Origin of the sequence: Actinoplanes sp. NBRC 103695 (genome assembly GCF_030269485.1) — a bacterium.
Classification (GTDB): domain Bacteria; phylum Actinomycetota; class Actinomycetes; order Mycobacteriales; family Micromonosporaceae; genus Actinoplanes.
On the sequence record NZ_BSTL01000016.1, the window covers coordinates 1 to 56,261 of the forward strand.

55 protein-coding genes and 2 pseudogenes are annotated in these 56,261 nt (G+C 68.4%); 32 read left to right on the forward strand and 25 right to left on the reverse strand.

Annotation, left to right across the window (positions count from 1 at the left end; all coding sequences use genetic code 11):
* Positions 1-343: 343 nt before the first annotated feature.
* Complete coding sequence (locus QSK31_RS27695; RefSeq protein ID WP_285687338.1) at positions 344-1,612, reverse strand: TolB family protein; 1,269 nt, start codon at positions 1,610-1,612, stop codon at positions 344-346.
* Between the two features lie 256 nt (positions 1,613-1,868).
* On the reverse strand, positions 1,869-2,846 hold the full coding sequence (locus QSK31_RS27700; RefSeq protein ID WP_285687339.1) for an NAD-dependent epimerase/dehydratase family protein: 978 nt from the start codon (positions 2,844-2,846) through the stop codon (positions 1,869-1,871).
* A 94-nt stretch (positions 2,847-2,940) separates the two neighbouring features.
* Between QSK31_RS27700 and QSK31_RS27705 the strand changes: the two genes are divergently transcribed.
* Positions 2,941-3,507 (forward strand): TetR/AcrR family transcriptional regulator, encoded by a 567-nt coding sequence (locus QSK31_RS27705; RefSeq protein WP_285687340.1) that lies wholly within the window; start codon positions 2,941-2,943, stop codon positions 3,505-3,507.
* Between the two features lie 112 nt (positions 3,508-3,619).
* On the opposite strand, the gene QSK31_RS27710 is transcribed toward QSK31_RS27705, so the two are convergent.
* Both QSK31_RS27710 and QSK31_RS27715 read right to left on the reverse strand, forming a co-directional pair.
* Positions 3,620-4,036, reverse strand: a complete 417-nt coding sequence (locus QSK31_RS27710) for a DUF1330 domain-containing protein (RefSeq protein ID WP_285687341.1) — start codon at positions 4,034-4,036, stop codon at positions 3,620-3,622.
* 122 nt (positions 4,037-4,158) lie between these two features.
* Entirely contained in the window at positions 4,159-4,674 is a 516-nt protein-coding gene (locus QSK31_RS27715) for a TetR/AcrR family transcriptional regulator (RefSeq protein WP_285687342.1), read from the reverse strand.
* Positions 4,675-4,811: 137 nt separating this feature from the next.
* Between QSK31_RS27715 and QSK31_RS27720 the strand changes: the two genes are divergently transcribed.
* Positions 4,812-7,781 (forward strand): MFS transporter, encoded by a 2,970-nt coding sequence (locus QSK31_RS27720; protein WP_285687343.1) that lies wholly within the window; start codon positions 4,812-4,814, stop codon positions 7,779-7,781.
* 351 nt (positions 7,782-8,132) lie between these two features.
* Here QSK31_RS27720 and QSK31_RS27725 read toward each other — a convergent pair whose 3' ends face one another.
* From QSK31_RS27725 to QSK31_RS27735, 3 genes are all read right to left on the reverse strand, one after another.
* Entirely contained in the window at positions 8,133-9,044 is a 912-nt protein-coding gene (locus QSK31_RS27725) for a DUF7666 domain-containing protein (RefSeq protein ID WP_285687344.1), read from the reverse strand.
* Positions 9,045-9,151: 107 nt separating this feature from the next.
* Positions 9,152-9,715, reverse strand: coding sequence for a TetR/AcrR family transcriptional regulator (locus QSK31_RS27730; protein ID WP_285687345.1), 564 nt, complete (start codon positions 9,713-9,715; stop codon positions 9,152-9,154).
* Between the two features lie 252 nt (positions 9,716-9,967).
* Positions 9,968-10,417 carry a hypothetical protein gene (locus QSK31_RS27735; protein ID WP_285687347.1) on the reverse strand — a complete coding sequence of 150 codons (450 nt, stop codon included), beginning with the start codon at positions 10,415-10,417 and terminating at the stop codon, positions 9,968-9,970.
* Positions 10,418-10,659: 242 nt separating this feature from the next.
* Here QSK31_RS27735 and QSK31_RS27740 point away from each other — a divergent pair, with 242 nt between their 5' ends.
* On the forward strand, positions 10,660-11,412 hold the full coding sequence (locus QSK31_RS27740; protein WP_285687348.1) for a response regulator: 753 nt from the start codon (positions 10,660-10,662) through the stop codon (positions 11,410-11,412).
* 286 nt (positions 11,413-11,698) lie between these two features.
* Here QSK31_RS27740 and QSK31_RS27745 read toward each other — a convergent pair whose 3' ends face one another.
* Positions 11,699-12,187, reverse strand: a complete 489-nt coding sequence (locus tag QSK31_RS27745) for a ricin-type beta-trefoil lectin domain protein (protein WP_285687349.1) — start codon at positions 12,185-12,187, stop codon at positions 11,699-11,701.
* 255 nt (positions 12,188-12,442) lie between these two features.
* The gene (locus QSK31_RS27750) at positions 12,443-12,982 is read right to left on the reverse strand and encodes a GNAT family N-acetyltransferase (RefSeq protein WP_285687350.1); all 540 of its coding nucleotides are present in this window, start codon (positions 12,980-12,982) and stop codon (positions 12,443-12,445) included.
* 71 nt (positions 12,983-13,053) lie between these two features.
* Between QSK31_RS27750 and QSK31_RS27755 the strand changes: the two genes are divergently transcribed.
* Positions 13,054-13,662, forward strand: coding sequence for a TetR/AcrR family transcriptional regulator (locus QSK31_RS27755; protein ID WP_285687351.1), 609 nt, complete (start codon positions 13,054-13,056; stop codon positions 13,660-13,662).
* Positions 13,663-13,747: 85 nt separating this feature from the next.
* On the opposite strand, the pseudogene QSK31_RS27760 reads toward QSK31_RS27755, so the two are convergent.
* Positions 13,748-14,146 (reverse strand): annotated as a pseudogene (locus QSK31_RS27760) (aldehyde dehydrogenase family protein); the annotation flags it as partial.
* A gap of 464 nt (positions 14,147-14,610) precedes the next feature.
* Between QSK31_RS27760 and QSK31_RS27765 the strand changes: the two are divergent.
* Positions 14,611-15,012: a YbaB/EbfC family nucleoid-associated protein gene (locus QSK31_RS27765; protein ID WP_285687352.1), complete on the forward strand. Its 402-nt coding sequence runs from the start codon at positions 14,611-14,613 to the stop codon at positions 15,010-15,012.
* A 1-nt stretch (position 15,013) separates the two neighbouring features.
* Here QSK31_RS27765 and QSK31_RS27770 read toward each other — a convergent pair whose 3' ends face one another.
* Positions 15,014-15,313 carry a hypothetical protein gene (locus QSK31_RS27770; protein WP_285687353.1) on the reverse strand — a complete coding sequence of 100 codons (300 nt, stop codon included), beginning with the start codon at positions 15,311-15,313 and terminating at the stop codon, positions 15,014-15,016.
* A 307-nt stretch (positions 15,314-15,620) separates the two neighbouring features.
* Entirely contained in the window at positions 15,621-16,544 is a 924-nt protein-coding gene (locus QSK31_RS27775; RefSeq protein ID WP_285687354.1) for an alpha/beta hydrolase family protein, read from the reverse strand.
* A gap of 475 nt (positions 16,545-17,019) precedes the next feature.
* On the opposite strand from QSK31_RS27775, the gene QSK31_RS27780 reads away from it, so the two are divergent.
* From QSK31_RS27780 to QSK31_RS27795, 4 genes are all read left to right on the forward strand, one after another.
* Positions 17,020-17,802 carry a CPBP family intramembrane glutamic endopeptidase gene (locus QSK31_RS27780; protein WP_285687355.1) on the forward strand — a complete coding sequence of 261 codons (783 nt, stop codon included), beginning with the start codon at positions 17,020-17,022 and terminating at the stop codon, positions 17,800-17,802.
* 10 nt (positions 17,803-17,812) lie between these two features.
* The gene (locus tag QSK31_RS27785) at positions 17,813-19,006 is read left to right on the forward strand and encodes a sensor histidine kinase (RefSeq protein WP_285687356.1); all 1,194 of its coding nucleotides are present in this window, start codon (positions 17,813-17,815) and stop codon (positions 19,004-19,006) included.
* Positions 19,003-19,686, forward strand: coding sequence for a response regulator (locus QSK31_RS27790; protein WP_285687357.1), 684 nt, complete (start codon positions 19,003-19,005; stop codon positions 19,684-19,686). Before QSK31_RS27785 ends, QSK31_RS27790 begins: the two co-directional genes overlap by 4 nt.
* Before the next feature lie 123 nt (positions 19,687-19,809).
* Entirely contained in the window at positions 19,810-20,736 is a 927-nt protein-coding gene (locus tag QSK31_RS27795; RefSeq protein ID WP_285687358.1) for a CPBP family intramembrane glutamic endopeptidase, read from the forward strand.
* Between the two features lie 110 nt (positions 20,737-20,846).
* Here the strand turns inward: QSK31_RS27795 and QSK31_RS27800 are convergent, their stop codons facing one another.
* Entirely contained in the window at positions 20,847-22,925 is a 2,079-nt protein-coding gene (locus tag QSK31_RS27800; protein ID WP_285687359.1) for a two-component system sensor histidine kinase NtrB, read from the reverse strand.
* 313 nt (positions 22,926-23,238) lie between these two features.
* On the opposite strand from QSK31_RS27800, the gene QSK31_RS27805 reads away from it, so the two are divergent.
* The 5 genes from QSK31_RS27805 to QSK31_RS27825 are packed head-to-tail and all read left to right on the forward strand — an operon-like array spanning position 23,239 to position 28,250.
* A complete protein-coding gene (locus tag QSK31_RS27805) occupies positions 23,239-24,720 on the forward strand; it encodes an MFS transporter (RefSeq protein WP_285687360.1) in 1,482 nt (493 codons plus the stop codon).
* Between the two features lie 12 nt (positions 24,721-24,732).
* Entirely contained in the window at positions 24,733-25,266 is a 534-nt protein-coding gene (locus tag QSK31_RS27810) for a hypothetical protein (protein ID WP_285687361.1), read from the forward strand.
* Complete coding sequence (locus QSK31_RS27815) at positions 25,266-25,838, forward strand: thiamine pyrophosphate-dependent enzyme (protein WP_285687362.1); 573 nt, start codon at positions 25,266-25,268, stop codon at positions 25,836-25,838. Before QSK31_RS27810 ends, QSK31_RS27815 begins: the two co-directional genes overlap by 1 nt.
* The gene (locus tag QSK31_RS27820; RefSeq protein WP_285687363.1) at positions 25,835-27,247 is read left to right on the forward strand and encodes an aldehyde dehydrogenase family protein; all 1,413 of its coding nucleotides are present in this window, start codon (positions 25,835-25,837) and stop codon (positions 27,245-27,247) included. The genes QSK31_RS27815 and QSK31_RS27820 overlap by 4 nt, the downstream gene beginning before the upstream one ends.
* Complete coding sequence (locus tag QSK31_RS27825; RefSeq protein WP_285687364.1) at positions 27,240-28,250, forward strand: hypothetical protein; 1,011 nt, start codon at positions 27,240-27,242, stop codon at positions 28,248-28,250. Before QSK31_RS27820 ends, QSK31_RS27825 begins: the two co-directional genes overlap by 8 nt.
* Here QSK31_RS27825 and QSK31_RS27830 read toward each other — a convergent pair whose 3' ends face one another.
* A complete protein-coding gene (locus QSK31_RS27830) occupies positions 28,251-29,297 on the reverse strand; it encodes an Lrp/AsnC family transcriptional regulator (protein ID WP_285687608.1) in 1,047 nt (348 codons plus the stop codon).
* 101 nt (positions 29,298-29,398) lie between these two features.
* Here QSK31_RS27830 and QSK31_RS27835 point away from each other — a divergent pair, with 101 nt between their 5' ends.
* Positions 29,399-30,352, forward strand: a complete 954-nt coding sequence (locus QSK31_RS27835; protein WP_285687365.1) for a pyridoxal-phosphate dependent enzyme — start codon at positions 29,399-29,401, stop codon at positions 30,350-30,352.
* Positions 30,353-30,429: 77 nt separating this feature from the next.
* On the opposite strand, the gene QSK31_RS27840 is transcribed toward QSK31_RS27835, so the two are convergent.
* On the reverse strand, positions 30,430-31,068 hold the full coding sequence (locus QSK31_RS27840) for a TetR/AcrR family transcriptional regulator (RefSeq protein ID WP_285687366.1): 639 nt from the start codon (positions 31,066-31,068) through the stop codon (positions 30,430-30,432).
* 75 nt (positions 31,069-31,143) lie between these two features.
* Here QSK31_RS27840 and QSK31_RS27845 point away from each other — a divergent pair, with 75 nt between their 5' ends.
* The 9 genes from QSK31_RS27845 to QSK31_RS27885 all read left to right on the forward strand — a co-directional run bounded on the left by QSK31_RS27845 (position 31,144) and on the right by QSK31_RS27885 (position 40,061).
* On the forward strand, positions 31,144-32,088 hold the full coding sequence (locus QSK31_RS27845) for an ABC transporter ATP-binding protein (RefSeq protein ID WP_285687368.1): 945 nt from the start codon (positions 31,144-31,146) through the stop codon (positions 32,086-32,088).
* Positions 32,085-32,843: an ABC transporter permease gene (locus tag QSK31_RS27850; protein WP_285687369.1), complete on the forward strand. Its 759-nt coding sequence runs from the start codon at positions 32,085-32,087 to the stop codon at positions 32,841-32,843. The genes QSK31_RS27845 and QSK31_RS27850 overlap by 4 nt, the downstream gene beginning before the upstream one ends.
* Entirely contained in the window at positions 32,836-34,065 is a 1,230-nt protein-coding gene (locus QSK31_RS27855) for a cytochrome P450 (RefSeq protein WP_502873022.1), read from the forward strand. Before QSK31_RS27850 ends, QSK31_RS27855 begins: the two co-directional genes overlap by 8 nt.
* Positions 34,066-34,105: 40 nt before the next feature.
* Positions 34,106-34,303: a ferredoxin gene (locus QSK31_RS27860; protein WP_285687371.1), complete on the forward strand. Its 198-nt coding sequence runs from the start codon at positions 34,106-34,108 to the stop codon at positions 34,301-34,303.
* A gap of 5 nt (positions 34,304-34,308) precedes the next feature.
* On the forward strand, positions 34,309-35,460 hold the full coding sequence (locus tag QSK31_RS27865) for an NAD(P)/FAD-dependent oxidoreductase (protein WP_285687372.1): 1,152 nt from the start codon (positions 34,309-34,311) through the stop codon (positions 35,458-35,460).
* A 92-nt stretch (positions 35,461-35,552) separates the two neighbouring features.
* Complete coding sequence (locus QSK31_RS27870; RefSeq protein ID WP_285687373.1) at positions 35,553-36,848, forward strand: metal-dependent hydrolase family protein; 1,296 nt, start codon at positions 35,553-35,555, stop codon at positions 36,846-36,848.
* Entirely contained in the window at positions 36,845-38,419 is a 1,575-nt protein-coding gene (locus tag QSK31_RS27875) for an FAD-dependent oxidoreductase (RefSeq protein WP_285687374.1), read from the forward strand. The genes QSK31_RS27870 and QSK31_RS27875 overlap by 4 nt, the downstream gene beginning before the upstream one ends.
* 323 nt (positions 38,420-38,742) lie before the next feature.
* On the forward strand, positions 38,743-39,486 hold the full coding sequence (locus QSK31_RS27880; protein ID WP_285687375.1) for an IMP cyclohydrolase: 744 nt from the start codon (positions 38,743-38,745) through the stop codon (positions 39,484-39,486).
* Positions 39,487-39,686: 200 nt separating this feature from the next.
* Complete coding sequence (locus QSK31_RS27885; protein ID WP_285687376.1) at positions 39,687-40,061, forward strand: hypothetical protein; 375 nt, start codon at positions 39,687-39,689, stop codon at positions 40,059-40,061.
* A 36-nt stretch (positions 40,062-40,097) separates the two neighbouring features.
* On the opposite strand, the gene QSK31_RS48885 is transcribed toward QSK31_RS27885, so the two are convergent.
* Entirely contained in the window at positions 40,098-40,208 is a 111-nt protein-coding gene (locus tag QSK31_RS48885) for a hypothetical protein (protein WP_352244502.1), read from the reverse strand.
* A 19-nt stretch (positions 40,209-40,227) separates the two neighbouring features.
* On the opposite strand from QSK31_RS48885, the gene QSK31_RS27890 reads away from it, so the two are divergent.
* The 4 genes from QSK31_RS27890 (at position 40,228) to QSK31_RS27905 (ending at position 43,244) form a co-directional block, all read left to right on the forward strand.
* Complete coding sequence (locus QSK31_RS27890) at positions 40,228-40,458, forward strand: hypothetical protein (protein WP_352244503.1); 231 nt, start codon at positions 40,228-40,230, stop codon at positions 40,456-40,458.
* 47 nt (positions 40,459-40,505) lie between these two features.
* Positions 40,506-40,775, forward strand: a complete 270-nt coding sequence (locus QSK31_RS27895; RefSeq protein ID WP_285687609.1) for a winged helix-turn-helix transcriptional regulator — start codon at positions 40,506-40,508, stop codon at positions 40,773-40,775.
* Complete coding sequence (locus QSK31_RS27900) at positions 40,769-42,184, forward strand: GGDEF domain-containing protein (protein ID WP_285687378.1); 1,416 nt, start codon at positions 40,769-40,771, stop codon at positions 42,182-42,184. Before QSK31_RS27895 ends, QSK31_RS27900 begins: the two co-directional genes overlap by 7 nt.
* Before the next feature lie 97 nt (positions 42,185-42,281).
* Positions 42,282-43,244, forward strand: coding sequence for a YihY/virulence factor BrkB family protein (locus tag QSK31_RS27905; protein ID WP_285687379.1), 963 nt, complete (start codon positions 42,282-42,284; stop codon positions 43,242-43,244).
* A gap of 46 nt (positions 43,245-43,290) precedes the next feature.
* Here QSK31_RS27905 and QSK31_RS27910 read toward each other — a convergent pair whose 3' ends face one another.
* The gene (locus tag QSK31_RS27910; RefSeq protein ID WP_285687380.1) at positions 43,291-43,887 is read right to left on the reverse strand and encodes a TetR family transcriptional regulator; all 597 of its coding nucleotides are present in this window, start codon (positions 43,885-43,887) and stop codon (positions 43,291-43,293) included.
* 95 nt (positions 43,888-43,982) lie between these two features.
* Between QSK31_RS27910 and QSK31_RS27915 the strand changes: the two genes are divergently transcribed.
* Positions 43,983-44,801 (forward strand): SDR family NAD(P)-dependent oxidoreductase, encoded by an 819-nt coding sequence (locus tag QSK31_RS27915; RefSeq protein ID WP_285687381.1) that lies wholly within the window; start codon positions 43,983-43,985, stop codon positions 44,799-44,801.
* A 22-nt stretch (positions 44,802-44,823) separates the two neighbouring features.
* Here QSK31_RS27915 and QSK31_RS27920 read toward each other — a convergent pair whose 3' ends face one another.
* From QSK31_RS27920 to QSK31_RS27930, 3 genes are read right to left on the reverse strand one after another with little or no spacing between them, the layout of a single operon-like run.
* Positions 44,824-46,287 (reverse strand): sensor histidine kinase, encoded by a 1,464-nt coding sequence (locus QSK31_RS27920; protein ID WP_285687382.1) that lies wholly within the window; start codon positions 46,285-46,287, stop codon positions 44,824-44,826.
* Complete coding sequence (locus QSK31_RS27925; protein WP_285687383.1) at positions 46,280-46,957, reverse strand: response regulator transcription factor; 678 nt, start codon at positions 46,955-46,957, stop codon at positions 46,280-46,282. The genes QSK31_RS27920 and QSK31_RS27925 overlap by 8 nt, the downstream gene beginning before the upstream one ends.
* Before the next feature lie 17 nt (positions 46,958-46,974).
* Positions 46,975-48,270, reverse strand: a complete 1,296-nt coding sequence (locus QSK31_RS27930; RefSeq protein WP_285687385.1) for a DUF2079 domain-containing protein — start codon at positions 48,268-48,270, stop codon at positions 46,975-46,977.
* 196 nt (positions 48,271-48,466) lie between these two features.
* Between QSK31_RS27930 and QSK31_RS27935 the strand changes: the two genes are divergently transcribed.
* On the forward strand, positions 48,467-49,195 hold the full coding sequence (locus QSK31_RS27935; protein WP_285687386.1) for an Imm32 family immunity protein: 729 nt from the start codon (positions 48,467-48,469) through the stop codon (positions 49,193-49,195).
* Between the two features lie 338 nt (positions 49,196-49,533).
* On the opposite strand, the gene QSK31_RS27940 is transcribed toward QSK31_RS27935, so the two are convergent.
* From QSK31_RS27940 to QSK31_RS27950, 3 genes are all read right to left on the reverse strand, one after another.
* Positions 49,534-49,767 carry a hypothetical protein gene (locus QSK31_RS27940; protein WP_285687387.1) on the reverse strand — a complete coding sequence of 78 codons (234 nt, stop codon included), beginning with the start codon at positions 49,765-49,767 and terminating at the stop codon, positions 49,534-49,536.
* A gap of 919 nt (positions 49,768-50,686) precedes the next feature.
* Entirely contained in the window at positions 50,687-50,974 is a 288-nt protein-coding gene (locus QSK31_RS27945) for a hypothetical protein (RefSeq protein WP_285687388.1), read from the reverse strand.
* Positions 50,975-51,615: 641 nt separating this feature from the next.
* The gene (locus QSK31_RS27950; RefSeq protein WP_285687389.1) at positions 51,616-52,074 is read right to left on the reverse strand and encodes a PLL family lectin; all 459 of its coding nucleotides are present in this window, start codon (positions 52,072-52,074) and stop codon (positions 51,616-51,618) included.
* Between the two features lie 298 nt (positions 52,075-52,372).
* Between QSK31_RS27950 and QSK31_RS27955 the strand changes: the two genes are divergently transcribed.
* Both QSK31_RS27955 and QSK31_RS27960 read left to right on the forward strand, forming a co-directional pair.
* Complete coding sequence (locus QSK31_RS27955; protein WP_285687390.1) at positions 52,373-53,392, forward strand: helix-turn-helix domain-containing protein; 1,020 nt, start codon at positions 52,373-52,375, stop codon at positions 53,390-53,392.
* Between the two features lie 320 nt (positions 53,393-53,712).
* Positions 53,713-54,519, forward strand: a complete 807-nt coding sequence (locus QSK31_RS27960; protein ID WP_285687391.1) for a transglutaminase-like domain-containing protein — start codon at positions 53,713-53,715, stop codon at positions 54,517-54,519.
* Between the two features lie 484 nt (positions 54,520-55,003).
* On the opposite strand, the pseudogene QSK31_RS27965 reads toward QSK31_RS27960, so the two are convergent.
* Together QSK31_RS27965 and QSK31_RS27970 are read right to left on the reverse strand one after the other, a co-directional pair.
* Positions 55,004-55,515, reverse strand: a pseudogene (locus QSK31_RS27965) (HAD domain-containing protein).
* Between the two features lie 163 nt (positions 55,516-55,678).
* Positions 55,679-55,996: a hypothetical protein gene (locus QSK31_RS27970; RefSeq protein WP_285687392.1), complete on the reverse strand. Its 318-nt coding sequence runs from the start codon at positions 55,994-55,996 to the stop codon at positions 55,679-55,681.
* Positions 55,997-56,261: the final 265 nt, after the last annotated feature.

Below are 56,261 nucleotides of genomic sequence, written 5' to 3' on the forward strand. Positions count from 1 at the left end.
CACGCTGCGGGTCCATGCTCGGCAGCAACGGCTCAAGCCGTTCCCAGTCCTCATCAGTTAAATCACCAGCCACGACGAGACAACGATCGATCATCGCAACCGGTGATGATCCGTCAGATGCGCTCTAGCTAATTGCGGGGTGAATCACCAGGTGGCCGCCATCGGCGACGGCCAGGCGCTGGATCTGGTTGAAGCCGCTTCTCCGATGGCGAGCCGCGTGACCCGCTGCGGATGATCTGCCGCCGGCGCGTACCCGATCGTCATGCCTGCGGCTCCGACGATTGGCGCACAAAGGCCTCGGCTTCCGGCGAAGCCGGGGCGCTCTCGTCCTACATCGAGTGGGCTAACGGGGCATGCGGCGCAGGAATGCGTCGGTCACGGCGTTGGTGTCGCCGGCTACCAGGTTCGTGGCCGCCGAGGCGAAGGCGACGTATCGGCCGTTCCCGGTGACCACCCCGCTGTAACTGCCGTCGTTGCCCTGCGCGCCGTCGGCCGCCAGGCTGGCCCGGACGGTCGTGCCGGCGCGCAGGTCACGGAGGAACACGTCGGCTACGCCATTGGTGTCGCCCGCCACCAGGTTGGTGGCATCGGAGCTGAAGACGACGTGCCGGCCGTCGGGGCTCATCATCGGGCCGTAACTGCTGCCGCCGGCGGTCTGCCCGCCGTCGCCTGCCAGGCTGGCCCGGACGGTCGTGCCGGCGCGCACGTCACGGAGGAACACGTCGGCTACACCGTTGGTGTCGCCCGGGACCAGCGCCGCCTCAGAGCTGAACGCCACGAACCGGCCGTCGGCGCTCATCGTCGGGGAGACGGTGAGCGCGTTCGCCTGTGCGCCGGTGGTGGACACGTTGACCCGCCGGAGGCTTCCGGTGCGCAGGTCACGGATGAACACGTCGGCTATGCCGTTGGTGTCGCCGGGGACCAGCGCCGCCTCGGACGTGAACGTCACGTATCGGCCGTCGTCGCTGACCGCGGGCGCGTCGGACGGGGCGTCGGCGTTCGCGCCGCTGACCCGGACAGTGGTACCGGCCTGCCGGTCACGCAGGAAGATGTCGGCTATGCCGTTGGTGTCACCCCGCACCACGTCGGTGGCGTCGGAGACGAACGCCACGAACCGGGCGTCGGTGCTGATGACCGGCGTGTAGCTGCGCGCGTCGGCCTGGGCGTCGCCGTTGGTCAGCGTGACCCGGCTGGTTCTGCCCGTACGGCGGTCGTGAACGAAGCCGTCGTAGGCCCCATTGGTGTCGCCGGGCACCAGATTGGTGGCGTCGGAGGTGAAGGAGACGTACCGGCCGTCCGGGCTCATGGACTGGCCGAAGCTGGCGCCGTCGCCCGCGACCGCCGCACTGGACTGGCTGACGCGGCTCGTGATGCCGGTTCGGCGGTCGCGGACCAGCACGTCCCAGGTGTCGTTGGTGTCATCCGGCACCAAATTCGCGGCGCCGGCGGTGAAGGCGACGTACCGGCCGTCCGCGCTCGCCCCGAAAGGCTCGTTGCGATCGTGGGCGGCCTGGCCGCCCTTGCTGTCCACGCTGATTCGGGTGGTGGCCGGTGGTGCGGCAGCGGAGGCGCCGGGTGCGACACCGACGGCAAGACCGCTGAGTACGGCCACGCCGGCAGCGGCGGTGCTGATCGGGCGGTGGAGGTGGGACCGTACGGTCCCGCGACGTGTGGCTGGTGTCTCGAATTGTGTTGTCATACCTGGTTGGTCCCGGGCTGGGACGCGATTGTTCGCCCGTGTCCGGTACCTGATACTCCAGTCGCCTCCGCTGGTCCGCCCGGGTTGAGCCGCGTCCGCCCCAGCGTCCGCCGTACAGGTCCTCAATGATCGTGAATTGCTTCAAGGGTTGCCCACCGGTGCGGGGGATTCAGGAACGGGTCATGCGACGCAGGCCCTCGTCCACGGAGATCGTCGGCTGGTAACCCAGGCTGGTGCGGGCGCGGGTGATGTCGTAGACGCGGTCGCGGCCCATGAAGGTGACGATCCAGTGGGTGATGGGCGGCGGAGTGGTGCTGCGCCGGGCCTTGGCAGCGGACTCCATCAGGGTGGCGACGGGTGAGGCCATCGCCCGGGGAAAACTGCCGGCGCCGCTGACGTCTATCCCGCGGGTGGCGAGCAGCGAGGTGAAGAACTGCCGGGCCGGACGGGGGTCGCCGTCGGTGATGTAGCAGATGAGGCCGTGTTCCCCGCGTGTCATCGCCAGCGTGACAGCGTGGGCGAGGTTGTCGAAGTGGCAGTAGTCGACCAGATGACGGCCTCCGTCGATCCACGAGAACCGGCCGGCCTCGACCGACTCGGCGAATCCGTCCAGGTTGTGGGCGCTGCGGCTGCCCCAGAGGAAGGGGGGCCGGAGGATCACCAGGGTGGTGTCGCCGTGCGGCAGAGCGAGCAGTTCCTGTTCGGTGCGAAGTTTGACCCGGCTGTATGCGATGTTCGGCCGTCCCGGGTCGGAACCCTCGTTGACGCTGTCCGCCCGGTTGCTGCCGGTGGACACGCTCGCCGCGGAGATCAGCGCGAAGCGCTTGACCCGTGCGGCCACCGCGGCCTGGTAAAGCGCGACGGTGGGCCGTAGGTTGCGGTCGACGAACAACTGATCCGGACCCCAGAACTCCATGAACGCCGCGGCGTGCACCACAGCGTCGACCCGCCTGAGGACGTCGAGCCAGGCCGGCGTGGCGGCGATCTCCGCCAGGTCGCCGTGCACCGGCACTGCTCCGGCGGCCTTGACCGTCTGCGCGGCCGCGGTGGACCTGGCGAGTGCGTGCACCGTGTGCCCCTCGGCGATCAGGCGGCCGATGATGGCGCCGCCCGCGGAGCCGGAGCCCCCGGTGAGAAAGACTTCCATGGAACCCCCAGAGTTTCGACGCGCCCGGTTGACGCTGTCACCTGATTGAGGGTGAGGCCTTCAGGTGACATTGTCAACTTTGTAAGATGGTTCAGTGATCACCCGCGTTGAGTCCGCCGCCGCCACCCGCCGTGCCCTCCTCGACGCCGCAGCCGGGCTGCTCGACGAAGGCGGACCGGAAGCGGTGACATTGCGGGAGGTGGGCGCACGGGCGGGCGTCAGTCGTGGCGCGCCCTACCGGCACTTCGCCGACAAGGACGACCTCCTGACCGCGATCGCGGCACGGGCGTGGAACTCACTGGCCGATCAGGCCGTCACGCTGGGCGCGGACCCGGACATGTCCACCAGGGGCAAGGTGCGGGCGATGCTCGCCGGGATGCTCGCCACCGGCAGGGAACGACCACACCTCTACCGGTTGATGCACCGGCCACCGGCCGGACCCGAGGTGCTGCAGGCCGCCGGGCGCAGCCAGGGCCCGTTCATCGCGGCGTTGAGGGACCTGGTCGGTGACGCACAAGCCCACCGTTTCGGAGCGGTGCTGCTCAGCGGCGCACACGGGGCCATCAGCATGGAAGCCAGCGGCCAGCTCACCCGGGACAAGTGGAAGACCGACGCCGACGAGATCCTCGACACCCTCGTCGGACTGCTTCCTGCGGGCTGACGAGCCTCCCGGCGATCAGAGCAGACAGGATCGGGATGCGTGTCGACGTCTTGTCGGGCTTAGCAGGCTTCGCCCCGGCTGGGACGGCGAAGCCTGCTCGCGTTCGCACTTCTCAGCCCAGGGCGGTGGTCGCATAGAGGCGCCAGTCGGCAAGCGCGGCGCGGCGATGGGGCTCAGCGGTTGTCTGGTACCCGGGGTCGTTGACGAGGTGCTGGAACGAGCTGATGCTGGGATAGCGAGCGACACCCACGGCATCCCAGCTGTCATCGACCGGTCCGACGACGCGAGCGATGACGATGCCGGCGAAGACGAGTTCCGAGCCTCCGTAGGGCTGCACGGCAGTGTTGAAGGCCGGCAGGTAGCGGGTGAGGTAGGCGTCCTGGCCGCTGCAGGGCTCCCCGTCGCTGGCGCTGGTGTATTGCGCTTGGGGATGGAATCGCAGCAGGTTGAGCATGAACAGCGGAGTGTCGGCGGGGAAGGCCGCGGCGGCCGCCTCGAGGTCGTCGGGGTTGATTTGAATGCTCGACATGGTGGTTCTCCTGGTGGGCCAAGGGATCGAGGTCGGAGTGACTGCGCGCTCGGCCGCGCCGATCGATGACCGGTTTCGGGCATGTGGCGGCCGGCGGCTTACCGCGGGCGCCCGACATGGGCTCAGCGGACCATGGTCAGCACATCGTGGACCAGGCGTCGTGCGTACTCGTGGTCGACTGGTAATGCGAAGACGACGTGGTAGTACAGCGGCGCGATGACGTGGTCGAGGATCTGCGGGACTGTCGGTGTCGCCTCACCGCGTTCGCGTGCCCGGCGGACCATCTTGGACGCCTGCTCGCGCCGTGTCTCCGTGACCGGGCAGGCCGAAACGATATCGACGCGGGCCGACACCATCGCGCGCAGATAGCGGACCCGCTCGGGACGGGTGATGTCGCGAGCGATGATGTCCGCCCACTGTGCCAGGTCATGCTCGAGTGATCCGGTGTCGGGCAGCGACTCACCGTCTCGCGTCAGGGCGGCGACCGCGACTTCCTCGAGGAGTGCGTTGACGTCGTCCCAGCGCCGGTACAGCGTCGTCGGGTTGACCCCGGCCCGCTCGGCGATGACCGGAAAGCTGATCCTGTCGGCGCCCTCACCTACGAGCTCACCGACTGCCGTGTAAATCGCGGTCAGCACTCGACCACTCCGGCCCCCGGGGCGACTCGCGGCTTCCTGGTCAGGCACGTCACTACCGTACGCAAAGATCTTTGCTTTAACAAGATCCTGCTCTACGGTAGCTAAAGCAAAGTTCATTGCTTTTTGTGGGAGGTCACGTGCTCAATCGTCCAGCCTCGTTTTTCGTTGCCGGGGCCGCCGGTGCCGCGACGCTGACGGCCGCCTCGGCGCCGTCGCCGCTCTATCCGGTCTATCAGCGGCTCTGGGGCTTTTCCGCGTTCACACTGACGGTCATCTTCGCCGTCTACGTCTTCGCATTGCTGGTCGCCTTGCTGACCGTCGGCTCGCTCTCCGACCGGGTAGGACGCCGGCCGGTCGCCTCCGCGGCCCTGGTGCTTCTCGCGCTGGGCATGCTGCTCTTCGCGATCGCCTCAGGTACCGGCGATCTGCTGGCGGCGCGCATCGTGCAGGGTTTCGCGGTCGGTGCTGCCACCGGCACCACGACGGCGATGATCATGGATTCGGCCCCCGATCCGCGATTCGGCTCGATCGTCAGCAGCGCGGTCCCAGCGCTGGGGATCGCGATCGGCGCGGTCCTCGCCGGCGCCCTGGTGCAGTTCGCGCCGTTCCCTCGCCAACTCGTCTTCTGGATCCTCGCCGTCGCCTATCTAGTGCTCGCAGCGCTCGTGTGGCTGATTCCCGAACGCGCTCGCCCCGAGCCGGCATCGCCAGAATCGATCTGGCGGTCGCTGCTGCCCAGCGCCGGACTTCCGCCGGCCACGCGGCCGGCCTTCTTCGCACTGCTTCCCTCGATCGCCGCGACGTGGGCGCTTGCCGGGCTGTATCTGTCACTCGGGTCGTCGGTGCTAGGCGCCGTTCTGGAGGTGCGCAGTCATTTCGTCGTGGGCATCGTGCTCGCCGTGTTCTTCGCCGCGGGCATTTCCGGCACCACTGTCTCGACTGCCCTGCCGCCGCGACGTCAAGAGCGGCTTGGCTACGCAACACTCGCGGTCGGCGTCCTGGCCACCATCGCGGCGACGCTGATCGGTGCGTTGCCCCTTTACGTGGCCGGGTCGGTGGTCGCGGGGTTCGGCTTCGGCGCGGCGTTCCGCTCCGCCGTCAACGCGCTCGGCGAGGCGGCACCCGAGACCCAGCGAGGACAAGTCTTCGCGACCATGTACATCGTCAGCTACCTCGCCTTCAGTGTGCCGGCGCTCGCGGCCGGGCTTGCCGTCGAGCGGTTCGGCCTCAAACCGACAGCCGTCGCGTACGGGGCGTTGGAAGTCGTCCTGGTGCTGATCGCCTTGGTGGCCGGGATCGTCCGGGCGCGCCGGCGGGTGAGCAAGAACGATCTTCATGCCGGCGTGGCGTCGACCTTGGTTTCGCGTACGTTGAGCACGCCTCGTCACACCACGCACTACATCGAGTGCGGGCCGGTCGGCGGACCACTGATGATCTTCCTGCACGGCTGGCCGGAAATCGGTTTGTTCTGGCGCGCTCAGATGGACGCGTTCGCCGCCGACGGTTGGCACTGCGTCGCTCCCGATCTGCGCGGCTACGGCAAATCGTCCGCCCCGGCTGCCCACGACGCCTACACCGTCACCGAACTGGTGACGGACATGGCGGAACTCCACGACCACCTCGGCGGCAAGACCGCCATCTGGGTCGGCCACGACTGGGGCAGCATCGTGGCCAGTGCGTTAGCCGCACATGAACCCGGGCGCTGCCATGCTCTCGTGCTGACCTCCTGGGCATATTTCCCCGACGCGAACAGCCTGGCCACGCTGGTACCGCTGGTCGACCGGACCATCTACCCGGCTGACCAGTACCCCGACGGCCAATGGGACTACTACCGCTACTACACGACGCACTTCGAGACGGCAGTCAACGACCTCAACGCCGACCAGGCGGCAACACTGGCCTCCATCTATCGATCCGGCACGCCCGACGCCGTCGGCAAGGTATCGCCCTCGGCACTGGTTACGCGCCAGGGAGGACGCTTCGGCGCCGCACACCGCGCCCCGCCGACACAACCCGACCCGGCCCTCTGGCCGCCGGCCGACTTCGACGTGCTGGTACAAGCGTTCCAGGCCCACGGCTTCGGTCCACCCTGTGCGTGGTACACCAACGATGACGCCAACATCGCCTATGCCCGCACAGCACCCCATGGCGGCCGCCTGTCACAGCCGGTGCTGTTCCTCAACGGAGAGTGGGACGCGATCTGCACCATCACCGGAAACCGCCAAGGCGACCCGATGCGCGCAGCCTGCGCAGACCTCACAGTCGTCTCGATACCCGCCGGCCATTGGCTACCGCTGGAACGCAAAGCGGAACATATCCAGGCCGTCCGCACCTGGCTCCGGAGCAAAGGCCTTCAACCGGGAACGGGAAAGGCCTCATCCCGTCGAGGTTGCAGATGCGGCCCGAAGCCGCCGACTCAAATGGCCACTGGCCGAGCTGCGCCGCCGCAACCGAGCGCGTCTTCGACGTGTGTGCGGGCAGGTTGCGACGTTCTTCGATCGCGATCATTGCCCCATCGGATCCTCAGCCCCTGCGGCAGTTCGCTCAACGACTGTATAGTGAGATCCATGACCGGGACCTCCCGCGACGTCAAGCGGGCCCGCACCGCACAGTCCATCCTCGAAGCCGCCCGGCAGGAGTTCGCGACGCGCGGCTTCGACGGGGCGACGATCCGGGGCATCGCCGGCGTGGCGGGAGTGGACGCCTCGCTGGTGATGCAACATTTCGGGTCGAAGGGTGCCCTGTTCAACGCGGCTGTTCAGCTGCCCGGCAACAGCGGTGACCTCGCCGCCGAGCACCTTCTGGACGTCCTCACCGTCCGGCTGGGCGAACTGCCCCCGGAGACCACCGCCCTGGTCCGGTCGATGCTCACCGTGCCCGAAGCCGCCGACACGATGCGGGTCTACCTCGACGAACGCGTCGACAACCTCACCAGGTCACTGGACGGCGACGACGCACACCTGCGCGCACTGATCATCGTGAGCGGCATCCTCGGCCTGACGATCACGCAGCACTTCCTGAAGCTGCGCGCCTTCGACGACGTCTCCCACGAAGCTCTGCTCCAGGCCGCGCGAGGCTGGATCGCACACTTGTCGGACGGCTCGTGAGCCGGTCGTATAACTACTCGGCCGAGGAGGAACACCGCCTTCGCTCAATGGCGGTTGAGTGGACTGCCGCAGCGAGCCGGGAGGCCTTGAGGTGGCACTGATCGCGATCGAAGAACACTGGAATCTGCCCGCCTCTTCGGCATCAGGCTCCCAACGAACTTGAAGCATCAGGCTCTTAACGAGACGGAAGACGGCCCACCCTGTGGTTCACCCGACCATGCTCTTTGGAAGTAACGACAAGCCTCGGGCGAAAAGAACGCTCTACCCTCCGAGTGCCTCTCATCTGGAGGACGGGATCCTGGATAAGGGTAGGGGGCACGCCCCAAATGCCGACCTTGCTCGATATCCGGGCTAACGCTTTGCCCGCGAGTTGGCGATCAGCTCGACAAGGTCCGCGTTCTGTGCCAGGTAGTGACTGTCGGCGGACTGCGAGGTAGCGGCTGAGAAGGCTGCGAAGTAGGCGTCGGCAGCAGTATCGGCCGCATAGACGCCCCGTGCCGCGGCCACCGCTGCGGCATGTGCAACGGCACCGGAAGCCGCGGCCCTCCGCGCGGCGGCGGCGGCCTCATCGGCGACATTCGCGGTGGCAAAGCCGGCCGCGACATTGTGCACGCTCGCGTACGCGGCCGTAAGAGTGGCGGCCGCGTCGATGGCATCCGCAGCAACGTGAGCCGCGTGTGCCGCGCCGGCCGCGGCGGCCGTCCACGACGCCGCATCCCCGTTGGCGGCACGAGACGCGGCGATCGCAGCGGCAATGGCGCGCCCGGTGTCGGGGCCGGTAGCCGCGCCGGAGCCGATGACGGCGGCGGCCGCTTCGCGTCCGTCGAGGAGGACGTGTTCGCCGGCAGTGCCGTCAAGAAAATCGTCGGTGGCCTGGATGCACTGCAGGATCCGAGCATCTGTCGGGTGCCGCTTCTCCAGGTAGTCGAAACTACGCCGGGCACAGACCACCGCGAAGCGTCGTAGAACCGCTGACGGAATCTCCTCGACGAGCCGCATCTCGCTCGCCGCGAACTTGTTGCCCTGATGAGAGATCTCGCCTCGGGCTTCCGCGAGAAACCATCGCTGCCCGTACACGTTCCGGACGGAGTCTCGCGGCGTCACCGAAGCGTGTAGTCCGTGGGAACAGCAGACAATGGCCCCGCCCACCTCATTCCACTCTCCGGTACGCCAGGACACATCCGCATGCGCCGAAGTCAAGTCGTCCGTGACGAATCGGTAGCATTCGATGCTCGGCAGAGTGTCGTCTGTCATGGCGTCCATGGTCGATCCTTCGATAAGAGACGAACGTTTCTTATCAGGTTAGGTGCTGAAGATAAGAGACGCCAGTGCCTAATCGGGGGATGTGCGTCACGTCCGTTGCCGGCGGGTCAGGCGTCGCGAAGACGGGCCCGCACGAGCGGCAGGAACACTTGGTCGACGATCTCTGCGAGCGGCTGGTGCAGGCGTTCCATCATGTTTCCCGGACCGCGCGATCGCAGCACACGAGCGACCTCGTTTCGGGCGAGATCACCCGGAAGCGACAACACCCGGTGGGGAACCCGCACGTCGGGCAGCTCACCGCGGGCGACCGCGCGGTCCAGCAGGGTCGCCACCAGCGTGGCCATGGTTGTCCCGAACGCGTAGTCCTCGTCCAGAAACTCGGACAAGATGCCGCGCAGGATTCCCGGGTCGACCCCACTCACTCGCCCGCATGTCGCCTCGAGCAGGGCCAGCAGATCTCCCCGCAGGGAGCCGGTGTCGATCGGCTCGGCGCTGGGCGGTCCTACGCGATGGTTGACCGCGGCGACAGCCAGGTGGACGCGGTTCGGCCATCGCCGGTAGAGGACCTGCTTGCCGGTCTGCGCCCTCGCCGCAACCCTCGCGATCGTCATCTGCTCGTACCCGACCTCGTTCAGCTCATCCCAAGCCGCATCGAGAATGACCTCCTCCAAGGCGGCACCTCGACGGCGGCTCCCGGCCGGACGGCTGACCGCTTCCACGACGTACCTCCTGACAACCGGGTACGACGAACCTACCTGCACGATGACCGAAGCCCCCGCGACGTGTCCTGCCGCGCGGTGATGCCGAGCTTTGCCGCGGCACCTTGGAGGTCACGCCGTGGCCCCTTGGGCTGACCAACACGGTTTCGCCTCGGCGGTAATCGCGGCTCGTGGCCGGTGGGGCCGGCTCCCGGACGGTTACCGTCAGCGGCCGCCCACGAAGGAGTCCGCCGGCACGAAGATTCGGTGACCGGTGGGTGGGAAGGTGAACCAGGCGCCTTCTGCGGTCCATTCGACTGTCATGTCCGAGGGGTCCATTCCGGTAGCGTCCAGCCGTAGGTGGTGGCCGTAGTCACCGCCCGGGTCGCGGCCGAGGTAGATCTCGTAGTGGTTCGCCGCGAAGGCGACGGTGTCTGTCAGGCCGAGGGCGGCGATCGGCGCTCTCACCCGTTTGAGGACCGCAGTGTGGGTGGAGCCGTCGGAATACTTCACCGACGGCGCCTGGGTGGACGTCTTGATTGTGCTGACTCGGGGCCAGCAGAGGAATAATCCGAGCGCAATCACGGCCCCAGCCACGCCGAGGGCCACGAAACGGCTGGTCCGCCGCCTGCCGTCCGGGGTTGGTGGGGCGGTGGGCGCTGCCGTCTCGGTCATTCGGCAAGTGTCACAGCGGGAGTCAACGTCCCTTGCACGGGTCTCCGCCGCGGGTCAGGGCTCGTTGGCCGCGCGCCCCGGGGGTCGTATGGCCGATCGCGGCGACACCTGGCGAGGCGAAAAGGCGTATATTAATACCATATTCCATCTAGAATGGTGCGAATAGGGTGTACGGTTGGAGGAGACCGGCGTTCGACGCAACTGCCGTGCCGTAGGCCGGACCGTTCTGGGGTGGCCGCCGTTTGGTTCGGTGCTCGCCTTGGCATACGGCCGGGGAAGGGCATCATGACCAACGCTCAGGCCGTCATCGCACCGGACTGCGAGTCGGTGACTCCGGCACAGGCATGCCCGCCGAGATCATCGGGCACATGTTCGAACCGTTTTTCGCCACCCAACGCGACGGCGGCGGCACCGGCCCGGGCCTGGCCACCGTCTACGGGATCGTCACCAGGCCGAGGCCACCATCGCCGTCAAGTCCGCACCCGGCGCCATGCGGGTCAGCCCATCAGCGGGGCGAGGGCCCGCATCCCGGTTCCGCCGACAGCGACAAGGGAGGGCAAGCTATGGCGAAAATCGTGGCGGCCGACGACAACGACGCCATCCAGGACGTGGTCACCAGAGTCCTCAACCGTGCCGGCCACGAGGTCATCATGTGCCACGACGGCGGCGAACTGGTCGACGAGGTCCGCAGCCAACACCCCGAGATCGTGGTCACCGACAACCAGATGCCGGTGATGACCGGACTGCAAGCCCGTGAAACGCTCCTCGAGGACCCCGAGACTGCCGACATCCCCGTCGTGCTGGCCAGCGCCAACGCCACCGACTCCGACACCCGGCAGGTACTGGTGGACGGCGACCAGCAAGTACCCAAACCCTTCACCGCGACCCAACTCAACGACGGCGTCGACGCCGCTCTGAAGCACACCCGCTCCCGCCACGCATCAACGCACCCCACAAAGGAACCCCACCCAGAGACGGGTACGCCCCAGGCGTGAAGGCACCGCTCTCACGCCGCACGGCGTGGCCGGCCCGACGCCGCCTTCGTCACGCTGCCGGCTGCCGAGTACGACGTGCCCGAGGTCCGCTACCAGCCGTGGGCTCAGCGGCTCATCACGAGCTCGAAGTCGAATGCGGTCATCAGGTCCGCCCAGGCACGCGCAGTCTGGGAAGGATTCGCGCCACGCTCGGCCGGCCGCTCAATGAGTCCGAACCCGGGCAACGCCGGAAACGCCGACATTGAGGCGATGATTAGCCGACATTGAGGCGATGATTACTGGTCGGTCAGGTCGCCGAGTGCTGCCACACCTCGATGTCGGTGGTCTGGCAGACTCCGGTCCAGGTGACATAGGCTCCCAAGGACTTGTTGTCCTGCATGCAGCCGGTCGTCCAGTCGAGCTGGTGGAAGCGTCCGTCGCTGGTGTAATTCCAGTGCTCGCCCCACTTGCCGGCGCATGTGGTGACGAAGACCGCGTTGGTGTTGCCGGTGGCGGCGCAGTAGTCGGTACCGGTGTTGTGGATCAAGTGGTCGATCTCCGAGTACGTCCACTGCTGGGTTCTCGAGCCGGTGCACGTCGCCGTCACGGCCAACGTGGCGTTGCCCGGATTGAGCGAGCCCGGCCAGTCGAGACACAGCCCGGTCCCTGCGTTGCGCAGCGTCCCTCGCGGGTCGGCCACCGCGCTTGCCTGAGCCGGAGCCGCTGCGGTGAGTCCTGCGACGATGGCCAGCGCGCCGGCCGCGACCAGCGAAGCGATCTTCCGTCGTGATGGCATTTGCTGCCTCTCTTTTGACGTCGGTGTGGAGCCGGTGGAGCCCACATCATGGGCGACAGATCTCAGCAGATTTTTAGACCCGGCCGGCCGACGATGCCGTGCCGAACCTTGCCGTCCTCCGAACCCCGGCGCGCTCGCAGACACTTCGTCACTCTTGTGGCGACGGTCAGATCCGTTGACCGCTCATGAGTGCAGGTGGGCGGCGAGCCAGGCGCATCAGGTCCGCGTCTTGGTACGGCAGCCGCCGTTGGGGATCTAGGTCAGGGCCGGTGGTGCAGGGGCGGCCACCGCGTGATCGGAGCTGCGCTGTGGGACCGCGGCCGGGACGGCTTCGTCAGGTAGGACGCGTTCGTAGCAGACCGAGTGGTCGGAGTCCACGTACGCGCCGAACAGCGGGATCTCGCGGTAGCCCTCGCGCTCGTAGAAGCGCATCGCGTCCGGCTGGGCCGGGCCGGTCTCCAGCCGGACGGTCGTCCAACCGCGCTCCTGTGCGGCCTGCTCCAGCCCTCGGAGCAAGTCGGTCGCCACCCCCGAGCCGCGGCTCTTCGGTACCACGTACATCCGCTTCACCTCGACGGTGACCGGGTCGAGGCGGCGCAGCGCGGCGCAGCCGAGCGGTTGGCCGGTGGCTTCGTCGGCCGCGACCAGGAACAGGTCGATGTTCTCGGCCGCGGGCGGCGTGCCGGGCTCGTGGTCGTCGGTACCGTAGCGGAGGTCGAGTTCGGCTTTCTGCGAGACACGTAACGCCTCGCCCACCGGGTCGGTCCACGGCCGCTGCGCGATGATCCAGGTCATGCCGCTCCTCACCAATGCTCGGTAACAAGCGTTACGGTAACAAGCGTTACGACCATAAGGAGGTGAGAGTCGTGTCACTGCCTGCGGACCGAGCGGCCCAGGGCGAGGCGCTGTCGCGCGCGGTCTGGGACGTGCTCGCGCAACAGGGCCTGGAAAAGCTGACAGTGCGCGCGGTCGCCGCGGCGGCCGGTTGCACGACGGGCCTGGTTATGCACCGCTTCCCGAACCGTCGAGCGCTGTTGCTGCACGCCCGGCAACTGCTGCACGACACCACCCGGCAGCGGGTCGAGGCCCTCGAGGCCGCGGCCACCTCGCCGCGGGCAGCGCTGCGCGCGGTCCTCCGCCAGGGCCTGGCGACCGATCCGGAGACGACCAACTGGAGCATCGTCTGGTTGGGCTTCCTGGCTGCGGCTGTGGCGGACGCCGAACTGATCGGCATGCACCGCCGCAACAACCGAGCCTGGCGGCAACGGGTCGAGCGGCTGGTCGCCGCGGCTGCCCCGGACTGGCCGGTCGATCAGGTCGGCGCGGTCGCCCTGGGGCTGATCGCAATGACCGAGGGTGTCGCGGCTCTCGCCGCCGCGGATCCCGCTGCCTACCCGGCGGGTCAGCAGGAACGCATGCTCGACGCCGCCTTGGTGGCCTACGGCCTGGGCTGCTCCGGTAGCGGCCGTTCGTGATCAAAGCTGAAGTTCGAGGTTAGGCGACGTGTGTAGTGGCATCGCCGGGCTCGGGCTTGATGCCGGGCGTCGACCGCGGCGGTGATCATGCCGGCACGGCCGCGACTGCTCCGACGATCTCGTCGTACCGGGAACGGGGCGCGAGGATGCGGGTGGAGGCCCAGCAGGTCTGGCCGCTATTGAACAAAGCCATGTCCGCGAAGGCGCGACTGCCGGTCATGGCGGCCAGGTCCACGTCGTCGAGGACCACTGCGGCGGATTTGCCGCCGAGTTCGAGGGTGACCGGGCGCAGCAGCCGCCCGCAGGCCTCCGCGATCCGGCGGCCCGCGGCGGTCGATCCGGTGAACGCGATCTTGTCGACGCCAGGGTGCTCGACCAGCGCTGGGCCGACGGCAGCGCCGCCGTAGACAATGTTGAGCACCCCAGCGGGCAGGCCCGCGGCGATAGCGGCCTCCGCCGGCAGGATGGTGTCCAACACGGTTTGCGGAGCCGGTTTTGAGGATCAGCGTGCGACCGGCCGCTAAAGCACACGCGTACTTGTGGAATGCTCGGTGGCGATCAGTCCGGCAGCCGCACTTACGACGAACGCGTGGCGATCGTTGCTGAGGGTGTCGCCCGGGCGCAGGAGGAGGGTGGCATTTCGCCGGCGGGGAACCCGGTGGCGTTGGCCACCGAGGTGGTGGCGGTGCAGCAGGGGATCGTATCCTGGGCCGCGCGGGGATGGACCTCGACCAGCTCCGGACGACGGCTGGCAGTCTCGCCGACCGCCTCGTCCCTCCACTGCGGAGACCTGAGTAGGGAACTGAACAGACGTGCAGGCACTCTGAACCGGCGGGCACTACGAAGCCGCCAGGCCTCAAAAAGTCGTGGGAGTTTGTGCCCCCTGGCTCGCAACACCGCCCAGATCGTTGGCTGACCGGTCCCGGTTGACGGCCGCTCTAACGTGAAATGGTGTTTGATGAGTCGTTGGATGGTCTCGCCGCGGAACGGGTCGACGCCTGGCAGCAAGGGTTTGAAGAGCGCGCCGCGCAGGCGCGGGCGCTGAGTGAACGCACGTCCGCTCTGTCCGCCACCGCTCGAGAGGGCGACGGGATCGTCGAGGTGACGCTCGGATCGGACGGTCAGATCACCGGTCTGCGGCTCGACGAGAGGGTCCGACACCAGCCGGCGGCCACCACGGCGCGGCAGATCCTGGCGGCCGTCCAGTCGGCCAAGGAGTCCCTGGCCGCCGAGTTCGCGCAGGCGACGGCGGACACGGTCGGACTGGACACGCCCACGGGCCAAGCGCTGATCACTTCGCTTCATACGCGTCTCGGCCTGAGCCGAGGGCAAAGCGACCACGATACTTAGATCACGCTTCGGGGATCAGCTTGATCTCGGGACGGCCCTCGGGGCCGCCCTCGAACGGGTAGACCTGCGCGCCGGTGGGGATGCTGACCCGCCCCAGCCAGATGCCGTGGTAGCACCGGTCGCACCAGGCCGTGACCGAGCCCTTGCTGCTGCCAGGAAGGCCGTAGTAAGTCAGGCGGATGAAGCCGCCGTCGCCCTCGGGACAGGGCACCTCGACCGGTTCGGGGAATGCCTCCACCACCGAGATGAAGGCCTGGTACCACGATTCCCAGCGACGCTGAGCCGCCGTCATCTCCGGCATCCGACGTCATTCCCCCTCGAGCAGGTGTTTGTGTTCCTGCCACCAGCGTTCCTCATAGGCGTACGCCCGTCCCTCGTAGGCCTTACGGGCAAAAGCGCGAGCCAAGTTCGAGCTCGGGCCAGCTTCCGGTCAGAGGGTCGCACGTCGCGGGCATTGGAGTAGTACTCCGAATTGGTGGTGAATGTTCCCAGTCGATGGACCAAGAGGAAGTGACGTCGGTGTTGGAGCGCGATCCCCTCGTGCTGCTTGATTTCGACCCGCCCGCAGATACCTCGCCGCCTTTGGTGACGCCGGATCCGGCGACCGCTCATGGGTGCAGGTGGGCGGCGAGCCACGTTGCGACCGCGGTGAGCAGAGCCGGGTCGGTGGGCATGCGCAGCAGGCGTGGGTAGGCGAGCGGGGACGGGCGGCGGGTGTCCCTGCGCAACACGTGGGTCAGTCCGGGGATGCGCCGGGTTTCGGCGTGTGGGACCAGGCGGGCCATCACCTCGAGGTCACCGGGGTCGACCTGCAGGTCGCTGTCGCCGGTGATGGCGAGCAGCGGCACTCGGATGGCGCCGAGATCGGGGCGGGGGTCGTGGGCCAGTTGTTCGCGGAACCAGTGGGCATTGAGCCGCGACGGTCCGATGCGAAGGACGTCTGTCGTTGATTCGGAGATGCGTTCGATCTGGCGAGCGGCGAACGGGCCCAGCCGGGAGGCTATGGCGCGCAGCGGCGCCGGGAGGTGGCCGACCATGCTGGCTGCCTGCCAGCGCAGGATGTCATGGCCGGGCCGGGCGTAACCGGCCAGCAGGACAGCGGCGGCGGGGTTGTGGTGGGCCGCCAGGGTGGTGGCGTGGATGGCGCCTTCGCTGTGGCCGATCACGGCGACCGCGTCGATGCCCGGGTGGACGCGAAGAGCACGCAGGGCAGCGGCGGCGTCGAGGCGGTTCTGGTGGAAACCGACTTGATACCAGTCGCCGGGGGTGTCCGCGGCCCCACGACGGTCGTACCGGTAGGAGGCGATGTTGTGTTCGGCGAGTGCGGCGGCGAGCGCGGGACCGAGACCGGGGCGGAGGCGGCCGGCATTGGAGTCACGGTCGACGCGGCCGGAGCCGGGTAGGAAGAGCACCGCCGGATGCGGTCCGGGTGTACCCGGCAACGTCAGCGTGCCCGCGAGCCCCACGCCGTCGTCAGCGGTGACTGTCAGTGGGTAGTCGGTTGATGCCTGCGTTCCTGTCCGGCCTGTCACGCCGTACTCCCCACATTTGTCATCGGAAAAGACTGGCCGGACGTCAGTGCCGTGTTGATGACGAGAGACGCTCGATATTTGGTGAACAGTCGAAATGTCGCGGTTCGCGGGAATCGACGCGGCTGACTCTAAGGCCTGCCGTGCGGCGATTCATCCCTCCTCAGGGGACAATCGCGGTAGCTCTGCTGAGGGGTGTGCAAGCGTCAGGCAATGGCCGCCGATCCTGGCCAAGGGTTCGCGCGACTCGTACCCGGAGCTCTGTCGCCCGGACCGCCGCCCGAGCCGGCCCACGTTCGGGATCCCCCGTCAGAGCTACGTCGATCGTCAACTTCTGAGTGATTCGCCGGTATGGCGGGCTTCCCTAGCGTCTGGGACGGGACGCCGGACCGGCGGCCCGTGCGATGACGGGAGACTCCTGGTGGGCGTGTTGTCGAGGTCGGACAGGGATGATCAGCTGGGACGAGGCGGCCGCATCATGCGGTTCCCGCTCGTCTGGCTGCTGGTGGGGATGGCCGGTGTCGGCGCTGCTTCCACCCTGTCGCTGGGCGGACCGGCTCTCGGCCTGGTGGGCGCTGTTGCCGGGGTCGTCGTCTACCGGCTGGTGATGCGCTATGTGGCGCGGCGTGACACACCGGAGATCGCTGGGCGGGGTGCTGTGCCTCAGCTGCTGTTCGGCGTGGTGGTCGGAGTGGTGTTCATCGGCGTGTCGGTGTTGATGGTGATCACCGAATTCTCGTTCAGCCGGTCGCCGGGGCATCCCTTGCCGATCGTGGCGACCATGGCGGCGGTCTCCCTCGGCGCGGCGGTGACCGAGGAACTGCTGTTCCGTGGCCTGGCTTTGCAGGCGCTGGAGCGAATGTTCGGCAGCTGGGTGGCGCTGGCCATCACCGCGCTGCTGTTCGGTCTTCTGCACCTGGCGAACCCCGCGGGGACGGTTTGGAGCTCGGTCGCCATCGCCGTCGAGGCCGGTGTCCTGCTGGGCGCCGCGTTCCTGTGGCGGCGCAACGTCTGGTTCGTCGTGGGCCTGCACTTCGCCTGGAACACCGCTGTGGGACTGCTCGGCATCCCGGTCTCCGGTCACGCGGCGGACGGTCTGCTGATCACCCGGCCCGTCGGACCCGAACTGCTGACCGGCGGCGCGTTCGGACTGGAAGCCTCGATCATCCCGGTCATCGTGAGCCTGCTGCTCGCCATCCCGATGCTCATCCTCGCGGGGCGCCGGGGCAACCTGGTACCCCTTCGTCGTGCCCGTCACTAGACTCGCCCGGATGCCTTTCGGGAATGCCTCCGCACTCAGATCCATACCGGCACGATGGCGGTCGTTCCCCCTGTCCACGCGGGACTTCGCTCTGACGGTCGTGGTTTCCTCGCTGGCTTTCGTGCCGACGGTTTCGCACCTCGGGCCGGAGATCGGTGACCTTCCCAGCAGCCGGCTGGGCGATGCCGCCGCGATGGCCGACGTGGCGCTGACGCTGGGTATGTGCCTGCCACTGGCACTGCGTAGCCGCAGACCGGCCGTCTGTCTCGTGACCAGCGGAGGAGTGTGGGCAGTCGGTCAGGTGCTGGGCCGCCCGGAGACATTCGCAAAGGTGGCCCTGCTGCTCGCGGTCTATGCCGCCGGTGCTCATCTGGCGCGGAGCCGGCGGGCGTTCGCGGCGGCCGTGACGGCGGGCTATCTCCTGCTGGCAGTCGTACTGCACGGCCGGGGATCCCCTCAGCGGTTCCTGGATTTCCTGGCGTTCTACCTGGTGTTGGTGGTGATCTGGTTGACCGGGGCCGGTGTGCGCCGATGGCGCGCGGAGGAGGCCGAGCATCGGCGGCTGGCCGCCGAGGTGGCCTCGTCGGCCGAACGCGCGCGGATCGCTCGCGACCTGCACGACGTGGTCACCCATCACGTGACCGCCATGGTGGTCCAGGCCGACGCGGCACAGTTCCTGCTGACCAGCATGCCCGACCGCGCCGCTGACGGGCTGACCGCCATCAGCGAGACCGGCCGCCGAGCGCTGACCGAGCTGCGTGCCTTGTTGGACACTCTCGAAGCGACCGGCGAGCCCACCACTCCGAACCGGGCGCCGACCATGGGCCGGATCTGCGACCTGGTCGAGCAGGCGCGGCTGACGGGGCAGCCCGTCGACTGGACCGAGCAGGGTCCGCAGACACCGTTACCGGTCGACGTGGAACTGGCCGCCTACCGGGTGGTCCAGGAGGCGCTCACCAACGCGATCAAATACGCCACCGGCCGGCCGACCACGGTCGTGGTCCGGACCGAGGAGGACGCCATCGAGATCGAGATCACCACCGCGGGTCCGTCAACCACCACTCCGGTCTCGCCGTCAGGTGGACGGGGGCTGGCCGGCATGCGGGAACGGCTGCGGTTGCTCGACGGAGATCTCGTCTCCGGGCGTTGCCCCGACGGCAGCTTCCGGGTCTGGGCCCTGATTCCCTCGAGGAGCACCGAGTGAGCGACCCGATCCGGGTGCTGATCTGCGAGGACCAGGCGCTGGTCCGCACCGGCTACGCCACCATCTTCTCCGCGCAACCCGACCTGGTAGTCGTCGGCGAGGCGTCGGACGGCCGCGAGGCGGTGCGGCTGGCGCAGTCACTGCGCCCGGACGTCGCCGTCATGGACATCCGGATGCCCATTCTGGACGGTATCGAGGCGACCCGGCGGCTGGCCGGTCCCGACGTGGACGATCCGGTGAAGGTGCTCATGGTCACCACCTTCAACGTCGATGCGTACGTGTACGAAGCTCTCCGCGCCGGCGCCAGCGGTTTCCTCCTCAAGGACGCGCCACACGCGCGGCTCGTCGACGGCATCCGTACCGTCGCCCGTGGCGAGTCCCTGCTGGCGCCCGCCGTCACCCGCAAGCTGATCGGGCATTTCGCGGAACGGCTGTTGCCGGACGACACGTCCTCTCCGGCCAGGGACAACGTCAAACGGGTGCTGACGGGCCGGGAACTGGAGGTGTTCCGGCAGATCGCAGCCGGCCGCTCCAACGCCGAGATCGCCGCCGAACTGGTCCTGTCCCTGGAAACGGTCAAGACCTACGTGTCGCGGATCCTCGCCAAACTCGGCCTTCGTGACCGCGTGCAAGCGGTCATCCTCGCCTATCGGATCGGTCTGTTGCCGGACGCCGGCTGACACCGCCGCGTCCCCCGGCCGAGCTACCCATTTTGTCCTCTGAGGAGGGATGGGCCGGATCGGCCGCGGCCATATCGTCATCCGCGTCGATTTCACACGCCGGCGTTTCGAGAGGCTACAACCATGCTTGGTGACGATGCTGTTCAGAATGCGGAGACCGCGGCGGAGCTCTCGCCCGCGCGGCGTCGGCTGCGACGCTTCCGGGTGCCCGTCCTGGTCATCGCCCTCCTTGTGGTTCTGGCGGCGACCCGCGGTCTGAACGTGCTCGCGGCGGGCAACGCGTTCGTCGCGCTCGTTGTCGGTCTCGGCACCGCCGTGGCGGCGCTGGTCTGCTATCACTGGCTGACCCGCACGGTGGAAGCGCGCGCCACCGTCACCGAACTGTCCCGCGCCGGCCGGTGGTCGGGACTCGCCCGAGGCGGAGTCCTCGGATGCGGTCTGTTCACCACCATGATCCTGATCATCGGGGCGTTCGGCGGCTGGGAGCATGTCGGCTGGGGGTCGATCGGTGGACTCGTCGCGAGCATCGGCGCCGTGGCCAGCATCGCCGTCAACGAGGAACTGCTGTTCCGGGGCGTCGTGTTCCGGATCCTGGACGAGCGCGTGGGCAGTGTGATCGCGGTGCTGACGTCATCACTGATCTTCGGTCTCACCCACCTCGTCAACGACCATGCCACCCTGTGGGGAACCATCGCGCTCGGGATCGAAGGCGGCACGCTGACCGCCGCGTGTTACCTCGTCTCCCGATCGCTGTGGTTGCCGATCGGGCTCCACTTCGCCTGGGACTTCACCCACATCGGCATTTTCGGCCTGCCGACCTCCAGCACCGTCGGGGGCGGGGAAACTGGCCTGCTGCACACCACCCTGACCGGACCGGACCTGCTGTCCGGGGGCGTTTTCGGCCCGGAGGCCAGCCTGGTCGCGCTGCTGCTCTGCCTCGTACCCGCGTTCTTCCTGCTGCGCCGGGCCCACCGGACCGGCGGACTGCGCCGTCGCCCGTGGGCAGCCGGCGACGTGCGGCAAAGTGACGAGCTGCGTTCGGCGGGCTGACGAGCCCGCGAAGGTGTGCCCTGGTCACCGCCGCACCGTGGCTCGCCATCGGAACCTCGGGGTAGTCCTCGCGGAGGGAGCAGGCCAGCACCAGCTGGCCGGCCTCTCGCTCATGGCACGACCTCCAGCTCGGTCGATGATGGCGCGGGTCCGGCCGCCTCGCCGATGGGCAGCCGCACCGAGAAGACGGTGCCGGCACCGATCTCGGTGTGGAAGCTGATGGATCCTTGATGCCGGTCGACCACGAGGCTGCGTGCGAGGGCGAGGCCTTGGCCGGTGCCCCGGCCGACCTCCTTGGTGGTGAAGAACGGGTCGAAGAGTTTGTCCGCGACCTCGGGCGGTACGCCGGTTCCGGTATCGGCCACGTCGATGACGGCCTCGTCGCCGTCGCGCCGGGTGACGACTCGGACGGTGCCCCGGCCTTTCCCCGCCGCCTCGATGGCGTGTGCCGCGTTCACCACCAGGTTGAGCAGCGTCTGGTTGATGTCGCCGACGTGGCAGCGCACCGGCGGCAGATCCGCCAGTTCGGTCTCCACGTCCGCCACCGGCTTGATCTCGCCGGCCGCCACGACCAGCGTGTTGGTGACCAGGTCGTTGAGATCGGCGAGGCTCTTCGTCTCGTCGCCGGGATGGCCGAACGACTTCATCGCCCGCACGATCGTCGCCACCCGGTCGACGCCCTCGAGTGTCTGCCGTACGGCGGCGGGCACCTCCCGCAGCAGGAACTCGGCGTCGATCTCCCGGAGCAGTTCTGCCATCGCCTCGTCGCTGTCCCCGCGGTCGCGTACGGCGGTGACCAGGGTGAGCAGATCGGCGAAGGAGCCATCGAGGAAGCGGATGTTGTCGCCGACGAACTGGATCGGCGTGTTGATCTCGTGCGCCACGCCTGCCGCGAGCCGTCCGACGGACTCCAGCTTCTGGGCGTGCCGCAACTGCATCTCCAGTCTCCGTTGCTCGGAGATGTCACGCGCGTTCAGGATGAGGCTGCGGGAGCCGTCATGCTCGGTGACGTATTCGACCACGACCTCGTACTCGCTCCACGGCTGGTCGTCCGATCCCCGCAGCCGGCAGGTCCGTGCGCCGGTCGAGGCGGCCGTCAGCACCACGTCGAGGTCCTGTGGATGGATGAGCCGGCGCAGGTCACGACCGGCCAGGCCGCCAACAGGGTGGCCCAGCAGGCGCTCGGCCGCGGGATTGGCGAGCCGGATCACGCCCAGCTCGCCGGCCAGGATCAGCGCGTCCGAGGAGTTCTCCACCACGATGCTCAACCGGGACCGGCTCAGCAGCCGGTCCAGGGTCAGCGCCGCCTCGTCGGCCAGGGTGAGCAGGGCGGCCGACAGATCGTCGTCCGGACGCCGGCGCACCGCCGCCACCAGCAGGCCGAAGACGTCGCCCTGCACAGCCAGCGGGACGACCAGCAGCCGATCGTGCGCCGGCATGCTCATCGCCGCGGCGAAACCCGCGGCCGCGGCTCCGGTGATCGTGGCGGTTCCGCCCGGGGACAGGGCGGTCAGCATCTCCGGGCCGAGGTCGTCCAGCTCGATCGATCGGTTCAGCACATCCGGGCCGGCGGAGCCGGCGTGACCGATGATGCGTACGGCGCTCGACGCGATGGTGGTCAGCAGTGCCCCGCCGACCGCCTCGTCGAGCCGCAGGGCCGCCCCGGCCGCCGCCTGAGCTGCTTCCTGCCGGCTGCCGACGGCGGCGAACGCCGCTCCGGCGGAGGCGACCACGCTCTCCCGGGCGGCAGCACGGTCACGGGCGCGCAGACCCTGTGCCAGGGTGTGGTTGATGGCGAGCCCGATGAGCGCGGTCACCGTGAGTGACACGGCGTCGGATGAGGGAACACCGGCTAAGAACACGCCGCCGGCCATCACGGCGACCACCGCCGCGGCCGCGGGCAGCTGATCTTTGCGGCTGCCGTAGAGGGCCCGGAAATTGATCCATACGAAGAGCAGGCCGATCGTGATCTTGTATCCCGAGGCGAATGCCACCAGCCCGACACAGGGCAGCTCGACCAGCCACGTCCACCAGGGGAACCGCCCTCGCCGGTATCCGACCACCAGCGACGCCTCGACCACCACGATCGCGGCCCCCGAAGCCGACCTCGGGACACCGCTGTCCGCGTCGGCGCCATAGAAGCCGATAGCGGCCCAGATCAGGCAGAACACGAGGAACAACAGTCGCACCTGCCCCAGCATCGGGCGAGTGCGTGCCGTCAGCCATGCCCATCGGCGCACGGCCGTCACCCACCCTTTCCCACTGGGTCCGGCAACTGTCGAATCACCCGATCGAACGGTCTCATATCTCGTCCGTCCGCGAGGGGAAGTCGCCGGTTTGGCCGCGCCGTCAGAGTTGATCGGATACCCGGCGAGGCCGTGATTCCATGCAGTGAGAGCGTGGATTTCTGTGATTCCATGCAAGCCGAGGTCCGCCCCGCAGGATCGTCCTACGGTCGCCGCATCACCGATCATCGGGCGAGAGCGGGTACGAGTGGAACCGATGTCAGAACTGGGCGCCAATGCCACCGCGGAAGCCCGGGCGGAGCCGCCCCCGCCTGACCTGCACACCGGGTGGACAAGACGCGTCGTCGGCTACGTCGCGATCCTGATCATGGTGAACGTCATGGTCGACAGCGTCCTCGCCTCGCCGACCTTCGTTCTGCCGCAGCTGAGCGAGGCCTTCCACACCGATCAGTTCGCCTGGATCGGCTCCAGCGCGATGCTCGCCGGCGCGATGTGGGCGCCGCTGCTCGGCAAGAGCGCCGACATCAACGGCAAGCGGAAGATCCTGGTGATCACGCTGCTCGTCGCCGGCACGGGTGGTCTGGTGTGCCTGGCCGCGCCGCACATCATCGTCTTCGTCATCGGGCGCGTCCTGCAGGGGGCAGCGGTCGCGGCCCTGTTCCTCACGGTCGCGCTCATCCGGGACATCTGCGCGCCGAAGTTCGCGATGATCGTGACCGGCTTCGTCACGTCGGGCTCGGCCGTCTTCGGCATCGTCACGCCGTTCATTCTGGAGCCGGCGGTGGACGCGTTCGGCTGGCGGGTCGTGTTCGTGATCTCGGCGAGCTTCGCCGCACTGGCCACGCTGCTCGTACGGCTGGTGTTGCCGGAGAGCCGCAACCGGACGCCGGGGACGGTCGACGTCCGGGGTGCTCTGGTGCTGGGCGGCGGCCTCGCGGGCGTCCTGGTCTACATCAGCCTGGGCCAGGTCTTCGGATGGCTGAACCCGTTCCCGATACTCGTGCTGGTCGCTGGGATCGCAGGGCTGCTCTACTGGTATCTGGTGCTCACCCGCCGGTCGGAACCGGTCATCGACATCCGTGGCATCTCGGTTGCCCTGGGGCTCGGGCTGCTGGTGGTCGTCATGGGCACCGGCGCCTACCAGAGCATGCTCCAGCTGTTCAGCCTGCTGATCGAGGTCTCGCCCGGAGAGGGCCTCGGGTACGGGATCGCCGGCCCCGCCGCGCTCGGCCTGATGTTCGGCATCCCGTCGATCGGAATCATGCTCGGCGGCATCCTGGCCGGTGCGGTCGCGACCAGGATCGGGCCTGCGCGCACCCTCGCGGCCGGGGTGCTGACCGGCGTGACCGCGACGGTGATCATGTTCCTGGTCGGGGCGGGGAACCTCCCGCTGGCGGTGGTGTCCTCCTTCCTGCTGAGCCTGACCGCAGGCTCGCTGCTCACGTCCGGCTTCAACCTCGCGTCCATCCTCGCGCCGCGGGAGCGGCAGGGCACCGCCTCCAGCATGGTCATGGTCATGGTGGCCATCGGCTCGGTCACGATGAACTTCATCGGTTCCGCCGTCCTTGGGGCCACCCGGACCGTCCACGAGGGGGAGTCCGTCAATTCCTCGTTCGGTGTGCACAGCTACATCGCCGTAGCCGGCGTGGTGTTCGTCCTCGCCGCCATACCGACGGTCTTCCTGGTACGCCGGATGCGCGGTCACGTAGTCACCGGCGTACCCGTCAGCCACATCTGAAGGAGACCGCACATGACATACGCGGAAGCCGTCGCGGACGGCATCTGGGCGGCGGACGTGGCACGGGTCGGTTACATCCCGTCCGTGACGGTGGCACCGGTCATCAACGCCCTGGTGGCCGCCGACGGCGGCGGGGACGGCGTGTCGCCGCGGGTCACCCCGCTGTCGCGGGAGGAGGAGGCGGTAGGCGTGCTCGGCGCCGTAGCGTTGACCGGCGCGCTGGGCGCGGTGGTCATGCAGGACAACGGCTTCGGCAACGCGCTGACCGCGCTGACCACGTTCCCGCTCGCGTACCACCTGCCGTTGCTGATCTTCGCGAACACCCGGGGCGGGCCCGGCGAATACAACTCGATGATCCACTCGATCAGCCAGCCGATGCCGGCGATCCTGCGCGCGACCGGACTGCCGGTCCTCGAACTGGACCGGCGCAGCAACGCCGGCGACTGGCGCGAGACTGTCCGGGAGGCCGGCGTGCACGCCGTCATGACGTACCGGCCCGTGGTGGTCCTCGGGTCGTTCTGGAACACCGACGGGAAGGTCGCCTGATGAAGCGGATCGAGGCGCTCACCACACTCGCGGACCTCACCGGCCGGCATCCCGTCGTCGTGACCTGCGCGGCAACCAGCCGCGAGCTGGCCTCGGTGCGCGACAGCTCCAACCACCTCTACCTGCTCGACGCGATGGGCCTGACCGGATCGGTGGCCACCGGACTGGCGCTGAGCCTGGATCCGGCCGCGCCGAAGGTGATCGGCATCGAGGGCGACGGCTCACTGCTGATGAACCCGAACGTGCTGCCCACGGGCGGCTACCTCGCCCCCGCCAACCTGCTGCTCGTCCTGCTGGACAACGGGGTCTACGGATCCACGGGCGCGTTGCCGACCTACTCCTCCCGGGTCGACCTCCAGCGGCTGGCCGCGGCCGCCGGGTGGACGACCCGTTCGGTGGACACCGTCGACGGGTTACGAACCGCCTTCATCGACCTGCTGGCCGTCCGCGAACCGGCCTTCCTGTACGCCCGCATCGAGCCGGGTAACTCGACAGGCATCCCGAAGCTGCTGGTCGACCCGGTCACCATCCGGGACCGGTTCACCCGCTGGCTCCGGGAGAGCGCGGCGTGACCCGGGCGGGCGCCGGCGTCGTCACGATCAACCCGGCGACCGGCGCGGAGCTGGACTTCTATCCGTACGCCTCCGCGCGAAGCGTCGACCGGGTGCTGGCCGCCGCCGCGGCCTGCGACTGGGGCCGGTCGGGCACCGAGGAGCGGGCCGCCGCCATCAACCGGCTCGGCGATCTCCTGGCGGCCCGGCGCGAGCGGCTCGCCCGGCTCATCACTCTGGAGATGGGCAAGCCGATCCGGCAGGCACGCGCCGAGATCGACAAGTGTGTCGGCGCGTGCCGCTACTATGCCGCGCAACTGCCCGCCATGCTGCGTCCGGAGAGCTTCGACCTCGACGGCGACACCGCGGTGGTCCGCGTCCTGCCGCTCGGCGTCGTCTTCTGCATCCTGCCGTGGAACTATCCGTGGTGGCAGGTCATCCGGGCCGTGCTGCCCGCCGTCGCCGCGGGCAACACGGTGGTGCTGAAACACGCGGAATCGGTCACCGGCAGCGCGATGGCGGTGGAACAGGTCTTCCAGGACGCGTACGGCGCCGGGGTCCTGCAGACCGTCGTGGTCGGCAGCGCGACCGCCTCGGACATCATCGCGGATCACCGGATCGCCGCCGTCACCTTCACCGGCAGCGACCGGGTGGGGGCGCTCGTGGCCGCCCGTGCGGGCGCCGCCCTGAAGAAGTGCGTCCTCGAGCTCGGCGGATCCGATCCGTTCGTCGTCCTCGCCGACGCCGACATCCCGGCCGCGGCCGCTGCCGCCGTACGGTCCCGGTTCCTCAACAACGGGCAGAGTTGCATCGCGGCGAAGCGGATTCTCGTCCACCGGTCGGTCCGCGACGAGTTCGTCGATGCGATGGTGCCGCACGTCAAGGCGTTGACCGTCGGCGACCCGGCGGACGAGAGCTGCGACGTCGGCCCGCTCGCCCGGCATGACCTCCGCGACTCGCTGCGTGAGCAGCGCCGTCAGGCGATGGCAGCCGGCGGCCGGGTGATCGCGGAGGCGCCCGCGCCGGAGGACGGGCCGGGAGCCTGGTTCGCGCCATCGATCGTCGAGGTGGAAGGGCGCGACTCGGTTCTGTTCTCGGGCGAGACGTTCGGCCCGCTCGGCGCGCTCACATCCGGCGCGGACGACGACGAACTCGTCGCGCTCGCCAACTGGTCCCGGTACGGCCTCAGCAGCAGCGTCTGGAGCGGTGACAGCGACCACGCCGCGGCGCTCGGCGCGCGGATCCAGGCCGGTGCCGTGTTCGTCAACACGATCTCCGCCACCGACCCGCGCCTGCCGACCGGCGGCGTCAAGGCCAGCGGCTACGGGCGCGAGCTCGGCAGGTGGGGCGTGTACGAACTGGCCAACCTTCAGGCGGTGCGGATCCGGAACGAGCACACGGAGCAGGAAGAGGGTCGTACTCATGTCTGAGATCAGCGGCCGGGCCGACGTGGTCCTGTCCGGCTACGGCCCGGTCGGCCGGTCGTTCGTGGAGCATCTCGGCCGCGAACGTGACGCGCTGGCACGGCGCCACGGTGTGCGGCTCCGCGTCGCGGCCGTACGCGCGAGCGCCACGCAGTGCCTGCTCCGCGACGGTGAACCGGTGCCTCCCCGGCCGGCGTGGGGCCCCTTGACGTCCTTGGCGGAGATGCTCGACCGTACGGGCGCCCGCGTGTTCGCCCAGGCCGTACCGTCGTCGCCGGAGCTGAGGGAGCAAGCCGCCGCCGAGGCCCTCATCGCACTGGGCCGGGACGTTCACGTCGTCACGGCCACCAAGAGCCACCTGCTCAGCCATTGGCGGCAACTCGACGGGGTTGCCCGCGCCCACGACCGCACGATCAGGATCTCCGGGGCTACCGGAGCGGCCCTGCCCGCCGGAGATCTGGCCCGGGCGGGCTTACGCGGCCTGGGCTGCGACTCCATCCGGGCGTGCCCGAACGGCACCGTCACCTTTGTTCTGGACCGCCTCGCCGAGGGCGCCTCGCTGCGGGACGCCGTCCGTGCGGCGCGGCGTCGCGGCATCGCCGAGGCCGATCCGTCGTCCGACCTGTCGGGTGACGACTCGGCCACCAAGACCCGTCTGCTGGCCGCCCTGGCGTGGGGCTGGGATCCGGCGGAGGTGCGGGTTGACGCGGTGCCGGTGGACGACGGCGCCGGGCCCGTGGCACGGCACGCCGCCGACCGGGGCCGCCGGCTCCGCGCCGTCGCCGTCGCGCGTGCCGACGAGCCGTTGGTGGTCCGCGTGGAGCTGTCGGAGACCGAGCCGGGCGACCCCTTGCACGCGCTCGCCGGCCCGGAGAAGGCAGTGGTCTTCGGCTGTCCGGACGCGGGCGACGTGGTCGTGAGCGGAGGCCGCTCCAGCCCGCTGGGCGCGGCGCTGGCCATGGTCAAGGACACGATCGAGGTCACCGCTCCACGCGCCGGTTTCGCCTGATCAAGAGGGAGTTTCCGGCCGGTCGTCATGATGCGCCGGGGTGGATCCGGGCTCGACATCGGCGAGGAGCGGCACCGAGCGTACCGATCGGCCCTGGGTGTCGAGGACGCGGCCGAGCAGCTTGACCACCCGCAGAACAACCGACCGGTCCTGGATCCGCAGGGCCGGCAACGCGTGGCTCATCCGGCGTTCGAGCTCGTGAACCTCGGCCGGCGAGTGCAGCCACGCGTCGATGATCACGTTGTACGGCCCGGCCACGATGCTGCACGCGCGTACGCCGGCGAGACCGCGGAGGCGTGCCTCGGCGTCGTCCAGGCCCTCCACGTCGATCGAACCGTAGTAGACCGCGGCCACGGCACGACCGGAGAGGTGACGCGACGTGTCACACCGATAGGTGAGCAGACCCGCGCTCTCCAGCCGCGACAGCCGCCGCCGCACGGTCACCGCTCCGACACCGGCGTGCTCGGCGAGCCGCTCCAGCGACATCCGCCCGTCGGTGGTCAACGCGCGCACGATGCGGTGGTCGGCGGCATCGAGGACGCCGTCGTGCTCCGTGCGGGAGGTGGCGTAGGCGCCCAGCCGGTGTCGCTGATCCTGGTCGAGAGCGCCTTCGCGCCACCGGCTGGCCTCGATGGCCGAGCGGGTCACGATGTGGCTGCGCATGCTCGTGATGTCCGGCAGGTGCCCGATCCGGTTCAGCAGGTAGGCGGAGAGCGCGGCGAGGTCGGGCGCCTGCGTCAGCACCTGCAGGTCGCGGCCGCCGGAGGTCAGCTTGATGGTGGCCGCCTCCACGTCGTCGGCGAGGCTCTCCGCCACCGCGGCGGATCTGCCGGGCACGCAGCTGATCTCGACGAGGGCGCAGGCCGGCGTCACCCGGCCCGCGGGGTGAGCGGTGACCCACGCGACCCCCGCGGAGTGCATCCGCGACCAGCGCCGGCCGACCGTCGCCGGATCCACGCCCATGACCGGCGCCAGGTCGCGCCAGCTCGCGCGGGGCGCCGACCGCACCGCGTCCACGATCGCGACGTCGAGCTCGTCGAAGTCCATCTCCGGCACGGTCGATGCTCCTTTGGCGCATGTTCTCCCTGTGGCTGAAGGAATCATGCAGCACGACCGCCCTTCGTGAAAGGCGCACCTAGCCTTTCGTCATGACGATCGAGATCGATGTGCGCGCCGCCGCCACCCGGCTCGCCGGCGTCGTGCATCGCACTCCCGTGCTCCGCTCGCGGACTCTCGACGAGCTGGTCGGCGCCGAGGTGTTCCTCAAGTGCGAGAACCTCCAGCGGACCGGCACGTTCAAGTTCCGCGGCGCCTATCACGCGGCGTCGCGCCTACCGCCGGAGCGACTGGCGAACGGCCTGCTCACCTACTCCTCGGGCAACCACGGGCAGGCGGTCGCGCTGACCGCCCGGACGCTCGGCGTGCCCGCTGTCGTCCTCGTGCCGGAGGACGCCCCCCGATCGAAGACGGCTGCGATCATCGGGTACGGCGCCGAGGTGCTCACCTTCGACCGCTACGCCGACGACCGGGAGGCGCTCGCCGTGGCGACGGCCGCCGATCGCGGCATGACGATCATCCCGCCGTACGACCACCCCGACGTCATCGCCGGGCAGGGCACCGCCGCTCTCGAACTGCTCGACGACGCCGGCGAGCTCGGCATGCTGGTCGTGCCGGTCGGCGGCGGCGGGCTCATGGCGGGCTGTGCCGTCGCTGCCGTCGGCCGGTACCCGGACATTCGCATGATCGGCGTCGAGCCGGCGGCCGGGGACGACACCAGGCGCTCCCTCGCGGCGGGCCGCCGCGTCGCCGTCGACGTGCCACGCACGATTGCCGACGGCCAGGCCGCACGCACTCCCGGGAAGCTCACGTTCGCCGTGAACCAGCGCCTGGTCCGCGCCGTCGCGTTGGTCACCGACGACCAGATCCGCGAGGCGATGCGCTTCGCCTTCGACCGCCTGAAGATCGTGACCGAGCCCAGCGGCGCCAGCGGCCTGGCCGCGATCCTCTCCACGGTCGCCGGGCCCTTGCCGTCCCGCGTCGGCGTCGTCATCTCGGGCGGCAACATCGACACCGGCCGCTACGCGGAGATCTGCGTACGGTAGTGAGCTCGGCCATAGCGCCATGGCCGAATCCTGAAGGGCCACGCCGGGCGCGCCCGGCAGCCGGTCGGGGCATGTCTCTATCGGTACGCGCGCAGGAAGGCGTCCACCCCGTCCGCGATGATCGCGTCGAGGTCCGGGGGTTCGGTGTCCTTCTCGTTCTCGTGGTCCAGCAGGGCCTCCTGCGCGAGGCTGATCGTGAGCGCGGTGAAGTGCTGTGCCGCGAGGCGGGGACGCGGGGCTCGGATGCTGCCGTCGGCCGCCAGCTCGGTGAATCGCTGCTCGAGCATGCCCAGAGGACGGTCACGGATCGCTCCGGGCGGGCGGGGCACCGATTGCTGCTGCGAGAGCAGCCGGCGAAAGGTCAGGTAGTCGGAGGATCCGAAGGCCCGGTCCACGATGCGGTGGGTGAAGGCCGTCAGCGCCTCGCGCAGGTCGCGTCCCGTTGTCAGTTCCTCGTCGATGGCGGCGCTGATGGTGCTCAGCAGTGTCTCGTTCACGCGGCTCAGCACCCGGAGAAAGATGATCTCCTTGTCGCTGAAGTGGTTGTAGAGGGTTCGCTTGGAGACCTGGGCGAGCGCCGCGACGGCGTCCACTGTGGTCCGTTCGTACCCCTCGGTGATGAACAAGGTCTCAGCCGCGTCGAGGATGGCGGTCTTCTTTCCCTCCGACCGCAGGCGGCGGCCCGGAGTCTGCACCTCCGCGTTGATCCTTGGCACGGCGAAAGCCTACGCCAGAAGACTTAGGGGTCACCCCCCTCGTAAAAGTGCACTCGTCAGTGTACTTTTGGCGACATGAAGAAGTTGGAAAGCCGCCCACCGGAAGGCGTCGAAGTCAAGGCCCGAGGGCTGACCAAGAGGTACGGCGCGAAGCTGGCGGTGGACGACCTGTCCTTCACCGCGCGGCCCGGCGTCGTCACCGGATTCCTCGGCCCGAACGGAGCCGGGAAGAGCACGACGATGCGCATGTTGTTCGGACTGTCCAGGCCCACCGCCGGCACGATCACCATCGGCGGCCGGCGCCTCACCGACCTGGAGGACCCCGCGCGTTCCGTCGGCGCGCTGCTGGACGCCCGGGCGGTTCACCCGCACCGCACCGCGGCCGATCACCTGCTCGCCTTCACCCAGGCGGCCGGGCTCGATCGGAGCCGGGTCGGCGAGGTGCTGGACCTGGTGGGCCTGACGAGCGCCGCCGGGCGCCGGGCGGGGGAGTTCTCGCTCGGCATGCAGCAACGGCTGGGCATCGCGACCGCTCTGCTCGGCGATCCCGGCGTGCTGGTGCTCGACGAGCCGCTCAACGGACTGGATCCGGAAGGGATCCGCTGGATGCGCACCCTGATGCGTGATCTCGCGCGACAGGGCCGCACCATCCTGTTCTCCAGCCACCTCATGTCGGAGCTCGAACTCACCGCGGACGACGTCATCGTGGTCGGCCAGGGCCGGCTCATCGCCGAGACGACCCTGGCGAGGTTCGTCGAGGACAACACCACCCAGGCGGTCACGGTCCGTGCCGCCGCGCCGGACGCGCTCGCCCGGGCGCTGAGCGAGGCCGGGGTGATCTTCGCCATGCAGCCCGACTCGTCCTTCCTCGTCACCGGGACCGACACCTCGACGGTCGGCAAGATCGCCGCGGCGGAGGGCATCGCCCTCGACGAGCTCGTCCGGGTGCGCGAATCCCTCGAGGACGTCTTTCTGCGACTCACTCACGACGTCACGGAGTACGGGAGTCACACGTCATGAACCTGATCCGTTCGGAATGGACCAAACTGCGAACCGTCCGCAGCACCTGGATCGCGGCGCTGAGCGCCGTGGCCGCCGGGGTGGCGCTCAGCGTCCTGGGCGCGACCGATCTGCTCAGCGCGTCCCCGTCCGACCTTCCCGCCGGATGGGATCCCACCTCCGCGAGCCTGAAGGGCTTCCTCTTCGCGCAGCTGATCATCGGCATGCTCGGTGCGCTGAGCGTGACGCCCGAGTTCGGCACCGGGATGGTCGGCACCAGCATGGTGTTCGTCCCGTCGCGCTCGCGCCTGCTGGCGGCCAAAGCCGCCGTGGTGGCGGCCATCGGGCTGGCGGTCGGTCTCGTCACGACGCTGCTCAGCTTCACCGTGGTCCAGCTGATGCTCAAGAGCGCGGGCCTGCCCGCGGCCGGCGTGGCCGATCCCGGGGTAGCCGGCGCGCTCGTCGGCGCCGCGCTCTACCTGACGCTCGTCGCCCTGATCGGCCTGGCGGTGGGTGCGCTGGCCCGCTCGGCCACCACCAGCCTCGCCGTGCTCGTCGGCGCCCTCCTGCTGGTTCCGGCACTCGGTCCGAGCCTGCCCGGCGTCCTCGGCGACCTCTTCGGGCGGCTCTGGCCGATCACCGCCGGCCAATCGGCTTACACGGTCGTCCCGGTCGACGGCATGGTCGCTCCGGTCACCGGGCTCATCGTCCTGACGCTGGCGGCCGTCGGAGTCAGCGTGGCCGGCCACGCGGTCTTCCGCCTCCGCGATGTCTGACACGACGCCCCACCCCACCTCTGGAGGTTCCCCGATGACTGCCCCAGCCCTGCAGATCGCGCGCGAATGCCCCTATGCCCCGCCCGCACAGCACGTCGAGATGCGCGAGAACGGCGGCGTCTCCCGCGTCCGCCTGCCCAGCGGCAAGGAGGCCTGGGCGGTCAGCCGTCTGGACCTCATCCGCGAGATGCTGTCGGACCCGCGGTTCAGCTCCGACCGGGACAACCCGAACTATCCGGCCCTGGCCACCGTGCCGCCCCCGCCGCCCTCGGGCGGTTCGCGCAAGCTGCTCATCCAGCTGGACCCGCCCGACCACGCGCCCGCTCGGCGCGCCGTGATCAGCGAGTTCACCATCCGGCGGATGGCCGCGCTGAAGCCCCGCATCCAGGAGATCGTCGACGAGCGGATCGACGCGATGCTGGCCGGCCCGCGTCCGGCCGATCTGGTGGAGGCCCTCTCCCTCGCGGTGCCGTCCCTGGTCATCTGCGAGCTGCTCGGCGTGCCGTACACCGACCATGAGTTCTTCCAGACCCGCACCGCGGCGATCCTGCATCGCGACACGCCGCCGCAGGAGCGAGGCGCGACGTACGCGGCCCTGCGCGCCTACCTGACCGAGCTCGTGTGCGGCAAGGTCCGCGAGCCGGGCGATGACGTGCTGAGCCGGCAGCTCGCCGCCGGGGCAGATACCGAAGACGTGGTGGCGCTGGCGTTGCTGCTGCTGGTCGCGGGTCACGAGACCACGGCGAACATGATCTCGCTGGGCGTGCTGACGCTGCTCGAGCGGCCGGAGCGGCTCGCCTGGCTGATCGCTGATCCGGCGCGGATGCCCGAGGCCGTCGAGGAGTTGCTGCGCTATTTCACCATCGTCGAGTACGGCAACTCACGCGTCGCCACCGCCGATGTCGAGCTCGGCGGCGTGCTGATCCGGGCCGGCGACGGCGTGGTCTCGCTGAGCAACACGGCCGATCACGACCCGGAGGTCTTTCCCGACGCGGACGAGCTGAAGCTGGACCGCGGCGCCCGCAACCACCTGGCCTTCGGCTTCGGCCCGCACCAGTGCCTCGGGCAGAACCTCGCCCGGGCGGAGCTGGACATCGTGTTCACCACCCTGTTCCGCCGGATGCCCACGTTGCGCCTGGCCGTTCCGGCCGGCCAGGTGCCGTTCAAGTCCGACGCCACCATCTACGGCATCCACCGGCTCCCCGTCACCTGGGACGAGTGACGTGCCGCAGACCAGCAACGACCACCTGAGAGGTGAAGCGATGAAGATTCTGCTCGACGAGGAGAAGTGCGTCGGCGCCGGACAGTGCGTGCTGGCCGCCGGCGACGTGTTCGACCAGCGCGACTCCGACGGCATCGCGGTGCTGCTGGACGAGCACCCCGGCCAGGAGAGGTCGGGCGCGGTCGAAACGGCCGCGCAGCTGTGCCCGGCGCAGGCGATCCGGATCGAGAAGGGCTGAGGCGCATGCGAGACGTTGTTGTCGTCGGCGCCTCGGCGGCCGGTCTCGCGGCCGCCGAGACCCTGCGCCGCGAGGGCTTCGACGGGCGGCTCACCCTCATCGGGGACGAGCCCGGCCCACCGTACGATCGCCCGCCGCTGTCCAAGCAACTGCTGGCCGGCGACTGGGAACCCGAGCGTCTGCGCCTGCGATCCGACGAGGCTCTGGCGGCGCTCGACGCCCGGCTGATCTACGGCGTCCGGGCGGTCGGCCTGGAACCGCGCCGACGGCAGATCCGCCTCAGCGACCGGGACCAGCCGCTCGGCTACGACGGGCTCGTCATCGCCACCGGCGTCATCGCGCGCCGGCTGCCCTTCGGCCACGAGCTCGCCGGGGTGCACGTTCTGCGGACTCTCACCGACGCCCTCGCACTACGCGACGATCTGCGCGAGGCGCGGCGGGTCGTCGTCATCGGAGCCGGCCTGCTGGGAGCGGAGGCGGCCGCCGTCGCCCGTACGATGGGCCGCGATGTGACGCTCGTCGACCCCGTCGCCCAGCCGATGCACCATCAGTTCGGACCGGAGATCGGCGCCGTCGTGGCTCGGTTGCACCTGGACCACGGCGTCGGCCTCCGCATGCTGACCTCGGTGACGGGTCTCGCCGGCGCTGGAGGGCGCGTCACCGGCGTACACCTCGACGACGGAACCCTGGCGCCGGCCGATGTCGTCCTGGTGGCCATCGGCGCCCGGCCGGCCACCGCCTGGCTCGACGGCAGCGGCCTGGCCCTGACCGACGGGGTGGACTGCGACCAGACCTGCCGCGCCGGCGACTCCATCGTGGCCGCCGGCGACGTGGCCAGCTGGCTCGATCACGAGACCGGGCGCCGGATCCGCGTCGAACATCGCAGCAACGCCACCGAGCAGGGGATGACCGCGGCGCGCACCCTGCTCGGTTCGACCCTGCCGTTCCGTCCTATCCCGTACTTCTGGTCCGAGCAGTTCGGAGTGCGCATCCAGGCATACGGAACGTGGACCGCCGACGCCCGGGTACGGATCGTCGACGGCGCGCCGGAGGCCGGCCGGTTCACCGCCGTCTACGAGTCCGGCGGCCGGGTCGTCGGCGTCCTCGGCTGGAACGCGGCTCGCGAAGTCCGGAACCTGAGGAAGCTTCTCGAATGATGGTGGCGGACGATTCGTGCATCAAACGGATCGCATTGAAGGAAACGTGCGAATTCCTGGTCGATACGGAGAGTCAACGTACCGTTCGGCCGATGGACATCGACCGCAGATCGGCTCTGAGGGTGCACAACGTCCGCCTCATCGACGGTGTCGAGGAAACCGCGGTGCCCGACGCGGTCCTGGAGGCGGACGACGACGGCCGGATCACCTACGCCGGCCCGGCCGGCCGGGCGCCGGCGGCGCCGCGCGGCATTGCGACCATCGACGGCCGGGGCGGCACACTGCTGCCCGGGTTCTTCGACTGCCACGTCCACCTCGGCATGCCATCGAACCAGTCGGTGGTGGAACAGGCGCTCATGACGAATGACGTGATGCGAGTCATTCAGACCGTGCGGAGACTGCGGCGGACCTTGGAGTCGGGCATCACGTCGGCACGTGACCTGGGCGCCTTGCCGGCGGCCTACCGCGACGCCGTCACCGGCGGTGAGCTGGCCGGGCCGCGGCTGCAGGTGTCGGTCGGCATCATCAGCCACACGGGCGGGCATGCGGACAGCACGCTGCCCAGCGGGCTGCACCTCGACTTCGACTTCTGTGTGCTGGCCGACGACGTACGCGAGGTGCGGCTCGCAGCGCGCCGGATGCTGCGCGACGGCGCCGACGTCATCAAGATCTGCACCACGGGCGGAATCAGCAGCGCGACGGACGACCCTGACGACGAGGACCTCCTCGAGGAGGAAGTGGCCGCCGCCGTGGACGAAGCACGCCGGCACGGCGGCCGCCCGGTCGCGGCGCACGCTCAAGGCCGGGCCGGCATTCTCACCGCGATCCGAGGCGGTGTCCGCTCGGTCGAACACGGCTTCGGCATCGACGACCAGGGTTGCGATCTGCTGGGAGAACGGGAGGCGTTCCTCGTACCCACCTTGCAGACCGTCTTCCGGCCGCTGGAGCGGAGCAAGACCTCGCCCTGGCGGTACGAGAAGAAGCGGCGCTGGAACGAGATCACCAAACAGAACATCGCCATCGCCATCGAACGAAAGGTGAACATCGCAGCCGGAACCGATGCCGGGATCACCCCGCACGGGAACAACCTCGCCGAGCTGGCGCATCTCGTCGAGCTCGGTATGACGCCGATGGACGCCATCCGCGCCGCGACGGTGAACAGCGCCCGGATGCTCGAGGTCGACGACCGGCTCGGATCGCTGCGCCCCGGCATGCTCGCCGATCTGGTGATCTGCGCGGGCGACCCGCTACAGGACATCAACCTGTTGTCCGTGCCCGAAAACATCGTCGTCGTCGCCCAGCAGGGAGTCGTACGCAAGAACGCTCTGTCCCTCGGCCCGTCCGTGAAGACGCTCGAGGATCAACCCCTTCTGGAAAGGACATCATGACCGACCAACCCAGCATCGACGTCATCGTCATCGGGGCCGGGCCCACCGGGCTCACACTGGCGTGTGACCTGTCCCGCCGCGGCTTCGCGGTTCGCATCGTCGAGCAGGATCCGATGCCGAACCCGGCCACCCGGGCCAAGACGATCCAGCCCCGCTCACTCGAGGTACTCGACGATCTCGGCGCGGTGGACCACGTCCTGCGACACGGCGTCGCCAAACTGCCGATGCGGTTCCACGAGCCGTCCGGCGCGGTCGTCGACAAGCCGCCGATCGCGATCTCGGCAGACGATTCCGTCCACACGCCGTACCCGGATCCGTTGCAGATCGGGCAGTTCCACGTCGAGCACGCGCTGCGACAGCGGCTCGAAGAACTCGGTGGAGCGGTCGAGTTCGGCACCGAGGTGATCGGTATCGAGCAGGACGACCACGGGGTCACCGTGGCCCTGCGTACCACCGGCGGCGAGCAGGCCGCACGGGCCCGCTACGTCGTGGGCGCCGACGGCGGCAAGAGCAGAACCCGCAAGTACGCCGGACTGTCCCTGGCGGGCAAGACCTACGACGAGCAGCGCTGGTACATCGGCGATGTCACCGTGGGATCGGACCTCGACCGGGGCCACATGCACCTCTGGCCATCCGACCAGGGCATGCTCGGCCTCACTCCGCTCGGCGACGAGCTGTGGCAGTTCCAGAGCCCCATTCTGCCCGGTGAAGCTCCCGGCGTGCCGTCGCTGGAGTTCTACCAGCGGCTGTTCGACGAACGTACCGGCACGGGCAACGTCGTCCTGACCGGCGCCAGCTGGTTGTCGGTGTACATCGTCAACGTTCGCATGGTGGATACGTTCCGCAACGGCCGCGTCCTGCTCGCAGGCGACGCCGCCCATGTCCACTCCGCCGCCGGCGGCCAAGGCATGAACACCGGAATCCAGGACGCCTACAACCTCGGCTTCAAACTGGACAGCATTCTCAACGGCGCGCTGTCGACGCTGCTGGACACCTACAGCGAAGAGCGAATCCCGGTCGCCCGCCGAGTGCTCGCGATGAGCACGGACAAGATGGCGAAGGCCGTGGCCGCGGCGGGTGGCGGCGAGAAGGAACTCGGTTCCGCGCTGGCCGGCATCGGAGACGGGAAGATGAACACCGGTCTCGGTATCCACTACCGCGACAGCCGGATGACCTACCCCGGCGGCAGCGAGGCCACGTCCGGGCCTCAGCCCGGCGACCGGGCGCCGAACGTGACGGGCCTGGAGGGCGAACAGTTCCGCGGCGGCCTGTTCGACCTCCTGCGCGGCATCCACTACTCGTTGTTCGTCTGGGACCACACCGCGCCGGTCATCTTCGACAACGCCAAACCGACCCACATGCACGTACACCGAATCGGGCCCGGCGGCGGCAGCCCGATCGTCGATGTCAGAGGAGAATTCCGGCGGGTCTACCAGCCCTACGCCGGCGAGCTCATCCTGGTACGGCCCGACGGCTACCTCCTCGCCCGCATTCCCGCGGGCCAGGAGATGGACCTCATCAACCATCTTGCCCCGTTCCGCTCGATCGGCAACACCGTCCGGCCCTACTAGGCCCACACCGGCGCGGCCGAGCAGTTGGTCCAGGCCGTCGATCACCTTGTCGGCTGCATAACGCGGCACCAGCGCAGGCCTCCGCGTTTCAGCTGCGGCGGCGAGTTCGCCGGGACGGAAACGAGGGTCAGTGCAGTCCGCGGGCGGCCGGCACCACGATGTGAGCCACGCGGCACCGAACCGGATCCAGCCTGCCGGCTTGCGGGTGATGCCGTGCCGCTCGGCGGACGCGGCCGCTGACTCCCGGACGCGGGAGCCGGCGACGCGCACGATCGGGGGCCTTGGCGGACCGGCAGAATGGGATGGCCCAGCCACTGCCTGGCATGATCCGCTACTGGCCGTCGACAATGACGAGCCGTGCGCTCACCGACGAGGGACTCACCATGACCGACCTCACGGCTCTGCTGGAGTCGAACCCGTACCCAGGGCGAGGGGTGTTGGTCGCTCGGACGCATTCCGGCGCCGTCTGGGGAAGCTACTTCCTCACCGGACGCAGCGCCGCCTCGAAGGATCGTGCTCTCCGGCTGGCCAGCGACGAGCTCCTGGTCGGCCCGAGCACGCCTACCGGGCACGACCCACTACGGCACTACACGGCCGCCGCAGCCACTGACGACTGGCTGGTCTTCGGGAACGGCGAACAGGTATCTCAGGTGACCGGCAAGCTCCTCGGCGGTGCGTCCGCCGTCGATTCACTGAGCGGGCTTGAATATGAGCCGGACCCTCCGATTCGCACCTCCCGCATCACCATCCTGCTGGCCCGGGACGGTGGGCGGACTGCGGTGCTCGGCGCCGCACGCCCCAGCCGCGCTGCCCGGCAGACGACCAATGTGATGACGCTTACCGTGTCCTTTCTTGAACCGGGTGAGGCTGTGCTGATGACGACCTACCAGTCGGACGGCAAGACAGTCTCGGTAGGCGAGCCGTTCGAAGAGGTCACTGTCAAGGCGATTGACGGGGAACAACTGGCCGATGAGGTTTGGTCTGCGCTGAGCCCGGAATTCCGGGTTGCCGCCGTCGTCCTGGACCCGCTGAAAGGCCCGGCAACCGCTTTGCTGCGCTCGGCCTGACGCCAGCAGGAGCCGGCGCGGTGGAGTACCGTCCGTGTTAACAGTCCGCGGGCAGTTATGCACGCAGACCGGGCTGCAGCGGCTCCCGAGAGTTGCGGACTCGCCGAGCAGCCTGCCCCGCTGTCGGCCGCGGTGGCTCGCTCGGTGAGCGCGAGAACAGCCGACCGACGCGGGGGTTACGGTGGATCATCAGTAATCCGATGATAAGGCTGCAGATGATTAATGTTCAGGAGTTCGCGCGGCGGCTGAGCACGCTGGGAGCTGATGCGTTCACCAGCGACGACGTCGTGGACCTGGCGACCGCCGCCGACGTGCGCATCAGCGCCGAACTGGAGATCGACGCCACCTTGGCGCAGCGCTTGCTCGACCAGATCTCGCCCACGCCGTCGATCACCGGAACGCAGATCGCCGCGTCGCAATGGCCGCCGCCCCAGTCCTCTCGTCCCGCGGCGCCTTCGGTGTCGTTCTCCAGCCCCGGTGCCGTCGACGGCCCGGCTGATCAGCCGGGCCGATCCCGCGGTTCTGGGCCCGCGCGCAGCGGTCGGCGACCCGGCTCTCGACGAACTGGCAGGTGAAACTGCTTCCGGTCTCGCCTGACGATGAAATCGGTCCTATCGGCGGTGCGCCGCTCTGTCGCCGCTGAGAATGACCTCCAGCGCCCGGCTGCGGCAGATGCGTTCGCGCAGGTACTGCGTTCCGCCGCCGCCGGGGATGATTCCCATCAGCGCCTCGATCTGGCCGATGCGGGCGGTCTCCGACTGCCTGGAACGCGTTCAGGCCCACCGGCGCGGAAGCGACGAGTTCCTCGAATGTCTCCTTCTCGTCGAGGATGCGCATGTCGACGTGGGCGAGAAAGAATTCGGGGTCGCCACTCTCGAACAGGATGACCTTGATCGCCGGGTCGGCCCGCACTTCGGTGAGCAGGTCCCGCAACTCGCGCATCATCGTGGCACTCAGCACGTTGACGGGTGACACAGCGGGTGCTCACCCAGACGCTGCGCCGGCTGGAGCGAAACGGAATGGTCCAGCGCACGGTGCTGCCGACATCCCCGGTCGGGGTCGAATACTCACTGACACCGCTGGGACGTTCGCTACGCGATCCCTTCCTGCATCTCCACGGCTGGACCGTCGACCACAGCGACGAGATCACCAAGTACCAGCAGGAGTACGACGAAAGGTGGCCACGCAACGCATCAGCGACCGGCCGCGCTGAATCCGTCCCGGAACGCCGAGCAGCGCCATTTCGCGCTTTCCCCGGGCCGAGAGGCTGTTTGATGATGGGGTGCTGACGCAGTGGCGATGCTTCTTCGCGGTGATGGCTCTGGGCGGCCTGGCCTCCTCGATCCTGCAACCGCCGATCGGCTTCTGGCTGCCGGTCGTCCAGACCGGTCTGGCCTGGACCGCGTCCGCCACGATCCTCATCGAGCTGCGCGTCGCCGGAGCCACCCGCGACGTCCGGCTGCCCTGGTCGATCCTCGCGGCCGCGGTCGCCGTCCCCGGTTCGAGCTTCCTGGTCGCCGGCCTGGCCACCGATCCGGGTCTGGTGCCGGCTCTGCTCCAGCTGGCCGGCCCCCTGATCGCGGCGGTGGGCCTGATCCTGATGGTGCGGACATCGTCACGGCGAGCGGACTGGGCCGCGGTCGTCGACGCTCTCATCGTCACCGCCGGGATCGGCCTGGTTTTCTGGCTCCTCCAGATCGAACCGGCGCTCGACGAGCCCGGCGCGACCCGGCCCGAGCAGTTCTTCCCGCTGGCTTTCGCCGTGGTGGACCTGATGCTGTTCGCCTCGACGGTCCTGCTGCTGCGAACGACCGGGCCGAAGGCCGGCCTGGGCACACGCATCATGACCGCTGCCTTCGGGTTGTTCCTGCTGGCCGACTGGGTCCCCACCGTCGCCGAGTTCCTGCCCGTCATCGACGACGCATGGGTCGCCCGCCTGGCGGCGGCCCTGCCCCTGGCCGGTATCTCGCTGCTCGGCTGGGCCGCGCGATACCCGAGGGAGGCGGCCGGGCCCGTCGCGGACGCCGACGGTGTCAGCGTGCCGCAGTTCGGCGGCCTCGGCGTCGCCGTGCTCATCGCTCCGGTGACCCTGTTCGTACAGGCCACCAATCCGCCGGTCAGCGACGGCAAGGCCATCGCCGTCAGCTCGGCCATCATCTGGTCTCTCGTACTGGTCCGGGTCATGCAACTCCTGCAGAGGTCGCAACGCGCCACCCGGCAGGTGCGCGAGCTGTCCCTGCGCGATCCGCTGACCGGCGTGGCCAACCGCCGGGCCTGGACCGAGCGTCTGAACGCCGCACTCGAGAGCGCTCGCCGCACCGGCAAGCCGCTCACGGTCGGCATCCTCGATCTCGACCACTTCAAGCTCTACAACGACCTGCACGGCCATCCCGCCGGGGATCTGTTGCTCAAGGAGGCCAGTGCAGCCTGGTCGGAGCAGCTACGGGAGACCGACACCTTGGCGCGCTACGGCGGTGAGGAGTTCACCGTCCTGCTGCCCGGCGTCAGTCCCGGCGAAGCCGCACAGATCCTGGACCGTCTGCGCCAGGTGACTCCGGACCGTGCCACCTTCTCCGCCGGCCTGGCCGCCTGGACCGGGTCGGAGACCGCCGACGAGCTGGTCAGCCGGGCCGACGCCGCCCTCTACCGGGCGAAACAATCCGGCCGGAACCGGGTCTGCGGCGCATCCCCCGCGTGATCAAACGGCCGAATCCGGCCTGGTCATGGCCGGACGTCGGCCGGACTCGCCGACGGTGTCCTGCGTAACCGGGTGACCGGCGGGGTATCCGATCGCCGTGACGGGTCGACGTTTCCTGCGGGCCGGTGCGGCGGCCTGGCGGCGGCTGCGCCGCGTCGGCTGGGTGGATCACGTGGTGCGGGCCGGCCGGCGGTACGACGAGGCGGACGGTGGCCGGCTGTCCGCCGCCGTGACCTACTACTCGTTCTTCGCCACGTTCTCGCTCGGACTGCTCGGCGTCGCGATCTTCGGGTTCGTCCTGGACGACCCGGCGGTGCTGCGGTCGGTGGAACGGTACTTCGCCGAGAACCTGCCCCATGTCGACGTCCTGACGTTGCGCTCCGCCCGGAACACGGTCGGCGTCATCGCGTTCATCGGGTTGCCGATCTCGGGATGGTTCTGGGCCGACGTGCTGCGCTCGTCGATCCGCAAGATCTGGCTGCTGCCCGAATACCCGGGCAAGCTGATCGTCCGCGTGCTCGTCGATCTCGTCGTGCTGGCCGGACTGGGCATCCTGCTGGCCGCCTCACTCGCTGTGGCCTTCGTGACCACCGATGCCGCGAACCGGTTGGTCGACGCGGCGGACACCGACGCCGGCTCGTCGCGGTGGGTACTGGCGACGGTCGGGCTCGTGCTGGGCATCGGTGTGAACACGGTGCTGGCCGCCGGGATGCTCACCGGACTGCCCCGGGTGCGGATGCCGCTTCGCCGGGTGCTGGGACCGGCGCTGCTGGTCGCCGTGTGCCTGGAACTGCTCAAGACCCTCGGCCGGATGTACGTGCAGCGCACCGAGGCCAATCCCACATATCACCTGGTCGCGGCGTCGGTCGGGCTGCTGGTCTTCCTCAACGCCGTCAATCAGCTCGTCCTGTTCGCGGCGGCGCTCACGGCGACGAGTACGACCGGCCGCCCGGCCGACCTCGCGTCCGAGGGCGGCGACGAACCACCATCCTCGATGACGTCCGGGCAGGCGATTCCCGTTCAGGTCGCTCCCGGGCAGAGGGATCGGGTGGATCGATGACACGAATGCATGGTGACGGCGTGCCCGCAGTCCGGGAGTCGCGTCGTCACAGTCCGTCGAACGCTCGGCCCAGCCGCTCGTAGAGCTCCTCGAGGCGTGCGAGGGTGGCGCTGATGGGCTGGTCCGTCGGCCATTGATCCACGCAGGTCTCGGCGGCGGTGAGGAAGACGGTGACCAGTAGGCGGGCTTCGTCCTCGGCGTCGCGGGTCACGCGTCCGCTCGCCCATGCGGCGAGCGCCGTCACGACGTCCACGTTGGACTTGTGGAGCAGGTCGCCGAGTTCGGGTGAGGCCGCTTTCAGGTGCTTCATCACCCGCAGGTCGTCCTCGCCGGCGGCGATCAGGTCCAGGATCACCGCGGACAGTGACCGCCACAGCGGCTCGTCGGCGGGCCGGGACGCGCACATGACGCGCTGCCGCTCCAGCAGGTCGGGGGAGGGCGCGGCCAGCACGGCTTCCTTGGACGGGAAGTAGTTGAAGAAGGTGGTCCGGGCGACGCCGGCAGCTGCGGCGATGTCATCGACGCTGACCGCCTGGAATCCGTTCCGCGCCACCAGGTCGACGCCGGCTCGCCGGATCGCCGCGCGTACGCGCAGCTTGTTCTGCTCGCGGAGCCCCGGCCCGGTCTTCTCCTTCTCGCCCATGCTCACCATCCTAGGCGAAACTGTACTGAAGCCAAACTTGCACTAAGTCCAAGTTTCTGCATATGGTCTCGACGTCAGTTCGAGAGGGAGGCGACATGGGCGAGCGCACTGTGATCATCACCGGCGCCAGCGACGGCATCGGCGCGGCCGCCGCGGCACAACTCGCGGCCGAGGGCGTCAACGTCGTCCTGATCGGCAGATCCGCCGGGAAGACCAGCACCCTTGCCCGCCGGCTGGGCGTGCCGCACCACGTGGCCGACTTCGCCGACCTCCGGCAGGTCCGGGAGCTGGCCGCCACGCTGCTCGACGCCTACCCGCGCATCGACGTGCTGGCGAACAACGCCGGTGGTCTGTTCGCCCGGCGCACCACCGTGGACGGGCACGACCTGACGTTGCAGGTGAACCACCTGGCGCCGTTCCTCCTGACCGGCCTGTTGCGAGATCGGCTCCTCGATGCAGGCGCCTGCGTCATCCAGACGTCGAGTGCCAGTGCTCGCATCTCGGGCCACATCGATCTCGACGATCTCGGCAACGAGAGACGGTGGACGGCCACGAAGGCCTACGGCGACAGCAAGCTGAGCAACATCTTGTTCACCAGGGAACTGCACCGCCGCTACGGCGAGCAGGGACTGCATGCCGTCGCGTTCCACCCGGGGGGCATCGCGACCAACTTCGCCAACGACACCCCGAGCCGTTTCCGGTTCCTCTACCACTCCGTCGCGAGGCACCTGATGCCCGGCCCGGAGGTGGGTGGGAGGCGGTTGAACTGGTTCATCAACGGGCGCCCCGGCGAGACCTGGCTGCCCGGCAACTACTACGAGAACCACCGGGTCGCTCGCCGGCTGCCCGATCAGGCAACGGATGCGGGGCTCGCCCGGGCGTTGTGGGACCGCAGCGAGACGCTGACGATGTAGGCACTCGTACCGATGAGAAGTTTCAGGTGGGTGGCGACTGCGGTAGTTCCGCGACGAGGCTGGCGCCGCCTGTGGTGCCGGCCGCGTACAGGCTGCCGCCGTGGCGTACGGCGATGTCCCGGGCGATCGCCAGGCCCAGCCCAGCGCCGCCGTGGCCGCGGTCGCGGGCCTGGTCGACACGCGCGAACCGTTCGAAAACCTGTTCCCGGGCGGCTTCCGGGATGCCGGGGCCGTCGTCGCGGACCTCCACCCGGACGATGCCGGGCTCGGATTCGCCCACTGTCACGGTGATGCGGTCGCGTGCGTACCGGGAAGCGTTGTCCAGAAGGTTTCTCAGCATTCTGGCCAGTTCTTCTTCGCGCCCGATCACCTGTGCGGGCCCCTCAGCCACCACGACGAAACGCTCGTCCGGCGGCACCCGATAGCGGCGCTCGCCGACCAGTTCCTCCGCGATCGCGGCGATGTCGACCGGCTTGCCCCGGGCCGGCGCCGCCCGTTCCAGCCGGGCGAGCAGCAGCAGGTCGTCGATGAGCCGCTGCAACCGCTCGGTGCCGGTGCGCATCGCCTCCGGGTCGGCCACGCCACCGTGCGTGGCGGCGACCTCGACGGTATTGCGCAGGCCGGCGAGCGGGCTACGCAACTCGTGCGCCGCGTCGGCGACGAACCGGCGCTGTCGTTCGGCCGCGTCGGTGATCCGGTCGAGGGTCTCGTTCATGGTGACCGCCAGCCGGGCGATCTCGTCGGCGGTGCGCGGCTGGGGCACCCGGCTGCTCATGTCCGCGGCGGTGATGCGGGCCAGCTCGGCTCGCATCCGCTCGACCGGGCGCAGCGCGCGGCCGGCGGCCCACCAGGCGACCGCGGCGACGAACAGGACGGCGGCGGGGAGACCGAGTCGGAGCCAGCGGTCGACCGGGGCGACGGCGGCCTCCGCGTCGAGCGGGGAGACGAGAACGTAGACGGTCCCGCCCGACGGGCTGAGGTTGTAGGCCACCAGCGTGACGTCGCGATCGTCGAGCTGCCCGTGTGCGCCGCCGCGGGCAGGCCGCAGGTGCACGTCGACGCGGCCGAAGAAGTCCTCGTTCCACTGTGGTGGGTTTGCAGGGAAGGTCAGACCGCTTTCCCGTACGTAATAGGCCAGTTGGTTCTGCGTCAGCAGCACTGCGCCATGGTCGTCGACCACCGCGAAGCTGACACCCATGCCGAAGTAGGGGAACTCGTACCACTTGTCATACGAACATCGCGCATCACTGTCGCCGTCGCAGTCCACCGCCAGCGTGCCCCCGGCCGCGTTCATCCTCGCCGCGGGCGTCTCGTATGTCGAGGCGATGGCGCGGGCCTGAGACTGCGCGGTCGCGAGGGATCCCGCCACACTGTTCGCGTAGATCACGTGGCGCAGCCAGAGCGCCCCGCCCCCGAGGCACAACGCGGCCGCCAGCGCCGCCGCGGCCGCCGCCCGGACCCGTACCGGCAGCTGCGGCCTAGGCACGCGCGTCGACCAGCCGGTAGCCGGCGCCGCGGACCGTCTCGATGCTCAGCAGGCCGAACGGCACGTCGATGCTGCGACGCAGTGCCCGGATGTAGACCTCGACGATGTTCAGGTCGCCGTTGTAGGCCGCATCCCACACCTCGTCCAGGATCTCCGCCTTGCTCACCACCGTGTTCGCCCGGCGCGCCAGGCAGGCCAGGACCGAGAACTGCTTGGCGGTCAACGTGATCGGCGTCGGCCCGCGCGAACAGACCCGCTGCGCCTGGTCGACGACCAGATCACCGACCGTCAGCAGCGCCGGCCGGGGCTCACGACCCCGGCGGAGCAGGGCTCGCACGCGGGCCAGCAGGACGACGTACGAAAAGGGCTTCGTCAGATAGTCGTCCGCCCCGGTGTCCAAGGCCTCCGCCTCGTCGTACTCGCCGTCCTTGGCGGTCAGGACCAGCACCGGCGTACTCACCCGCTGCTCCCGCAGCCGGGCGCACACCTGATAACCGTTCATCCGCGGCAGCATCAGATCCAGGATGACCGCCTGATAGCCCTCGCTCGAGGCGAGTTCGAGCCCGATGTCGCCGTCGTGAGCGACATCGACCGTGTAACCCTCCGCGGTCAGGCCGCGACGCAAGGACTCGGCCAGTTCCCGCTCGTCTTCCACAATCAGCAACCGCACCCGGCCATCCTGCCAGCTCACGGCCGCACGAACCTGAAACCCGTTTCAGCTGCCGGGGGAGTGACGCGGGCGAAGAGCATGACCCCACCGTCGGAGGTCACCCTCCGATAGCCGGGCACCGCATCCGGAGGGTCGAGGACGGCCACCCATTCCGGCCGGACCACGGCGTTCGGGTAGAAGGGGAACAGGTAGACCTCGCAGCGGGCGGTGAGCTGCGGCGCCAGTCGCTGGTCGGCCGCCACGACCGCGTCGTCGGGGATCCGCGTCAGCGCCGACCGGATCGCCGCGGCCGCCGGGTCACGCCGCCAGGTGGCCGGATCGGCCAGGGCGTTGAGCGGCAGCACCGCCGACGCGGACACCGCGACGGCCAGGCAGGCGGCCGGCAGCCACCGGCGGCACCGGTCGAGCAGGGCCGGCGGAGCGTCCAGCATCGCCACGAAGACGATCGGCATCAGCACCGCGCTGTAGTGGTACCCCGGCCCCCAGTAGTGCGGGTTGTCCGCCCAGAATCGCCAGGCCAGCGTGGGCAGGGTCAGGAGCAGGAGCGGTGAGCGTACGCCGAGGAAGCCGGTCGGAAGCAGCAGCAGGACCACCGTCAGCAGTTTGATCGGGACCCCGGTCAGCGGCGCGCTGCCGGAGGTGTAGGCGTAAGCGCCGGCCTGGTTGAACGCTGGAATGAGGACCAGGACGATGAGCAGGCCGGCGGTGACCGCACCGCCGACGGTCGCGAGGCCGAGGCGCCACCGGCCGCGCAGGACGAGGTAGGCGCCGATCGCCGCGACGGTCAGCGGCAGGTCCTCCTTGACCAGCAGCAGCGGCGCCGCCCAGACCACCGCCACGCCCCACCGCCGTCGCACCAGGCACTCGAGGCTGAACGCCAGGAGCGGGACGGCGAAGCAGATCTCGTGGAAGTCGAAGCCGGCCGCCTGCTGGATGCCCCAGGACAGCCCGTAGGCGGCGCCGATCGCCAGGCCACCACGGTTTCCGAAGCGCGCGACGGCCAGCCGGGTCACCGGCACCGCGGACACCGCCAGCAACGCGGCCTGCACGATCAGCAGGGTGATCGGGCTCGGAAACACCCGGTAGATCGGTGCGAGCAGGATCAGGATCGGATGGAAGTGGTCGCCGAGCAGGTGGACGCCGGGCCCCTTCAGCGGCGCGAGCGGAGCGCCCAGACCGGCGTAACCGCGCACCCCCTGTTCGAAAATGCCAAGGTCAAAGGCGTTGGTGCGCACCCTGAGGTGCTTCGTGACTGCCATCATGGCGTACGCCGAGAAGAGCGCGACCGCCAGCAGAGCGACTCGTTTTCGCACGCGGCGATGATCGGCAACGCCGCCTGAGCCGGTCCTGAAGCGGGCTGAAGTTCACTTCAGGTCGGTCGGTTCCACACCACTGATCGGCGATCCGCGGTACTCAGGGCATGCCGCCCGGCGCCGACGTCGCCATCGACCACTCACAACCTGACTGGCCGACCAGGTCCGCGCAGCCACCCCAGGTGGTGTCGACATCGTGCTCGACGCGGTCGGTGGACCGGTTCTTCAGTCCAGCCTCGACCTGCTTGCGCCCTTCGGCCGCGCCGTGGTCTACGGCGCCGCGACCGGAGAACTGGAGCAAATCCCGGTCGTCAAACTCTTCGAGCTGCGATCTGTTACCGGCTTCAACCTCACCGCCCGGCGCCACGCGAACCCGGACCAGGCACGCCACGAGATGGACGAGATCGGCGACCTGTTCGCGGCAGGCCAGCATAGGCATCCGCACATCGGCATGACCGGTTCCGGTCAGCGGCCGAGTACGTGTGCCGCAGGTCTTCTACAAAGGATTCATGCGTACGTTGACGTCAGTCGCCCGTCATTGTGTGTCCCTTGCGCGATGTGGGAGCGCTGCTCCGCGTTCCTCCTCCTCGCCGTCCTCGTCGCCGTCGCCCATGTCGAGGGAGAGGCCGTGATCGCCGAGATCCGCGATGGAACGGTGGAAATCTTCGGCAACCCGGGAGGCCTTCGTGATCTCGCCCGCCGGGGCCTCGCGCTCTCCGACGAACAAGCACCAACCGGAGCGCACGTCCATCTCGATCCCGGATCTATCTCACTCGCAGTGGAGTCGACGCCACTGATGCTCGCACGCCATCTGGGTGATGACCCCGGGCTGTGCAACTGCTCCAGGAGAACGGCCGTCCGGTCCGCGACGCGTTCGCCGAGCAGGTCGTGCAGAATGAAAAGAACCTCGGTGATGGCCGCATAGACGATCACCGCGTGGATCAGGTCCTTGTAGGCCGCGGGGAGTTCTGGCCGCACCTCCACCGGTTCCCAGCGGGGCGGGTCGTCCAGGACAGTTCCGCCGGCTGCCCAGCTTGCCGATCACCGCCAGCCGTTCGCCGATACCGGCAGCGCCCGGCAGAAAGTCACGGAGCACCTCCAGAGCCTGCCCCGCGTCGTCGAGGACCGTCGGCAGGGCCGGCACCGCCGTCGGAATGGATGGGTTCGCTGCGTTTGGTGCCTTCCAGTTGGAATCCGGATTTGTCGGCGACGCGAGGTTTCGCGCTAGCCTGGGAAGCCCACCAGTTGCGCGGAAATCCGCCGTTAGCTTCTTGCCACCAGGCGTGCAGCCGGACTTGCGGACTCGATCCGCTGGGTGCTGATCAGCGCTGCCAGATGCTCGTGGACTTGGTTGAGATCGAGGTCGTTCGTGAGCTCCGTGGCCTCGACGTCAATCTTGCGCAGCCCGGGTCGACCGAGATCGATCTCCGAAGGAGGCGCCTCATCTGGGCGCGCAATCAGAGCAACGATGTTTTCGCTCTCATCGTAGTAGGCCATTAGTTTCATTGTTCAACATCCTTCAGTGGCCGTCTGGCCCGGGAATGATTACGGCTACGGTGATCGAGAAGGCCTCTATGGGCGTCGAGCCGATGTTCGTGACATACGCGCCGACGTGATACCCGATGGTGAAGAGACCGCTTGACGGTGAACCAAGAGGCGATTTGATTGACCACGATTCGACGTCTGAAACCCTCATGGTTGCTTGACTAGGAGAGCTCATCGTCACTGGGTGCGGAGTCAGCACGACCGCCGTGTTACTGAACGCGTCAGACGGGCCCCAACTGACCCCCTGGTGGCGCCTGGCTGTAACACCGCCGACTCGAAGGGAGTGCCATAAGAGTAGATACCCACTATACTAACTGTCGCCATGGCGACCTCCATGCGTACGTTGAGGTGAGACGCACCCCAAGGGTCTGTCACTCAAACGGCTCCGGCCTAGAAAAGGTGGCCGTTGTGAGGGCTTACGCGAGCAGGATTCGTCAGCGGAGGAGAGGGAAGCCGCCCGCCCATACATCTGCCGTTTCAGGAACTTGACCTTGATGTTCGCGCCCCCGGAAGTCGGTTGACGTCCGCAAACGTCGATAAATTCCTATGTCGACAGCAAGCTTGTGTTCTGGCTCAGCGTCACGCAGGACGATGATCATGTCGCCGGGGCACACGGCGACTCCTCCTCGGCCCTCGCCGACCACCCGCATGCGCCGGCCCGGGACCACCCGGGCACTGCGCAGTAACGAGCCACACGTGTCCAGCGTGACATAGGCGTTCCACTCATCTCCTTGAATGCCCTCGCTGGGCATCGCTCCGTCACCGGAGGATGCGGGGTCGGCCATACTCATCCCGCCACGGGGGGTTCGGCGAGAGCCACGCGGAGAGGGCCAGTACCACAGGTACCTCGCCGCGTGGCTTACCCAGCTGGTTACTGAGCGCTTTCGTCCCGAGAAGCAAGGATCCGATAATAGACAGCCTGAAGCTCAGCAGCATTAGTCTGAGCAACTTTGGCGAGCTCGGAGTTGACGTGGTACGTAATCACTCTATGAAACTCGACCGGATCGGCCAGGTCGCAGATTTCCGCTGGAACATCTGAGACCCTGTGCAGCGTGTGCTGTGGATCAGCGGGAAGAATGTAGGTCGCTATTTCACTCCTAGGGGATTCTTCAACCTGAGCGGCGATGATTTCGCCGCTCGCATCCTTGATGACTAGCATGTTTCTTGTTGTCATCATTTTATGCATTCCCTCCACCCGAGAGGCCGAAAAATGTCGCATTCCACCCTGGACTATACGTATTCGTCACCAGGCACCAATACGACCAGTCGGTTCCTCCGTTGGAGTAGACAAATCGCTTCTGAAAGTTGCTTGTCTCGAGTTGAGTGGTACCAGAGGGCGTAGGAAAAGTGCTAAAAGGCCTAGCGCCTGCCATCGTCCATTGAGCTCCTCTGTCCTGTCCCACCCCGGCTGGGGCGAATCTCACACTAACCCACATGCTATTCCCGTTGGCTAGCCAATAGTTGCCTATATCATTGAATGCCATTTCGCCTTACCCTTCGAGTTCGGGCGTTTCAGATGATCGCAGTAGGTCCTTGTACCAGACTGCGCGAATGATCAATGTGCCCTATTGATAATTATCACCGCCTTGGCTCGTCGCCTTCCACGTCGCTCCGATAGCCGACACATGCAACGAACGGATTGGTTCTGCGTTTTCACCGTTGCACCCCAACCTGCTCGCGAACCTTGCGCCAACCTTGCGAAAAGGGCACTGGGGCACGGAGAGCACTGTCAGTGGCGAGGTTGATCACGGGGAACGGCTATCCAACCGGCCCGCGGGGCACGGTCGACTGCGTTCCAGGTCAGCAGCGGTTCCATCCGGACCAGTCGGTATCGCGGATGTTGCAGTAAGTGTGGAAGTCGGTGCCGATGACGCTCACCGTGAGCGGCGCCGGGTTCACGTGCCAGACACCGTCGACGGCCTTGCCGCCGCCAGGCAGTTGCAGCCACCCGGTCCAAGCGGTGTCGCCGGCATAACGCTGCGCGATGTGGTAGATGCGTTGGTCCGTGCCGACGACAAACGCTTCCTGAATGGTGTTGGGGTTGACGAAATCCAGAACGTCGGTGCTGCACAGCGCGAATCCGGTGAAGTCGCCACGAATGACCGGGTAGCTGCAGGGTTCGAAACTGGCGTCGGCCCGTTGCTGGTCTCCTGCCATGGCGGCGGTCGCCGGGAGTGCCCCGACGGCTAGAACTGTCAAGGCGAGCACGTGTACCAGGCGTCGGAGGGTGTGCTGTTGAGGCTTGGATGCATTGCGCATGAGGTATCTCCCGCGGTCGGTGGCGCCGAGCCGGCTTGGTTCATCCCGTTGCGAGGCCACCCGAAGACGTTGAAATCATGCTGCTCGAAGGCGGTGAGTCGGTCCTCGACCTGGTCAGGCCCGCATCGGTCTGTCTCCATACCGGCTCAAGTATCAGCACGAGCACCTTGCGGCGTCGTTGGAGCGCAGCGCTCGACCATTGGATTCGGGCGCACACGTTGCCCGCCTCAAATCCGAGCAGCTGTACAAGTCAGGACAGAAAGCTGACACGTCGACAGAAGGATGCTATGCACTGAACATGCCCACCGTCTGGCGCGCGACCGACTTGGTGCCGTCGGAGCGGGCGGAATCCTTCGTCAACTTCGTCGGCGAATCGGTCGTCTCCTACGGGAATCCCGCGGGCATGGTGCTGGGAGACCGCGACCAGGTCCGGATCGCGGACACCGGCCCGTTGCGGATTTTGAGGATCAGCTGGACCGAGGGCAGGGCCGCACGAGGGACGACGCAGCTTCGCCGGTCCGATCCCGAGCTGTGCAAGCTCGACGTCCCACTGTCCGGGCGTTTCGCTGTCGAACAGGCCGATCGGCAAGCTGCCCTCGACGTCAACACGTTCACCTTCGTCGACACCGGCAGGCCACATCGCATCGCCGCGCAACGGCTCGATCTGGCCATCGTCATGTTCCCGCGGGCCCTGCTGCCACTTCGGGACAAGGACGTCAATGCGCTCGCCGGCGCGACCTTCGACTCAACGCTGCCGGGTGCTGCATTGATCACCAGCGTCGTCCGTGAGGTGGCCAGGAACCTCGACACCTACAACGGGCAACGAGCAGCGAGAATCGGCGCCTCCGTCCTCGACCTGATCGCGGCAACGCTCGCGACCCGACTAGACCGCGCCGATGCGGTCACGCCCGAGTCCCGACGGCGCGCACTGGTACTGCACATTCGCGCCTACATCGAAGACAACCTCGGCAACCCGAACCTCGCACCACCGCTCATCGCGGCCCGACACCACATTTCCCCACGCCACCTGCACAAGCTCTTCCAAGACGAAGCAACGACCGTGGCCGGCCTGATCCGCGCCCGCCGCCTCGCCCGCTGCCGAAAAGACCTGCTCGACCCCGCCCATGCCACCAAACCAGTCAGCGCCATCGCGGCACGCTGGGGACTGCGCGACGCCGGATACTTCAACCGGATATTCCAAGCGCAGTACGGCGTCCCTCCAGGCGAGTACCGCCGAACAGCGGCCCTGGACAAGCACTCAATCCACCGTTGGCTAGATTCACCGGCGCGACAACCGAGCGCGCGTCAACGGACGTAGCCGCGGCTCAACATTCCCGCTCTGGTGCTGCAGCCGGCCCTGGCGTTCAGCATGACAACCTTGCACTGCCTATCATCACGTCCGGGCTGGTCAAGCATGTCTATGCGCAAGGTGGGTGCCCTGTCATCGGCAAGAGCGTGCGTCGGGCTGCGTCGGCGTGCGTCACACCGAGTGACAGCTCACCGCCGGTCGCCGCGCACGGTCGGCGGCAGAACAATGCAGTCGATCTTGGACCGAAGGGACCTGGATCGAACGGTTGTCACTGACCACCGACAATGATTACTGGTATGCGTTCCAGCGAATTTGTACCCTCCCTCCCTATGAATGAGATCGCATGGTTCTACCGGCAGCCAAGCGCGACCTCCGACCTCGGGCGCCACCGAGACCAATTGCCCGGCCTTCCGGCTGACCCTGAGGCACTCAGCGCAGTCGTGCGAGGTCTGCTGATCCACAACTACACAGCGGAAGTTCAGGGCCTGCGATTTTCGACCGAGCGCATGTCGCAGAAGGAGACCGTCGGCGCCGAAGCGATCCTGGACAACGTGATCGGCATCGATGCGGCGCCCTTGCGTCACGAGCGGCCCGTCGAGCAGAGAATGTTCGGCTTCTGCTACCACTTCGCGCTGCTGCACTGCGCCTTGCTCCGCGCAACAGGCACCCCAGCCCGTGTCCGATGCGGCTTCGCCGGCTACTTCGCGACGCAACTCTGGATCGACCACTGGGTGGTTGAGTACTGGGACGGTTCCGGCTGGATTCTCACCGACCCCCAGACCGGGCGCAGCAACTTGACTGATGACGACTTCCAGGACGGCGTCACCGCCTGGAATCTATGTCGCGGTGGAGCTTCGCGGTCGGCCGCGTACGGCAACGGAGAGCTGTGGGGCTGGGACGAGCTGCGAGGCAGCCTGATCAATGACGTCGCCGCCCTCAACAAGGTCGAGGTCTCCGGCTGGTACTGGTGCGACCGCCTCCAGGTGGAGCCCCTCGATCAGCCGCACGATGAACTCGACAAGTCACTCGACGTCCTCGCCGAGCTCGCGGCCGCCGCGGAGTCGGTCGACGAGATCAGGAAATGCTTCGACCTGTATCCGGAGCTAAAGCCGCCGGCAGAAGCCGTCGCGCGATAGAACGCCCTCTCATCGGCAGAGCCGGACGGCACCAAGGGTCTGCAGGAACTACCCTCGGTAGTCGATCTTCGTGCTGGCTTCGGATCGGCCATCGGCTGGCCGCCGCGCTTGCGGATCTTCCGACGGCCGCGGGCGTACTCGGTTGCGTACGCGGCTTCGAGCCACTACCCGTACGCCCGACATGTCGAACGCGACCAGATGGGCCGGGCGCCTCCGGACCATCTCCGACAATCGGTGACCGGCGGACAGGCGGCGCTGCAACAGAGAGAAGTTGCACCTGCCACGCTGGGTATCCCAGACCAGCAGCTCGCCATTTATCTCCAGCTCGACGTCATTGTGACGCCTGGCGTCGTGCCATCGGGTCGTGGACATGTCTGACACAGGGCGCTGGGTCATGGGGCGCAGTAGACAGCACGGACGGCGACGGCCGCCCTGGCGCTATTGCCCACGGTCGGCGGCATGACAGTACGGCTGATCATGTGCGTTACCGAATTGCGAGCCAATGAAGAATGCCGGTGAAGTCCGCGTCGGTCAGGCCCCTGAGCGGATCGACGCGATGGAGAAGAGCACTTCCCTGGTGATGGGTCTGAACCCATCGGCGGTCGGTGTCACTGATCTCGTCGTCGAGCCAGATGAACGTGCGCTCGCCGGCCCACTCGGTGAGGCGCTTCGTCTTCCAATGCAGCCCGCGGATGGGGATCTCGTCGTCATCCGGAACTCGACGACCGGCAACTGCGGCAGGCCAAGCCGAGGCGCAACGACCTCGTTCGCGTCGGTCATCCACGTCGTCGCCCAGGCCAGCTCGCATCCCAATCCCAGCAGCCTGCGGCCGTCATCTGGGTTGAGGCGATCCAGCAGCGGATTCCCCGGCCGTGTAGCGAACGCGATGGCGTCACTCGAGGCGAGCGTGCGCCCGGCCGGCCGAGCCCGGAACGGAATGAGCGGACCATCGACGTCCAGGAACAGCGACGGGCGGTCGTCAGGGCCAGCGATCACGCTGGCGAACCTACCGCAGCGGCAGACATCGCCTCGCCCATGCCGAGCACTCTCGGCGGCAGATGAGTGAGCGTCGCGGCTTCGTGCAGGATGGGCCCATGCATACGATGCACCCAAGAGCGCAAACTTCAAGTCTGGAGTCCGCGGCGGCGGGTCGCAGCATTTAGGCCGGAAGCAGCGGCAACCGCCGTCGTCCTGCACCGTCGTCGCGTACCTGCGACTCGTTCTGCCACAAGCCGAGCACACTGGTCGGGTGTAGGCAGCCCAGCGCGTCGAGCACAGTCATCTCGCCTGCGATCTCCTTGGCCATCAGGTCGGCAGCCTCTGCAATGTGCTCACGGATTCCCGGTGTGGTGAACAGCCGGTTGCAGGCTTCGCAGTTGCCACCCACTTCGCTTTTCGGTGCCACCTCGACGTTCCAGCGCTGCCCGATCCACTCCATGACGTGGTAGGGCCCACGTAGATAGATCCAGTTCAGCAACGCGCTACGCAGTCCATGTTCGATTGCCGCGCGGAGGTTGCCCGGCCGGAAGTCCGGATCCAGGACTAGCTGGAGACTCTTCGCGGTGGAGGTCCGGCTCGCCTTGCCGGGGTTCTTCGGGTTGCCGGGTCTCCTCGGTGCGTGCGCTTGCTGCTGGCGCTTTCGCCGGGTGTGGGCTTTCGGTTGGTCTGCCAGGCGCCCGGGTGCCTGCTCACCGTCGCTGCCGGCGCTTGCGGCTCTGCCCGGGCGCGGTCAGTGGTAGCCG

Excerpts from the sequence above, each read along its gene's own strand:
- QSK31_RS27700 (WP_285687339.1), bottom strand. The coding sequence starts at position 2,846 with ATGGAAGTCTTTCTCACCGGGGGCTCCGGCTCCGCGGGCGGCGCCATC.
- QSK31_RS27710 (WP_285687341.1), bottom strand. The coding sequence starts at position 4,036 with ATGTCGAGCATTCAAATCAACCCCGACGACCTCGAGGCGGCCGCCGCG.
- QSK31_RS27725 (WP_285687344.1), bottom strand. The coding sequence starts at position 9,044 with ATGGACGCCATGACAGACGACACTCTGCCGAGCATCGAATGCTACCGA.
- QSK31_RS27735 (WP_285687347.1), bottom strand. The coding sequence starts at position 10,417 with ATGACCGAGACGGCAGCGCCCACCGCCCCACCAACCCCGGACGGCAGG.
- QSK31_RS27745 (WP_285687349.1), bottom strand. The coding sequence starts at position 12,187 with ATGCCATCACGACGGAAGATCGCTTCGCTGGTCGCGGCCGGCGCGCTG.
- QSK31_RS27750 (WP_285687350.1), bottom strand. The coding sequence starts at position 12,982 with ATGACCTGGATCATCGCGCAGCGGCCGTGGACCGACCCGGTGGGCGAG.
- QSK31_RS27765 (WP_285687352.1), top strand. The coding sequence starts at position 14,611 with ATGGTGTTTGATGAGTCGTTGGATGGTCTCGCCGCGGAACGGGTCGAC.
- QSK31_RS27770 (WP_285687353.1), bottom strand. The coding sequence starts at position 15,313 with ATGCCGGAGATGACGGCGGCTCAGCGTCGCTGGGAATCGTGGTACCAG.
- QSK31_RS27780 (WP_285687355.1), top strand. The coding sequence starts at position 17,020 with ATGCGGTTCCCGCTCGTCTGGCTGCTGGTGGGGATGGCCGGTGTCGGC.
- QSK31_RS27785 (WP_285687356.1), top strand. The coding sequence starts at position 17,813 with ATGCCTTTCGGGAATGCCTCCGCACTCAGATCCATACCGGCACGATGG.
- QSK31_RS27795 (WP_285687358.1), top strand. The coding sequence starts at position 19,810 with ATGCTTGGTGACGATGCTGTTCAGAATGCGGAGACCGCGGCGGAGCTC.
- QSK31_RS27805 (WP_285687360.1), top strand. The coding sequence starts at position 23,239 with ATGTCAGAACTGGGCGCCAATGCCACCGCGGAAGCCCGGGCGGAGCCG.
- QSK31_RS27810 (WP_285687361.1), top strand. The coding sequence starts at position 24,733 with ATGACATACGCGGAAGCCGTCGCGGACGGCATCTGGGCGGCGGACGTG.
- QSK31_RS27815 (WP_285687362.1), top strand. The coding sequence starts at position 25,266 with ATGAAGCGGATCGAGGCGCTCACCACACTCGCGGACCTCACCGGCCGG.
- QSK31_RS27825 (WP_285687364.1), top strand. The coding sequence starts at position 27,240 with ATGTCTGAGATCAGCGGCCGGGCCGACGTGGTCCTGTCCGGCTACGGC.
- QSK31_RS27830 (WP_285687608.1), bottom strand. The coding sequence starts at position 29,297 with ATGGACTTCGACGAGCTCGACGTCGCGATCGTGGACGCGGTGCGGTCG.
- QSK31_RS27835 (WP_285687365.1), top strand. The coding sequence starts at position 29,399 with ATGACGATCGAGATCGATGTGCGCGCCGCCGCCACCCGGCTCGCCGGC.
- QSK31_RS27845 (WP_285687368.1), top strand. The coding sequence starts at position 31,144 with ATGAAGAAGTTGGAAAGCCGCCCACCGGAAGGCGTCGAAGTCAAGGCC.
- QSK31_RS27850 (WP_285687369.1), top strand. The coding sequence starts at position 32,085 with ATGAACCTGATCCGTTCGGAATGGACCAAACTGCGAACCGTCCGCAGC.
- QSK31_RS27855 (WP_502873022.1), top strand. The coding sequence starts at position 32,836 with ATGTCTGACACGACGCCCCACCCCACCTCTGGAGGTTCCCCGATGACT.
- QSK31_RS27860 (WP_285687371.1), top strand. The coding sequence starts at position 34,106 with ATGAAGATTCTGCTCGACGAGGAGAAGTGCGTCGGCGCCGGACAGTGC.
- QSK31_RS27865 (WP_285687372.1), top strand. The coding sequence starts at position 34,309 with ATGCGAGACGTTGTTGTCGTCGGCGCCTCGGCGGCCGGTCTCGCGGCC.
- QSK31_RS27870 (WP_285687373.1), top strand. The coding sequence starts at position 35,553 with ATGGACATCGACCGCAGATCGGCTCTGAGGGTGCACAACGTCCGCCTC.
- QSK31_RS27875 (WP_285687374.1), top strand. The coding sequence starts at position 36,845 with ATGACCGACCAACCCAGCATCGACGTCATCGTCATCGGGGCCGGGCCC.
- QSK31_RS27880 (WP_285687375.1), top strand. The coding sequence starts at position 38,743 with ATGATCCGCTACTGGCCGTCGACAATGACGAGCCGTGCGCTCACCGAC.
- QSK31_RS27885 (WP_285687376.1), top strand. The coding sequence starts at position 39,687 with ATGATAAGGCTGCAGATGATTAATGTTCAGGAGTTCGCGCGGCGGCTG.
- QSK31_RS48885 (WP_352244502.1), bottom strand. The coding sequence starts at position 40,208 with ATGGGAATCATCCCCGGCGGCGGCGGAACGCAGTACCTGCGCGAACGC.
- QSK31_RS27890 (WP_352244503.1), top strand. The coding sequence starts at position 40,228 with ATGCGGGCGGTCTCCGACTGCCTGGAACGCGTTCAGGCCCACCGGCGC.
- QSK31_RS27895 (WP_285687609.1), top strand. The coding sequence starts at position 40,506 with ATGGTCCAGCGCACGGTGCTGCCGACATCCCCGGTCGGGGTCGAATAC.
- QSK31_RS27910 (WP_285687380.1), bottom strand. The coding sequence starts at position 43,887 with ATGGGCGAGAAGGAGAAGACCGGGCCGGGGCTCCGCGAGCAGAACAAG.
- QSK31_RS27915 (WP_285687381.1), top strand. The coding sequence starts at position 43,983 with ATGGGCGAGCGCACTGTGATCATCACCGGCGCCAGCGACGGCATCGGC.
- QSK31_RS27940 (WP_285687387.1), bottom strand. The coding sequence starts at position 49,767 with ATGGCCTACTACGATGAGAGCGAAAACATCGTTGCTCTGATTGCGCGC.
- QSK31_RS27945 (WP_285687388.1), bottom strand. The coding sequence starts at position 50,974 with ATGCTAGTCATCAAGGATGCGAGCGGCGAAATCATCGCCGCTCAGGTT.
- QSK31_RS27950 (WP_285687389.1), bottom strand. The coding sequence starts at position 52,074 with ATGCGCAATGCATCCAAGCCTCAACAGCACACCCTCCGACGCCTGGTA.
- QSK31_RS27955 (WP_285687390.1), top strand. The coding sequence starts at position 52,373 with ATGCCCACCGTCTGGCGCGCGACCGACTTGGTGCCGTCGGAGCGGGCG.
- QSK31_RS27960 (WP_285687391.1), top strand. The coding sequence starts at position 53,713 with ATGAATGAGATCGCATGGTTCTACCGGCAGCCAAGCGCGACCTCCGAC.